Raw genomic sequence first — 56,349 nt, forward strand, 5'->3', positions numbered from 1 at the left:
ACCAAGCTCGGGCTGATCTCGTTCCTGAAGGAACATCGACGCCTACACTACGCTTCATGAACCGCCGTATACGGAACCGTACGTACGGTGGTGTGGGGGGAGGGCCTAAAATGCCCTCCTACCCGATTCACGCCTGCAAGTTCAATTGCCAGGAAACCCCGTATTTGTCCTTGATCCAGGCAAAAAGCTTGCTGAAACCGTAATTGTCGAGCGGCATCAGCGTCTCGCCGCCTTCCGAAAGCTTTTCAAAAACGCTGGTCAGGCTTTCCGCATCGTGGAAATCGACGAACAGCGATATGGATGGGTTGAAATCGAACTGATGCGGAATGGGGCTGTCTATGACGATCAGCCGGTGTTCGGCGAAGGTTACGCGTGCAATCTGCACCTTGCCGGGACTGCCGCTCGCTTCGTCATAGGTTTTGATCGACTCGATCAGGAAGTCGGGAAAGACCGAACGATATGTTTCCAGAGCTGCGCCTGCACTGCCCTGAAACATGAGATGGGTGCAAACCTGTGTCATGCCGGAAGCCTAACACGGTCCTGACAGTTCCGGCAATCGGGCTGTTATAGCAGGGCGCTAAGATGCTAACGCATCACGCCCTGAGAATGCTCAATCGCCGCACGGGCTTAACCAAGTCCCGATGAGTCAAACTCAACGAGACTTGGTATTAAAGGTTCTTTTTCGTAATTCGTCTCTCGATGCGCGCGGCGACGAAGCGGGCGATGGCAGGACCTGCCAGAAGCACGATGAAGAACCGGCTCGTCTGCATTGCGATGATGAAGGGCAGATCGACATTGCTTGATGCTGCGATGATCGCAACCGTATCGGCGCCGCCGGGACTGGTGGCAAGATAGGCGGTCAGCGGGTCGAGGCCCAGCACGTGACCGAGCGCCATGCCGAACAGTCCACATACGGCAATCAGGAGCAGCGTGGATGTGAGCACTGCTGGAAAAGCACGCGCCGCATGCGCAATGATGGCACGTGAGAAGCCGAGGCCAATACGCCAGCCGATAAGCAGGTAGCTGACCGCGAGCAGCCATGGTGGCAGGTCAATGGTGATGAAACCTGTGTCCTGGAGCAATGCGCCCAATATCAGCGGTACGAGCATGGCGCCGGTCGGGATGCGGAGGATTTCTCCAAGGAACGAGCCGCCGACGATCAGGAGCAATGTCGGTCCAAGGGTGGACCAGTCGATGGGCGGAAACCAGACGATCTCAATAGGCGTAACGGTCTCCACGCCTGTGCTGAGGCGCAGGACGAGCGAAGCTGCTGTGGCAACCAGCACGACACGAAGATATTGCATGAAGGCGACGAGACGAGCATCTGCTCCATGAGCTTCGGCCATCAGCGTCATTGCGGTGGCAGCACCTGGCGATGATCCCCACACAGCAGTTGTTCCTGGCAAAATGCGAAACCGCGCGAGCAGGTAGCCAATAAAAGTGCTGGTAAACAGCACATAGCCGACGGACAGCAGGATGACAGGCAGGTGCTGCCCCATGCTGGTGAAAAACTCAGCGGTGATCGAGCGGGCAATGAGGCAGCCGACGACACCTTGTGCTCCAAGCGACAGCCAGCGATGAACCCGTAAGGTGCTTTCGCCAGCAGCCATCAGGATCGCACCGAGCATCGCGCCGAGAAGCATGGCGGCGGGTAGCTGCAACTCTTCCCCTGCGAAAATCAGAATAGCGGAAAACACAGCCAGCAAGACCCACTGGATTGGTCTGGCTCTGTTCTTGAAGCTGAATTTGCTTGGGGTCGAATTCGGCCCGGAAGGGGAGGTTTTCTGCATTGCCCTTCCTCACTACATCTGGCGAGAGAGCTATGCAAATCCGATTTTATTCAAGAAACATTGATTTCTAAATATCAATATACTGAGGAAAATGAGGTGTTTGCAGTAAACGCCAAGACGCTGCTTTTCGACAAAAGCAGCGTCTTGAATTTCCGTATGGCCGCTTCGATCAGCCGATCATGGCGCGGCGCTGGTTGACAGGGCGCTCGATCACTTCCCGCGGGGCCTTGCCGCCGTCGCGTTCTTCGAGCGCTTCGGCTTTCGTCAGTTCGGTTTCCGCAGCCGACAATTCGGCTTCGGCTGCTTCCTTCTGGGACATCAGGTCGCGAATCGATACGAAGAGATTGTCGCGCCGCTGGCGTGCCGCCTTGGCGAAGGTCGGATAAGCGAAATGATTGATGTCAGTGATGCCAGCTTTTTTCTCTTCCGATAGAATCTGGGCGTCGAGTTCTCCGGCAATCCGTTCGAACTCGCCGATCATCAGGTCGAGCTGGCCCAGCTGACGGCGCTTTTCCTTCACCTGGAACAGTTTCAGCCTGACTAGGCTTTCACGTGGCTTCATACGCAATACTCCTTGAACACCAACCAGCTTTCATGTGTTGGGGCGTTCCCCCCGACTTTATTAACAGGTGTAAACAGGCAAAACGCACCTGGTTCACCCCCGAATCTCCTTGCAAATTCAGCCCCCTAAAGGGGAAATCATCGCAGCCGCTTTTCCGAAATGGCTCAACAAGCGAAACAAAAAGTTAAGAATTCGCTCGTTTGGTAACCATTCCTTTACCGGCGAAGTTAATCATACGCGTTAGGACTTAAGGCTCGGTAAACCTCGTGTGGTTTTTCGGCAACAGGCGAAAGCTAGAGTCAGATGAATCGCTTAGCGAAGATTCTTAATGCGATGCTTTAGAGTCATCAGGAAGAGAATGTCTTTATGATTCAGGCGCGTAAGAGAATTTTCTAAACAGGGCAGAAATATGCTTGCCAAGCAGAATCATATTTTGTTAACCATTTGCTGGCACCTTCATGCAAAGGCAACGATAGTTCCGTGTGCTGCCGTGAGGGACATCGGGTCGGCTGCGGAAAGGGGATAAGAGATGCGCGTCCTTTTGATTGAAGACGACAGTGCTATCGCACAGAGCATCGAGTTGATGCTTAAGTCCGAGAGTTTCAATGTCTACACGACCGATCTGGGCGAAGAAGGCATCGACCTCGGCAAGCTATATGATTACGACATCATCCTGCTGGACTTGAACCTGCCGGATATGTCTGGTTACGAAGTTCTTCGCACCTTGCGTCTGTCCAAGGTGAAGACGCCGATCCTCATCCTTTCCGGCATGGCCGGTATCGAGGACAAGGTTCGCGGTCTGGGCTTCGGCGCCGATGACTACATGACCAAGCCGTTCCACAAGGACGAGCTGATCGCACGTATTCATGCGATTGTGCGCCGTTCGAAGGGACATGCTCAGTCGGTCATCACGACGGGCGACCTGGTGGTCAATCTGGACGCGAAGACGGTCGAAGTTTCCGGCCAGCGCGTTCACCTGACCGGCAAGGAATACCAGATGCTGGAGCTTCTTTCGCTCCGCAAGGGTACGACGCTCACCAAGGAAATGTTCCTCAACCATCTCTATGGTGGCATGGACGAACCGGAACTGAAGATCATCGACGTCTTCATCTGCAAGCTGCGCAAGAAGCTTGATGCTGTTTCCGGTAGCCAGAGCTATATTGAGACGGTCTGGGGTCGCGGCTATGTGCTGCGTGAGCCGGATGCTGAAATGCGTGAAAGCGCCTGATCGGCAACAGGCTTCGAAATGTAAAAAGCTCCGCTTCGGCGGAGCTTTTGCTTTTTGAAGTAGCTATTTTGGGAATTAAGCGGACAGAATGTCTGCAAACTGCTCGGTGAGATAGGCGCGGTCAAATGGCTTCAGAATATAACCATTGGCGCCTGCACGCTTCGCCCGCATGATGCGGGTCACATCAAGTTCATAAAGACACAGGATGATGTGGGGGCGGTCGCCACCCGGCATGGCGCGCAGTTCGGTTACGACCTCCAATGCCGTCATATCCGGAAGGTCATAGTCGAGCAGAACGACGTTCGGCATGCGCGAAAAACAGGTTTCGAGCGCTTCCCGGCCGGTTGAGGCCTCGGCAAATTCTGCGATAGTTTCGGACAGGATGCGGCGCGCGACTTTGCGAATGACGGAGGAATCGTCGACCAGCAGGCAATAGCCTGTCATTGGTTCATTCGCCATGCAGTCCCCCTTCACAAATGCGCGCGGGCTGTCACGCCTTCGACACATATCTTCTGACGCATATCCTGACCGGAAATGCATTGCCTGACTGATAGAGGGTTTTATTGCTGTTTGCCAGTATGAGCGCGGGTCAGCCCCGCGCTCCGGGGCGCTTATTCAGCAGAAAATACGATATCTTCTGCCGTAGCGTGGATGGAAATCTTCATGCCTGCTTCTTCGGCCAGAAGCAGGGTGTAGTAAGGCTGGACGGAATGGGCGTCGATCGGCTCTTCCGGGGTAGCGCCTGAATGAAGCTCAAGGAACTTCGGCGGAACACGCAGCATGCGGCCCTTCACAGTGATGACGAAGCGCGGTTCGGTATCTCCACCTTCAAGGCGCAGGGCCAGCGAGCCGCCACGCGGTATGGCGGCATTGGCGATCAGAAGCATGTTCAGGAGCAGCTTGACCTTGTTTTTCGGCAGAAGGACGCGAGTGCCTTCCCAAGTGAATTCCGGCTTTTCGTTCTTGAAATATTCAGTAGCAACGTTCTGTGCATCGCCTGTGTCAATCTGCACGCCGGCCGAGCCTGCGGCGCCGAAAGCGATGCGGGCAAACTGAAGACGGGCCGAGGCGTTACGTGCACTCGACTTGATGAGCGCCATCGCGTCCTCGTCTGCTCCGCCTTCTTCCAGCAGTTCCAAGCCGTTATTGATCGCGCCAACCGGCGAAATGATGTCATGACAGATCCTGCTGCACAGAAGCGCACCGAGGTCGAGCGCAGAAAGGGTAACGGGCATTGGCATGGCGTTTTCTCCGGAACGCGGATCGATCCTGCTCGTCCCAGCGTGTTGGATGAGCAGACCGTTGTCGGTTAACGAAACAGCCCGCAAAGCCAGAGTTTGCGCGCTGCATGAAGGTGGGCGAATCGCCCGGAATATCGATTTAACTGGATACACGGGCCATCGGACCGCCGCAACAAAGCTCTCTTTTCGATCCATGCGACCCCGGCATTCCCTCACATCAGTGTGAAAAAGACCGGAAATTACATGCCTTCGTAAAGCCAATTTCGATACTTAAAGGTTTGGACAATAAATTCGGGTCTAAAATAGGCGCGATTCGACCGAAATGTCCGGAAGAGACGTGGTCTGGCTTTTAACAGGGCCGTCAGACAGAGGAGCGGAGAGCCAAAAGGAATTTTACATGGCCATACAATCCCTGTCGCAAATCAGGTTCCGCAATGCGGCGTGCTTCGTTGCGTTTTTTGCGGCGCTGTTTGTTTCTTTCATCGCTCTGCCAAGTCAGGCCAGAGCACAGAACACATACACTGCCGAGGAAATCGTCGAATCTGGTCACAGGTTCTTCGGGTCAACTTCGGGCGGTATCGCAAGCGCGGTCGAGAAGGCGTTCCAGAGTTTTGGTCTGCCCAACGGCTATATTCTTGGTGAAGAAGGTTCCGGCGCTTTCATCGGCGGCCTGACCTATGGCGAAGGTACGCTCTATACCAAGAATGCAGGCGACCATAAGACTTATTGGCAAGGCCCTTCGCTTGGCTGGGATTTCGGCGGGCAGGGTTCTCGCGTGATGATGCTCGTCTATAATCTCGACGACATCCAGAACCTTTACGGCCGTTATGCCGGTGTTGCTGGTTCTGCTTATGTCATTGCGGGCGTCGGCTTCAATGTCCTGAAACGCGAAAACATCATGCTGGTGCCGATCCGCACCGGTGTAGGCGCGAGGCTCGGCGTGAATATCGGTTATCTGAAGCTTTCCGCTGCGCCGACGTGGAATCCGTTCTAAGGATTAGTTGCGAATATGTGTCTTTTCAGCCGGTGATTGTTTTTGCTGGCTGGAAAGACAGTCAACTGCGCACTATGAATAGTCAATGCTTGTCTGAAACCGCTCGGGCCCGTTTGAAACCGTGATCCAGTCCGCTCTCTTTTTCATATTCGGCGTTCTTGTGGCGGTTTTCGTCGTGATTCTACTCGGCCCGTCCGTCTGGCGACGCGCCTTTTTTCTGGCGCGCCGGCAGGTTCAGGCCGAATTGCCGATAACGCTGGCCGAAATACGTGCTGACCGGGACGGGCTGCGCGCCGAACACGCCGTCGCGGTTAGCCGGCAAGAACAACTGCTGAAGCTCGAACGTCACAAGACTGCGGAACAGAAGGTGACGCTCGCCCGGCAATATGAAGAACTGAAACGTATTCCGCTCCTCGAAGGAAGCCAGGCAGATATTGAGAAGCAACTGGCGGAGCACGAGCGGGTGACCAAAGATGCTGAGACAGCGCGCGACACGGCGCTGGAAAAGGCGGAAATCCTCCAGGCGGAACTGGAACGGATGCAGAGCCACTATAGCGCGCTTGAGGGATTGGCCGATACTTTGCGTATCGAGATAAGTGGAAGCGAGACGGAATATAGCCGTCTGACAAACGAGATGACCGAAATGCGTCGAGATCGCAAGGAAGCCGCAGCGCGTTACAACGAAGTTTCGACCCAGTTGACCTCTGCGCAGACGGAGTTGAAGAGCGAAAAGCGGCGCAATGGAGAACTGCAGCAGAAGCTTGAGAAGCTGATATCCGAGCTTTCCGATGCGCAGGAAAAAATCGAGCGCTATAGCCGCAAGAATGCTGGCGAGAACGAAAATCCCGAGCTGGCCGAGATCGAACGCGAGAATGCAGCGCTTCGTGAAGAAATGGCCGTGCTTGCCGCCCGCGTGGTGGCAGCGACCGCTGAAACAGAAGGACCGGAATCTCCGATCCATTCAATTCTTGAGGCGGCAGAAAAATCCAACGCTGGAAAAGACAAGAAGACCGGCTCCAAAAGTCTGGCGCGCCGCATTCGCGACCTGCAATAGAGCATTTCCAGTTTAAGTCGAATCGTTGGAAATGCTCTATCTCTTTGCCTTTACGCATGTCTTTATCCCTTCGTAGTGGGGTCAGAAATCAGTCTGGTGGACTGATTTCTCCGCGAAGGCGGTTCCCACTTTTGGGAGACATGCTTGAGTTCAGCAATTATTCCTTGCCGAAAACATCTGACCAGTCCGGGTGACGCATCGCCTGAGCGTGCATGAAACTGCAGCGCGGGATGATTTTCCATCCGCTGCGGCGCGCGTCCAGAACAGCATTCTTGGCAAGCGCCTGCGCGACGCCTTTTCCGCGCATCGTGTCCGGCACGAAAGTATGATCAATGGAAATGAGGGAGGGGCCAAGCTTCGTATAGGTCATTTCGGCTTCGCTTCCGTCAAGAACAGCCGCATAACGTCCGCCGTCGGAGCTGTCTTCCTTGCGAATCTCGATAGTCCCGCTCATGCCATCCTCCTGAACAACTGCGTGCTTTCATCAACGCATCAAGTTCACAACATAGGAACGGAATGTGCAAATAAAAACCGGCCACGTGGGCCGGTTTTCGATTTGTCGATCCACGACCGGTTGCGGAAAATATTGTTCCGCAGCGGCCATGATCCCCGTCCTTCCAAAACCTGTCCCGGTTTTGGCGAGACAGGTCCTAGTGACGATATTGCTGTATTCTGGTGGTCCTGAGGCCGGCGAGACCATGCTCATCGATTGAGGATTGCCAGGAAAGGAATTCCTCCACCGTCAATGTATAACGCTGGCATGCCTCCTCAAGGCTCAGAAGTCCGCCCCGCACTGCGGCAACGACTTCAGCCTTGCGGCGGATGACCCAGCGCCTTGTATTGGCGGGGGGGAGGTCCGCGATGGTCAGCGGGCTGCCATCAGGACCGATAACATATTTTATACGCGGTCTTACCAGATCGGTCATTGTACTCTCTACACAACACTCAAGGACCTAATCGAGTGTGAGACTAACCCGACAGCTTTAAAAATTACCTAAACAGCTGGTAACTATCTGGTAAGACTTGGAAAAATTTTCGTTTTCGCCCTATTGCCGGCTTTTTTGCGGTATATGACCGGAAAACCTCACGGGGAAGTGTGCATTGCCTGTCGCAATCTGGACAATGATTGTTCCCGGACCCTTGGCAAATTGCCGCACTTTAGCCTATATAGGGCGCAGAAACCTAAATTTTGAGAAGCAGGGCACTTGCCCGGAAGCTGGAATCAATCATGAGCCTGAACAGCCTCGATCTGCCGGGAAAGCCGGAAGACACGCGCGTTGTCGTCGCCATGTCGGGCGGCGTCGATTCATCTGTTGTGGCCGGGATTCTCAAACGTGAAGGTTACGATGTCGTTGGCGTGACGCTGCAGCTTTATGATCATGGTGCAGCCGTTCATCGCGCCGGTTCCTGCTGCGCGGGACAGGACATCGAAGATGCCCGCCGCGTTTCGGAAAGTCTCGGTATTCCGCATTATGTTCTCGATTACGAAGCACGCTTCCGTGAAGCCGTGATCGACCCATTTGCGAATTCCTATGTCAGCGGCGAGACGCCGATTCCATGCGTTTCTTGCAATCAGACGGTAAAGTTTGCCGATCTTCTGCAGACCGCGCGCGATCTTGGCGCCGATGCGCTGGCAACGGGACATTATATCCGTAGCCGTGCCAATGGTGCGCACCGTGCGCTTTATCGCCCGGTCGATACGGATCGTGACCAGAGCTATTTCCTGTTTGCGACCACGCAGGAGCAGATCGATTATCTGCGCTTTCCGCTTGGACATCTGCCGAAGGCGCAGGTGCGTGAAATTGCAGAGGAAATGGGCCTCACTGTTGCCAAGAAGCAGGACAGCCAGGACATCTGCTTCGTGCCGCAGGGCAAATATTCCGACATTATCTCCAAGCTGAAGCCGGAAGCAGCCAACCCTGGTGATATTGTCCATATCGACGGTCGTACACTTGGCCGCCACGATGGCATCGTGCACTACACGGTCGGCCAGCGCCGCGGTATTGGCGTTGCCACGGGTGAACCGCTTTATGTCGTGCATCTCGATGCCGCCAATGCGCGGGTCATCGTCGGTCCGCGTGAAGCGCTGGAAACGCACAAAGTCTTCCTGCGTGACATCAATTGGCTGGGTGATGCGCCGATCAACGATCTGCCTGAAGGCGGCATGGAAGTGTTCGCCAAGGTGCGTTCGACCCGGCCGCCACGCCCTGCCGTGTTGCGCCATGGCGATGGCCAGACCTGGGTTGAGCTGGTCGATGGCGAAAGTGGTATCGCTCCGGGACAGGCCTGCGTGCTTTATTCCGATGAAAGCAACACCGCACGCGTCTTTGGCGGCGGGTTCATCGGTCGGTCCGAGCGGGAGCCGCAGGCAGAAGAAATGCTGCGCCGTCTGGTCGCCAATACGGCGAGTGCCTCAGCGGCCTGAAAAATCAGTCTTTCTTGTAATAAAAAATCTCCGGCTTCAAACCGGAGTTTTTTTATTTTGGCGTCCGAATGCGATGTTCTTACGAGAATTTGCTGAACCGGGACAGAGCTATGCCCGACGCAGTTGCGACATTCAGGCTGTCGAAGGCAGTGGACATGGGGATACGCGCCGTCTGCAGCTTTGCGAGCAGGCGAGGCGGCAATCCTTCCCCTTCTGTTCCAAGCAGGAGTGCCTGTCGATCGAACTTGGCCGCATCATAAATGCCGAGCGAGGATGACGGGCTGAGCGCGAGCAGATTAAAGTTGGCATCGCCAAGCGCGGCGATGATCTCATCGATATTTCCACCGTGGAAATAGGGAACCTTCAGCGTGGCGCCGACCGACACGCGGATGGCCTTGCGATAAAGCGGGTCGCAACAGGTTTCGTCCATCAGCACGCAATCGGCTTCGAAAGCGGCTGCGTTGCGAAAAATAGAGCCGACATTGTCGTGATTGGAAATGCCGCACAAAACGACAACGAGCGATTTCGCGGGCAGGGCAGCCAGCATCGTGTCAAGGCTCGGCTGTGTCTTGCGACGGCCCACTGCGAGAATGCCGCGATGGACATGAAATCCGACGACCATATCCATGACAGTCTGCGGGACGGAATAGACAGGAACATCCGGCGGCAATTGGCCGAGTTGTTCGCTCAGGCCCGCAAGCCGGTTTTCCAGAACAAGCAGGGATTCCGTCTCGAAGCGTGCCGAGGATGAAAACAGGACGTTCAGAACCACTTTGCCCTCAGCGATAAAACGCTGCTGGCGTCCCACGAGATCTTTTTCGCGAATGCTGCGATAGGGGGAGAGGCGGATGTCGTCCGGATCGTCAATCTGCTGGACGCAGCCGTGCGAATGAGAATTTTCGTTCATCGCACGGCTGTGACCTCATGATGTTATGCGTGAGCGACGGCCGCCAGACTGTGTCTGCGCGGTGTTGGACTCATATACAGACTCGAGAGTGTCGACAACATCAACTCGATATGCGGCGAAGAAACCATATAGTAGATGGTCTGCGCGTCGCGACGGGTTGAAACGAGATCAAGAGCTCGTAGTTTTGCCAGGTGCTGAGACAAGGCAGATTGGCTAAGGTCAATCGCCTTGGCAAGTGCACCTACCGACATTTCATTATGAAGCAACTTACATAAAATTAGTAATCGCTTATTGTTAGCAAGCGCCGACAGGAAATCGGCAGCCTGATCTACGTTTTCAATTAAATCAAAGAAAGTATTTTCGTTGCTCATTTGCCGTCATACCCCCGTAAGACTGGACAAAGTTAAAAATATACATGCGAATTTTCATAAGCATGCATATTCAAAATAAGGCTATATGCCGAATTTGAAAAGCCCTTGCTTATATTCAATTCAGTATAAAGACGTGCAATTTCGTCCCAAAAAAAATGCGGTTTTGTTTCAGGGGCTTTATTTTACCGTTTGGTCAGTGCTGTAACAGCTTCCCCCACGGAATCAGGGCTCTTTGGAAACATATGACGCAAAACGATATCGCCGCTGGCGATGTCGACACCGTCGGGGTCCAACCCTATCACTTTCCATTGGTCTTTAATAGCGCTGCTTTTCGCAAGCTGCTGTGCAATTCGGGCAATTTCCGACGTGTGGTGGTCGTTGAACTGATCAAGCGCACTTTGTTCGCCTTCGGCAAAGTGCGCACTGGTCGAAGCTGCACACAGCAGGTCGTCTGGCGTCAGGTTGAATGCCTTGCCGAAGCCGCCGTTGAGGCTGGCGCTTTCCAGTTCGAGCCGGAAAAAGACAAAGTCTCCGAGGTCCACATAAAGCGAACCCTTCGGATTGTGATTGAGGTAGCGTCGCCGAATGCGGGGGTAGTCAACGGATGCTCTCTCAATTTTCCGGGCCTGACAATGCAGTGTGACGCGCGCATGGGCGAGGGGGTCTCCCTTGCCAACCTCGCCGAGCAGAAGCGAGCAAGCCGGGTTTGCCAGCAGCCCCGGCGTGTGTGCAGCCAGTCCGGAAACAAGAATGAGAGGTGTTCCATCCATATCCGTCGCCACGGAGACGCGGCTTGCCAGTGGTCTGCCGGTCGCTGCGTCGAAAACGGCGATGGCGCCGTAGCGCGATGCCCGCAGCAGGGTCTTGGCAAGCTGGATGGCTTCGGGCGTGGTTGGACGAATTGGATTGGTTTCTGGCATGACGGCGGACTCAAATATGACTAATACGGTCCACTTAATAATGCACCTTTGCCGATAGGGCTAGCGAATTCGGCGGAACAATCGTGTCGAAAAGTCAAAACTGCGAGCAATTTCCGATTGATCGGGTGCATCGGCGTCGCGTCTGAGTCGGTGATGCAGAAGTTGCATTATCCCATGCAAAATGCGTGCGAATAATATTATAAATCAGAGAGCCTTAGCGCAATATTCCGAAATTGTAATGATCTTTAGAATAAAAATCTAACGATTGGGGCCAAATTCGGTTGAGAATGTGAACTGGTTCTAAAAATTGCGCTTGCAAAGTGGCGGTCCACACGTTTCGATAAGCGCAAGCTGCGGGCAATGGGGTGCACGCGGCATGCTTTTCCGTGGAGGCGGACAATAATGAAATTCTACCAAAAACTCCTGGCAGCAACCGCGCTGGTGGCTCTGATGAGCGGTGCTGCATCGGCAAAGACCTTTGTGTATTGCTCGCCGGCTTCGCCTGAAGGTTTCGATCCTGCTGCCTATACCGGTGGTGACACGTTCGACGCCTCGGCTCATCCGGTCTACAACCGCCTTGCCGAATTCGAAAACGGAACGACGAAAGTTGTACCGGGCCTCGCAGAAAGCTGGGAAGTTACTGCCGACGGTCTGGAATACACCTTCCATCTGCGCAAGGGCGTCAAGTTCCATTCGAACGACTATTTCACGCCGACCCGCGATTTCAACGCCGACGACGTGATCTTCTCGTTTGATCGCATGCGCAACAAGGACAATCCTTGGCACCAGTACACCGCTGGCATCACCTACGAATATTTCGACAGCATGGAAATGGGTGCGCTGATCAAGGACATCGCCAAGGTTGACGATTACACCGTCAAGTTTGTGCTGAACCGTCCGGAAGCGCCGTTCCTCGCAAATATCTCGATGCCTTTCGCTTCGATCATTTCGAAGGAATATACGGACAAGCTCGCCGCCGACGGCAAGAAGGACGACCTGAACCAGATTCCGGTCGGCACCGGTCCGTTCCAGTTCGTCGCCTACCAGAAGGACGCCGTTGTTCGCTTCAAGGCCAACGAAAACTACTGGGGTGGCAAGCCGAAGATCGACGATCTCGTCTTCGCGATCACGACCGATCCTGCTGTTCGCGCGCAGAAGCTCAAGGCTGGCGAATGCCACCTGATGTCCTATCCTGCTCCGGCGGACATCAAGGGTCTTCAGGCTGATTCCAACCTCAAGGTTGACGAACAGGCTGGCCTCAACGTGGCTTACTTCGCGTACAACACGCTGAAGGCGCCTTATGACAAGCCGGAAGTTCGCAAGGCGCTGAACCAGGCTGTCAACAAGCAAGCTATCGTCGATGCCGTGTTCCAGGGTCAGGGCCAGGTTGCCAAGAACCCGATCCCGCCAACAATGTGGGGCTATAACGACAAGGTCGAGGACGACAAGTACGATCCGGAAGCTGCCAAGAAGGCTCTCGAGGCTGCTGGCGTCAAGGATCTCAAGATGAAGCTGTGGGCTATGCCTGTCAGCCGTCCTTACATGCCGAACGCACGTCGTACCGCTGAACTCATGCAGGCCGATCTGGCCAAGGTTGGCGTCAGCGCCGAAATCGTTTCGATGGAATGGGGTGAATACCTCAAGAAGTCGTCCGACAAGGATCGTGACGGTTCCGTTATCCTCGGCTGGACCGGTGACAACGGTGATCCGGACAACTTCCTGGGCACGCTTCTCGGCTGCGCTGGCGTTGGCAACAACAACCGCGCCCAGTGGTGCTACAAGCCGTTCGAAGACCTGATCCAGAAGGCCAAGGTCTCGACCAGCCAGGAAGAACGCACCAAGCTCTATGAAGAAGCACAGGTGGTCTTCAAGGAGCAGGCTCCTTGGAATACGCTTGCTCACTCGACGGTCTTTGTGCCGATGTCGGCCAAGGTTACCGGCTTCAAGCAGAGCCCGCTCGGCGACTATCGCTTCGAAGAAGTTGATATTGCCGAGTAAAATCTGACAACACGAGTGTGGTGGATTTGAGGTTCCTATTCCTTGCGTGACAAGCGCGGTCAGGAGCCTCAAATCTGTAAACCACACTCGATTCAATTGGTTGCTGGTTTGGTTTGAAACCGAAATTCGCTCACGCCTTGTTTGAGGGGCATGCGAATTTCGGTTTTGCCAAACCGGGGGCCGGGTGTAGGGTGATCCCGGCACCCGGTCGGAGTTTTTGTATGTTCCGTTTCATATTGAACAAACTCGTCTATCTGGTTCCGACCTTCATAGGCATTACAATCGTGGCTTTTGCTTTCGTCCGGGTTCTGCCCGGCGATCCCGTGCTGTTGATGGCCGGCGAACGCGGCGTGAGCCCTGAGCGCCATGCCGAACTGATGGCGCAGCTCGGCTTCGACCGTCCGATCTGGCAGCAATATCTGGACTATGTCTGGAACCTGCTGCACGGTGATTTCGGTCAGTCTCTCGTGACAAAAAAGCCTGTTCTTGTTGAATTCTTCGCGCTGTTTCCTGCAACTGTAGAGTTGTCCATCTGCGCGATCATCGTGGCTATTCTGTTGGGCATTCCTGCTGGTGTCATCGCTGCTGTGAAGCGCGGCTCGTGGTTCGATCAGGGGCTGATGGGCATTTCGCTGGTCGGTTATTCGATGCCGATTTTCTGGTGGGCGCTTCTGCTCATCATCTTTTTCTCAGGCGTGCTGCAGTGGACGCCGGTTTCCGGCCGTATCTCTCTGCTCTATTTCTTCCCGCCTGTGACCGGTTTCATGCTGATCGACAGTCTGCTATCGGACCAGAAGGGCGCTTTCATCTCGGCGGCCTCGCATCTCATCCTGCCGACCATCGTGCTTGCGACCATTCCGCTCGCCGTTATCGCGCGCCAGACCCGTTCCGCCATGCTGGAAGTCCTGGGCGAGGATTATGTGCGCACCGCGCGCGCGAAAGGCCTGCCGGTTCGTCGCGTTGTCGGACTGCATGCGCTTCGAAATGCGATGATCCCCGTCATCACGACCATCGGCCTGCAGGTCGGCGTTCTGATGGCTGGTGCGATCCTGACCGAGACGATCTTCTCATGGCCCGGTATCGGCAAATGGATGCTCGATTCCATTTTCCGTCGCGATTATCCGGTCGTGCAAAGCGGACTGCTGCTGATTGCATTCATCATCATGCTGGTGAATCTGGTCGTGGATCTGCTGTACGGCCTTATCAATCCGCGTATCCGGCACAAGTGAGGGTATCATGACACACTCAGCTATTCAGCCGGAAGCCGCGAACGACATTGGCAAGATGCGCGCGCTGAAGGATTTCTGGTTTTATTTCAGCGTCAACCGTGGCGCTGTGATTGGTCTTTTCGTATTTCTCGCAATCATTCTGGTGGCGATCTTTGCTCCGATTATTGCGCCGCACGATCCTACGGAACAGTTCCGTGAATTCGTGAAGGTTCCGCCCTTCTGGGAAGATGGTGGTTCGACGCAGTTCCTTCTGGGAACGGATGCGGTCGGACGTGATATTCTGTCCCGCCTGATCTATGGTTCGCAATATTCGCTGCTCGTGGGCTTTGTCATCGTCATCATTTCGATGTGCCTTGGCATCACCATCGGCCTTATCACGGGCTATTTCGGTGGCGGCGTCGATACCGTGTTCATGCGCATCATGGATGTTATTCTGGCGTTCCCGTCGCTGCTGCTGGCGTTGGTTCTGGTGGCTATTCTCGGACCTGGCCTCATCAACGCCGTGCTTGCGATCACGCTCGTCTTGCTGCCGCACTTTTCGCGTCTTACCCGCGCTGCCGTCATGGCGGAAAAGGAACGCGAATACGTGACCGCGGCCAAGCTTGCCGGTGCAAGCAAATTACGCCTGATGTTCAAGACCATTCTGCCGAACTGTCTTGCTCCGCTCGTGGTGCAGGCAACGATGTCGTTCTCCAACGCCATCCTCGACGTGGCAGCTCTGGGCTTCCTCGGCATGGGCGCGCAACCGCCGACGCCGGAATGGGGTACGATGCTTGCCGAAGCGCGTGAGTTCATCCTGAGCGCCTGGTGGATCGTTACTTTCCCCGGCCTTGCTATCCTGATTACTGTTCTCGCCATCAATCTGATTGGCGACGGTCTGCGCGATGCGCTTGACCCGAAACTGAAGAGGAGCTGATCGATGGCTCTGCTTGAAATCAAGAACCTCACGGTTTCTTTCGACACTTCGACAGGCCCGTTCCGGGCGGTCGACGGGATCGACATAAGGGTCGACAAGGGCGAAGTGCTTGCTATTGTCGGCGAGTCCGGTTCGGGCAAGTCGGTCGGCATGCTTGCGGTCATGGGTCTCCTGCCCAAGACGGCAACTGTTACCGCCGACACCATGACCTTCGATGGCAAGGACTTGCAGGCAATGTCCGACAAGGATCGCCGCAAGATCATCGGTCGTGACATTTCGATGATTTTCCAGGAACCTGTCGCCAGCCTCAATCCCTGCTTCACGGTGGGTTATCAGCTTGAGGAAGTGCTGAAGCAGCATATGGGTATGAATGGCTCGGCGAGCCGTGCGCGCGCCATCGAGCTTCTGGAGCTCGTCGGCATTCGCGATGCAGCGGAACGCCTGAAAAGCTTCCCGCATCAGATGTCGGGCGGCCAGTGCCAGCGCGTCATGATCGCTATCGCGATTGCGTGCAACCCGAAGCTTCTCATTGCCGACGAGCCGACGACGGCTCTCGATGTGACGATCCAGAAGCAGATTCTCGATCTTCTGATGCGGCTTCAGGTGGAACACGGCATGGGTCTCATCATGATTACCCATGACATGGGTGTTGTGGCTGAAACGGCGGACCGCGTGATTGTGCAGTATAAGGGCCACAAGATGGAGGATGCCGACGTGCTGTCGCTGTTCTCCGCCCCCAAGCACCCTTACACCCGTGCGCTGCTCTCGGCCCTGCCGGAAAATGCGACCGGCGATCGTCTTCCGACGGTTTCCGATTTCGTCTTTGAAAATAATGGTGCGGGAGAAGCGTGATGAGCGAGATTGTTCTCGAGGCGCGCGACATCAAGCGCGATTATGATGTTGGCGGCGGTCTGTTCGGCAAGGCGAAAGTGGTTCATGCCGTCAAGGGCGTGAGCTTCAAAGTCGAAAAAGGCAAGACATTGGCCATTGTTGGTGAATCGGGTTGCGGCAAGTCCACGCTGGCTCGTATTCTCACCATGATCGATCCGCAGACCTCCGGTGAACTGAAGATCGGCGGCAAGGATGTGAACATCGCTCGCGATGGTCTGACGTCGGAAATGCGCCAGAAGGTGCAGATCGTGTTCCAGAATCCCTATGGCTCGCTCAATCCGCGCCAGAAGATCGGTGACGTTCTGGCCGAACCTCTGCTGCTGAATACCAATATGTCAGCCGAGGAACGTCGCGCCAAGGCGATGCAGATGCTGTTGAAGGTCGGCCTTGGTCGCGAACACTTCAACCGCTATCCGCATATGTTCTCAGGTGGCCAGCGCCAGCGTATCGCTATCGCACGTGCGCTGATGCTCAACCCGAAGCTGCTTATTCTCGATGAGCCGGTTTCCGCGCTTGATCTGTCCGTGCAGGCGCAGGTTCTGAACCTGCTTTCTGATTTGCAGGAAGAGTTCGGTCTTACCTATGTCTTCATCAGTCATGACCTTTCGGTTGTGCGCTACATCGCCGATGAGGTGATGGTGATGTATTTCGGTGAGGTGGTTGAGTACGGTTCGCGGGACGATGTCTTCAACAACCCGCAGCATGACTATACGAAGAAGCTCTTTGCTGCGACGCCGCGCGCGGATGTCGATGCCATCAAAGCTCGCGTGGAAGCCCGCGCCGCTGCAAGACAGGCAGCGCATAGCTGACCTATATCCATACGCAGCATAGAATATAAAAAACCGCACATTCTCATGTGCGGTTTTTTATTTGCGTCATGAATGTTGCAACCCATGGGATTTCAAAGTATAGGATCGATATTTTAATAGTTATAAATTTGGAATTGCCATGTATTTTTATTTTGTTGTTTCTTTTGTATCAGTAATATTATCCACTATTTTTTGGGTTGCGAATTCTGAATTCCTATTTTGTATTTAAGTCATGTATTTTTATTAAATATACATGATATAGGTAATTCATGCGTAATTTTCTAATCATTCTTTTCGTCGCGTTGCTCGTCCTGTTTGGCTTCTTGGCTCTTCTATTTGTTAGTGTTTCATAGGCGTGTTTATGTGCCACGCTGTTGATGCCAGGCGAGGGCGCGTACAATGTCATCCGCCGCAATCTTGCCGACGATTGCTCCGTTTTCGATGATCCCGACGTCGCCGCTGCTGTCCGCTACAGCATTCATCAGCTCGCGCACCAGAGTTTCGCGCCGGGCGGTTGCGGCAAAAGGACGTGGCGCTGCATTGCGATCGAAGGGCACCATGATGTCGCCTGCCCGAAGCACGCCGAGCGGGTTCATATGGGCGACGAAGTCGGCAACATAGTCGTCGGCGGGTTGCAGGAGAATCTCCTGTGGCGTGCCGCACTGAACGATACGACCGCCTTCCATGATGGCGATGCGATTGCCAATCTTCATGGCTTCATCGAGATCGTGGCTGACAAAGACGATGGTCTTTTTCAAACGTGACTGGAAGGCCAGCAATTCGTCCTGCAGGCGTGTGCGGATCAGCGGATCAAGGGCCGAGAACGGCTCGTCCATCAGCAGGATCGGCGCACCGGTTGCAAATGCGCGGGCAAGCCCGACGCGTTGCTGCATACCGCCGGAAAGTTCTCCGACCTTGCGTTTGGACCAATCCTGCAGGCCGACAAGTTCAAGCTGCTCGCGCGCTTTGGCAAGGCGTTCTTCCTTGCCCATACCGGAAATTTCCAAGCCGAAAGCGACATTTTCCTCAACCGTGCGCCATGGCAACAGGCCGAACTGCTGGAACACCATGGAGACAAGTTCGGTACGAAGATGGCGAAGGGTCCCGCGGTCAGCCTTGCCGACGTCGATTGCGCGCTCGCCTTCCCGCACGAGAACGCGCCCGCGCGAAATCGGATTAAGCCGGTTGATTGCCCGAAGAAGCGTGGATTTTCCCGAGCCTGACAATCCCATCAGAACGAGGATTTCGCCTTCCTCTATGTTGAGCGTGCAATTATGCACGCCCAGCACAAGATTGGTTTCAGCCTGAATCTGTGAACGGGTGGCCCCGCGATCTGCAAGAGCAAGTGCGTCATCGACATTGCTGCCGAAAATGATGCAGACGTCTTCGAGTGCGATGATGGTCATCCGCTTGCTCCTGATCTCAGTTTAAGCATGATCTTATCCGAAAACCGGTTTCCACTTTTCGGGATCATGCTATTTCTCGCGTCCGGCGCGGAAGATGCGGTCGAGCACGATGGCGACCACGACGATGACAAGACCGGCCTCGAAGCCGAGTGCGGTATTGACTGAATTCAAGGCCCGCACGACGGGTACGCCAAGGCCATCTGCACCGACAAGCGCTGCAATGACCACCATCGAAAGCGACAGCATAATTGTCTGGGTTAGACCGGCGAGAATTTGCGGCATGGCGTAAGGGAGTTCAATTTTCCACAAGAGTTGTGACCGCGACGCTCCGAACGCTTCACCAGCTTCGATCAGCGATGAGGGCGTGGACGATATACCGAGGTGGGTCAATCGTACCGGCGCAGGCAGAACGAAGATTGCCGTTGCAAGGAGGCCCGGCACCATGCCGATGCCAAAGAAAACAATCGCCGGGATCAGGTAAACGAATGTCGGCAGGGTCTGCATCAGATCGAGTACGGGGCGCATCGCAGCGTAAAGCGCCGGGCGATGAGCTGCCGCAATGCCGAGCGGTACGCCGATCGCCATGCAGAGAAAACAGGCCGACAGAACAAGAGTCAGGGTTTCGAGCGTTCGATCCCAATAGCCCTGATTGATGATGAAGAGGAAGCCGATCACAGTCAGCACGACCACCGAGATACGGCGCTGGATCAGCCACGCGATGATAGCGAAGATGGCGATCAGAAGCAGAGGGTGAGGGAGTTTGAGAAGGAAAAGCAGCCCGTCAATGAGGCTCTGCATGACGGCGGCCAAGGTATCGAAAAAGCCGCCCATATTGTCCGTCAGCCAGTCCACCACGGATTTGGCGGTCGGTCCGACAGGGATCTTGTAGTCCGTCAGCCAGTTCAACGATCAAGTCTCCTGCTGCGTGCTAGAGCATTTCCGGCAAAGGTGCGATGCGATTTGCGTAGGATAATGCGCAAAAACTAAGAGAAAGGGTGCGGGCATCCTTGAAACTGCCGGGCCGCGTTTGTCGCAGCCCGGCAAGATGTCGGGATTAAAGGCCGAGCGCCGCCTTGACGGCTGGCAGGCCTTCCTTGCCATCAACGGTCGTTACGCCAGCGAGCCACTGGTCGAGTGCGCCCGGATTGGCTTTCAGCCAGTCGGTTGCAGCCTTCGAAGGCTCTTCGCCATCGTCGAGAATCTTGCCCATGATGTCGTTTTCGATGTCGAGCTTGAATTCCAGATTGGTGAGGAACTTGCCGACATTCGGGCATTCCTGCGTATAGCCGGTGCGGACATTGGTTTCGACCTTGGCACCGCCGAGATTGGGGCCGAAGAAATCGTCGCCACCGGTGAGGTATGCGATTTCGAAACGCTTGTTCATGGGATGCGGCTCCCATGCCAGGAACACAACCGGTTCCTTGCTCTTGATGCTGCGCGCAACCTGCGCCAGCATGCCCTGTTCGGACGATTCCGCCAGTTCGAACGACTTGAGGCCGAAGGCATCCTTGTTGATCATGTCGAGGATCAGACGATTGCCGTCATTGCCTGGCTCGATGCCGTAGATCTTGCCGCCGAGCTTATCCTTGAACGTGGCGATGTCCTTGAAGTCCTTGAGGCCTTCGTCATAGGCGTATTTTGGCACGGCGAGCGTATATTTCGCGCCGGTCAGATTGGTGCGCAGTGTCTCGACGGTCTTGTTGTCCAGATAAGGCTGGAGGTCGGCGGTCATGGACGGGTTCCAATAGCCGAGGAAGACGTCGATATCCTTTTTGCTCAGTGACGCATAGGTCACCGGCACGGAGAGAACCTTGATGTCGGTTTTGTAGCCGAGACCTTTCAGGATTTCTGTCGCCACCGCCGTTGTCGAGGTGATATCGGTCCAGCCGACATCCGAGAAGCGGACGGTCGAGCAGCTTGCGGGTTCGGCGGCGAAACCGGTTGCAGGCGCGCTTAGCATTGCCGTTCCCGTGGCAAGCCCACCCAAAGCAAGCGTAAGCATATAGGTCGATACGGACTTCATTGTTCTCTCCATTTACCGGGCCGTTTTGACGGATTGATTGTTTTTCCGGTTCCAGCTTTAGCAAACACCAAAGATTGCGCCATTCAAGTACCATAGCGGCGAAAATGTTCTCGATTGCGACGTTGGCCGCAGTTTCTGGCGGAAAACCGTTTCACACCAGACTTGAAACTGCCTTTGAAGCTGTTTGTCGCTCATCATTTTCCGGAACCGACGGCCAAGGGGAAACGGGCAGGATTGCCACGCATTTGGCCGAAGCGGGTTGGCGCCATGTTACGGATCGGCCCTCGGGATTCAACCCTGTCAGCGGAAAATGACGGATAAAATCAGTTGGATGGGGCTTCGAGGTTGTCGAAAAGATGAGCACACTCTATTTGAGAGCTGGAAGCTTTTTGAGGCTTGGCTGCTTGCGAACGGGACTTGCGATGCATAGGTCCGTAGGCGACGCAGAAGCGGTGGAAAGCCCGGAGTTTCGGGCAAAAGGAAGGATTTTTTACAGTGTGGAATGCAGTAAAGGGCGTTTTTTCCTTCCTGGGCCGTTTCATCGCGGCACTCGCTCGCCTGATTGCCATTCCGCTCGGCGGATTGTGGCGGCTTTTCCTGCGGCTCGGAATTTTGTGGAAAGTTGCAGTTGCGGTCGTCGTGATCGGTCTTGGCGGCCTTTACGTTTATTTCATCTGGCAGACTCAGGTATGGACGAATTTCGATCCTGACTATCCGGCCAAGTACAGCTATCAGGATGCGACCACGCCCGGTGAAGAGGTAAAGGCCCAGGTCGCTCCGGCTGAAGCGCCGTCCACCGCAGCACCCGTGGAACAGCCCGCCGCCACACCCGAAACCAGTCAGACCGGCAGTGAAGCATCTGCGAATCAACCGGTTCAGGCCGCGCAATTGCCGTCCTCGGCGCGCAAATGTTCCCGTTCGGCCATCGCTGAAGTCGCCGCCGATCTTACCGACTTCAATGTCAACCAGAATGCATGGATTTCCTCCATGCTGCTCTACAAGCTCGGTCTTTTCGGTATGGACTGGGATCGCACGCCATTCCTCGACAACAAGGCGTCGTTCCAGCGCGGCATCAATGCAGCGGTACGCCGTACCGCGATTGAACTCGTCGACAATATCGGCCGTCTGCGCGGCACGTCGCAGATCGACGGCGATCTGCAAAAGGCACGCGGCAATCTGCAATTTGCCGAAGATTCCTGGTATTTCGGCCTGAGCCCGTTCGGTCCGAAGACGCCGACGCCGAGCTATTACCGTTCGGCGATCAAGGATCTGCGTGCCTTCAACGGACGACTTGAAAACTGTCAGGCGACCTTCGATGCCCGCGCCGACAATCTGATCCAGTTTGTCGACCGTATCGCAAGTGACCTCGGTTCAACTTCGGCCATCCTCAAGGACCGTGCCGAGAATTACCACGCTGGCTGGTTCGACACGCGGGCGGATGACCGTTTCTGGTTCGCCTATGGTCAGCTCTATGCTTATTACGGCCTGCTGCGTGCGGCGCATTCGGATTTCCGCGGTGTTCTGGCTGAAAAGCACCTCGACGGTGTGTGGGACGAGATGGAAAAGCAGATGCGTGCCGCGCTCGACATGCAGCCTTTCATCGTTTCCAACGGCAGCCCCGATGCCTGGTTCACGCCATCGCATCTGACCACGATGGGCTTCTATATTCTGCGTGTCCGTTCGAATCTGGTGGACGTGAAACAGGTTCTGGAGCGCTGACCGGCAATGGAACTGCCAGCTTCATTGCGACAGGCGGTGGATGCTGCGCTTGAGGGCGTGGCATTGGCCGATCTGAAGCGCGCATCTGAAATGCTTTCACGCCGTTACCGCGCCGAGACGCGGGATGGCCGCATGCATATTTCCGATGATCTTGCCGCGAAGGCCTATCTGGCGGCGCGCCTGCCTGCGACCTATGCGGCGGTTCGCGCCAGCATGGACAGTGCCGCCGAGGTCTGTACCGATTTTGCGCCGCAATCCATGCTTGATGTTGGGGCAGGGCCGGGAACCGCCCTTTGGGCGGCAAAACAGTGCTGGCCCACGCTTCAATCCGCAACCATGATCGAGGCAAGCCCTGCGATCAGAGCCGTGGGCAACGATCTTTCGCAAAATAGCGGACTGCCTGACCTCGACTGGCGGGCAGGGGATGTGGTTCGGGAGCAACTGGATTTTCCGCAAGCCGATCTCGTGACCATTGCCTATGTGCTTGACGAGCTTGCTCCTGAAAAGCGGCAGGCACTGATTGAGCGTCTGTGGGCGTCGGCCCGGCAGATGCTGGTGATCGTGGAACCCGGAACACCGGCAGGCTGGCAGCGTATTCTCGATGCACGCAGGGCGCTTGTTGCTGCAGGCGCAATCATTGCGGCACCCTGTCCGCACCAGCTCGATTGCCCGTTGGTCGCGCCCGACTGGTGCCATTTTTCGCGCCGCGTTGCGCGCTCGCGCATTCATCGTCTGACCAAGGAAGCCGAAGTGCCGTGGGAGGACGAGAAGTTTATCTATCTTGCTGCGGTGCGCGAGACGGTCGGTGATGTGGAAGCGCGGATCATCGCGCCGACGCGGGTTGGCGGCGGCAAAGTTTCGGTTAAACTCTGCAAGGATAACGGCAGTGCGGAAGAGCGTCTCCTGACCAAGCGCGACGGGGATCTGTTCCGTTGGGCGCGTCGCGCTGACTGGGGCGATGCCTTGATGAAAGAGTAAGCCGGAACCGAAACGATGAAGATCAGTCTGGTCCAGTTACGTCTGCTTGAAGCTGTCGCGGAGACCGGCAGCGTCGGTGCGGCGGCACGGCGCTTGCGGCTCACACAATCGGGAGCCAGTCAGGCGATTGCGACACTGGAAAAAATCCTCGGGATCGATGTGCTGGCGCGAAAGCGCGATGGGGCTGCCCTGACGGCGTTTGGACAATCGATCCTTGCCGATGCCAAGGCGGCTCTTGCCGCAATCGACCGGATAGAACTACAGGCACGATGCAGTGCATCCGGCGCGCCCGAACGATTGCGCGTCGCCGCAATTCCAAGCCAGCTTGAATATGTTCTGCCCGGTCTGCGGAAGTCGTTTCAGCGGCTTTATCCGGGCATTGATTTCAGCGCTTTTGAGGGCGGGCACGACGATGTCAGCCTGTGGGTGCGCGACGGTATTGCCGATCTCGGCATTACATCGCTGCCGACGCCCGAGCTTGAGGCACGGGAAGTTGGCCGGGAGGAACTTGTCGTGGTGGGACGACGTGACGACCCCTTCATGCGAAATGACACAATCGCAGCGGAGGACTTACGTGATCGCCAGTTGATCGCCGCAGCAGGCTGCGAAATGATTATCGACAGGATCATTCATGGCGATGGCGATGGCGATGGCGAAATGCGCAGCGAGCAGGTACGTACCCGCGACGTCGCCACGGTGCTGGAAATGGTGCGGCATGGCATCGGCACGACGCTTCTGTCAGAAATCAGCCTGCCGGGCGCCGATCTGCATGGATTGCGGGCGCGCCGCCTCGATCCGCCGACGTTCCGCACCGTCTATATTGTTTTTCGGGCCGACAGCCCGGTCAGGCATCTGGTTGAACGGTTCTGCGATATAGCAGTGGATGCCAGAAGCCGGGCGGCATAAGAAACTCTAATATCTTATATCTTGCTTATCCGTGGCGCTCGCGCATGCCAGGGGTGCAATAGTCTGCGCTCTTTCCTCATCCTGTAGTGAGTAACCATGACGGCAATTACCGAAACCACCTCGACAAGCTCGACTTCCGACACCATACGCGGTCTGGCCTGGGGACTGTCCGGGGTTCTGGTATGGTCCGGTTCGTTTGTCCTGACCCGTTTCGGGTTCAAGACCGCATTGACGCCTTTCGACATCATTGCCCTGCGCTTTGGCGTGGCAGGGCTGGTGCTGTTGCCGGTGGTTCTGATGAAAGGGTTTGGCTTTCGCAAGCTTGGTCCGCTCGGCTTTGTGCTTCTGGTTTCCGGTGCGGGCGTTCCCTATGCGCTGCTGACCACCTGCGGCCTGCAATATGCTCCGGCGTCCCATGCGGCAGCGCTCATTCCGGGACTGATGACAGCAATGGTTGCCGTTCTGGGGATGGCGCTTCTCAAGGAACATCTTGCGCCGTCGCGCTGGTCGGGGGTCGTGCTGATCCTGATCGGCGCCATGCTGATCGCCGGTCTGTCGCAACTGGGCGGACCGGAAATGCTCGGACACCTTTTCTTTTTCATCGCGGCATTGGTGTGGGCGATCTATGTCATGGTGTTTCGCAGGAAGGGAATGGACGGGCTGCACGCGACCGCCATCGCAGCCGTCACCTCGGCAATCGTCTATCTGCCGATCTATATGATCTTCCTGCCCAAGGGACTTGGCGCGACATCCTGGGGCGATATTGCCTTGCAAGGTTTCTATCAGGGCGTACTTACTTCGGCCTTTGGCGTCTTTGCCTTTAATCGTGCCGTTGTGCTGCTGGGAACGGCGGCAGGGGCAGCGCTGTCGGCACTGATCCCTGTCATCACTCTGGTTCTGGCACTTGTCCTGCTGGGTGAAGTGCCGGGCTGGACCGACACGCTCGCCGCCTTCCTGATCAGCCTCGGTGTGCTGGCACTGAACAGGAAGGGAAAGAAGCCTGTCGCATCATGATGCCTGCAGAACGGCGCGAGGAGCAGGGCGGTTGATGATGAAGACCATGGCCGCGGCGGCAAAGCACATGGCACCAGCGAGGATCAGGGCAGGGGTGTAGCTGTCATAGTCCGTGCGGACGAAGCCGGCGAAGGCTGCTGCCGCTGCGGCGCCGATCTGATGGCCGGTGAAGACCCAGCCGAAGACCAGCCCGGCTTTTTCCGGGCCAAAACGCTCGGCAGCGAGCTTGACGGTCGGCGGCACGGTCGCAACCCAGTCCAGCCCGTAAAAGACAGCAAACAATGCCAGTTCGTAGACGGTGAAGTCGGTAAAGGTCAGATAGATCAGCGACAGGCCGCGCAATGCATAGAACCAGAACAGGAGCCAGCGATTGTCAAAGCGGTCGGAGAGCCAGCCGGACATAATCGTGCCGATCAGGTCGAATGCGCCGATCACAGCAAGGATGCCCGCCGCGCCGACTGGCGCAATTCCGAAATCCCCGCAAAGCGTGATCCAGTGCGTCTGGATCAGGCCGTTGGTGGAAAAACCACAGACGAAGAAGGTCAGAAACAGGACCCAGAAAGTTGCGGTTGAAGACGCTTCGCGCAAGGTGACGAGCGGTGAGGCCAGCATGGCGCCGAAGCTTTTCCGGGGCTCGGGTGCCGGAAGTGGTGCAGTGCGGCCATAAGGCTTCAAGCCGATATCCGCCGGATGATCGCGCATCAAAGCGAGAACCAGTACAAGCGCGGCAACAAGGAAGCAGACAACGATGGTGAGCGATGTACGCCAGCCAATCGTCTGGCTGACGCTGGCAAGGATAGGCATGAAGACGAGCTGGCCGGTGGCGTTGCTGGCTGTCATCAGGCCGACGACGAGGCCGCGCCGCTTTTCGAACCAGCGCGCTGCGACGGTTGCGCCGAGCACAAGTGCCGTCATGCCGGTACCAAGGCCAATCACGACGCCCCAAAGCGCAACCATCTGCCATTCCTCGGTCATGAAAATGGAACCGACAAGCCCCAGTGAAATCATGACGAGAGCGGCTGCAACCACGCGGCGCAGGCCGAACTGGTTCATGAAGGCTGCCGCAAACGGCCCCATCAGGCCGAAAAGCACGAGGCGCAGCGCCATTGCGAAGGAGATATTCGCATTCGTCCAGCCGAATTCGCGCTGGAGCGGTTCGATCAGAATGCCCGCCGACCCCATGGCGGCGGCTGTCGCCAGCATGGTCAGGAAGGTTATGGCGGCGACGACCCATCCGTAATGGATGTTTCTCTGGGCGAGAAAGCTGGCAAGGCGGGCAGAAATCATCTTTGGCGCTTTCGGGGTTCAAGCTGGTTTCGAGCTGGCTATTGGCCAGCCATGCGTCTGATGGCGAAACCGTTCGCTCCATAGAGGGCGTGTGGCTTCAGGTCATTGTTTTCAGTCAAAGGGCGTTCGGTGCCCGGTCAACCGAGACTGCGAAGAAGGCTTTGCAATTGCTCAACGCCGTCCTCTCCCAGTCTGGCTTCAATCTCCTCCTGCGCCTGATCCCACAACGGGGCGCCGCGCTCCACGAGATCGCGACCGTCAGCCGTCAGCGTAACGCTGGTCTCGCGATGGTCGTCGCTGGCCGCCGGCTCAATCAGGCCCATGCGCTGCAGAACCTTTACATTGCGACCCATGGTCGAACGATCCAGTTCGGACAGATGTGCAAGTTCCGTCAGCGAGATGGAACCCGCACGACGGACTTTTCGCAGCGTGCTGAACTGCGCAACGTTAATCCCAAGCGGGGCCAGAGCGTTGTCATAAACACTCGAAGTCTTGCGGGCTGCCTGACGCAGAAGGATACAGAAACACGGATGTGGCATATTGCGGGTATATACCCGTAAATAGCCGATAGCAAGATCGAAGTGAAAAACAGGGAGTTCGTTGCTGCCATTCTGCTGACAGCAACGATGCCTTCAGGAAGGGCTTGTCGCTGGTTCAGACAGCGATATAGGCGGTTTCCTTCACTTCCTCCATCACGGCGTAAGTGTGCGATTCCCGCACGCCGGGCAGAGAAAGAAGCGCCTCCGAAAGGAAGCGCCGATAGTGATCCATGTCGGATACACGGGCTTTGACGAGATAATCGAAGCCGCCCGCAACCATGTGGCATTCCAGAATGTCGGGATTGCTGCGGGTGAAGGTCGAGAAGGTTTCAAAGACTTCCGGCGTGGTGCGATCAAGCTTGATCTCGATAAAGACCAGCATGGCCCGGTCGAGCATCTTGGGTGAAAGCCGCGCCGAATAGCCGAGAATATACCCTTCACGGGTCAGTCGTTTGACGCGTTCGGCAGTTGCCGTTTGCGAGAGATTTATGCGATCGGCCAGTTCGGTATTGGTCAGGCGTCCATTCTCCTGAAGGGCGCGCAAAATACTCCTGTCCATCGCATCGAGATTCTTCATCAGTTGTCCCCAATGGCCGTTTATATGTGACGGCTCTGTTCTTGATTTTTGCATATGTGTTTGAGTTGCCACGGAAATCAATCCGAAATCGGCCCCCGACGCAAGACGAAACTTGTTGGGTGGTCCTACAAATTTTCGAACAGTTTCGATGAATGCAGCTTAAACATAAGCATAAATGCAAATAACAATCACAGATTGCAAACTATATACAACCTGTGGTAATAATAGTGCGCATACTGAAAGTTATATTGCACCTGTAAATTTTGGCATGGGGTAAGGGGTGCCCGGATCTGGAGGAATCGTCCCATTCCTTCCGTTTCGTTTATCCTGGTTCTGAGGAAATCCGGACAGCCCCAAACTGTCCGGATTTTCTTTTGTGAAACTTATGGAATGCCGTGTCGACGGCGACCTGTACCGTGCATTTCGGCACTCGAATTTTCCGGTTGCAAGCGGACACATTGAACGCTAACAGTACGTCCATGAACATTTCGCGCAATATCGTCATCAACGGTTGGTGGTGGGCCCGCTAAAAGCGGCCACGCAGGCGTTTGTGCATTTGCGTTTAGGAAACAGGCCGCTGGGATTATCCGGGCGGCCTTTTTGTTTGGCTGTTTGAATAAGACCTGCGGGGGAAACCGGGTTCTGGAAGTATTCGGAAACAAGTTAGATTTGGGATAGCCGATCATGAATGCGAAGATTGCGGATAGCGAGATATTCCAGCACGAAACGGCAGGCGGCATCGTCGTCGAACGCGTGCGCCACCTCACTGCCTATAAGGGTGCGATCGAGACCTATATCGATGCGCTGAACGAACGGCGTGGTGCGGTGTTTTCGTCAAATTACGAATATCCGGGCCGCTATACGCGATGGGACACGGCTATCGTCGATCCTCCGGTGGCCATCACCTCGCGCGCCCGCACGATGCGCATCGAAGCACTGAATGCCCGTGGCGTCATTCTTCTGCGGCCTATCCTGGACACGGTAAAGGCTCTTGCCGAAGTAACGGTCGACAAGGCCGAAGAAAACCGCATCGAGCTGACCATTGCCGAGCCGAGCGGAACCTTTACCGAGGAAGAGCGCTCGCGCATGCCTTCGGTTTTCACGGTTCTGCGGGCGATTGTCGGCCTCTTCTTCTCCGAGGAAGACGCCAATCTCGGTCTTTATGGTGCCTTCGGCTACGATCTGGCGTTCCAGTTCGACCCGGTTCAGTACAAGCTGAAGCGTCCCGACGATCAGCGCGATCTGGTGCTGTTCATTCCCGATGAAATCTTCGTGGCTGACCACTATGCGGCACGTGCCTGGGTGGATCGTTATGAATTCACCTGCGGCGGGTCTTCCACGCATGGTCTTGCACGCGCGACGCCCGCACAGGCATTCAAGCCATCGGAGGCCAAGCTTGAGCGGGGCGATCACAATCCGGGCGAATATGCCAAGCTCGTCGAGCGCGCCAAAGAAAGCTTCAAGCGTGGCGACCTCTTCGAAGTGGTTCCGGGCCAGACTTTCTATGAACGCTGCCATACCGCGCCTTCGGAGATTTTCCGTCGGTTGAAGACAATCAATCCGTCGCCCTATTCGTTCTTCATCAATCTGGGTGACAACGAATATCTGGTCGGCGCATCGCCGGAAATGTTCGTGCGGGTCAATGGGCGGCGTATCGAAACCTGCCCCATCTCCGGCACGATCAAGCGCGGCGAAGATGCGATTTCGGATTCGGAACAGATTCTGAAACTGCTGAACTCCAAGAAGGATGAATCCGAGCTGACCATGTGCTCGGACGTGGACCGCAACGACAAGAGCCGTGTCTGCGAGCCGGGTTCGGTGCGCGTCATCGGTCGCCGCCAGATCGAGATGTATTCGCGTCTGATCCACACGGTCGATCACATTGAAGGACGCCTTCGTGACGGCATGGATGCTTTCGACGGTTTCCTCAGCCATGCATGGGCTGTGACAGTAACCGGCGCGCCGAAGCTGTGGGCGATGCGTTTTCTCGAAGAAAACGAACGCAGCCCGCGCGCATGGTATGGTGGCGCCATCGGCATGATGCATTTCAATGGTGACATGAATACCGGCCTGACGCTGCGCACCATCCGCGTGAAGGATGGTGTGGCTGAAATCCGCGCCGGTGCAACGCTTCTGTTCGATTCCAATCCGGAAGAAGAAGAAGCCGAAACCGAATTGAAGGCATCGGCAATGATCGCGGCTGTGCGCGAAGCACAGAAGAGCAATCATATCGCCGAAGAGCGCGTGGCGGCGAAGGTGGGCGAGGGGATTTCGATCCTGCTCGTTGATCACGAGGATTCCTTCGTGCATACGCTCGCCAATTATTTCCGCCAGACCGGCGCCACGGTCTCGACGGTGCGCTCGCCCGTTGCCGATGACGTGTTCGACAGGGTCAAGCCGGACCTCGTGGTTCTGTCACCCGGACCGGGCACGCCGCAGGATTTCGATTGCAAAGCGACCATCGACAAGGCGCGCAAGCGGGAGTTGCCGATCTTCGGTGTCTGTCTCGGATTGCAGGCACTGGCCGAAGCCTATGGCGGCACGCTGCGCCAGTTGCGCATTCCGATGCACGGCAAGCCGTCGCGCATTCGCGTGTCGAAGCCGGAGCGGATATTCTCGGGCCTGCCAAAGGAAGTGACGGTCGGGCGTTATCATTCGATCTTCGCCGATCCGGAACGTTTGCCGGACGATTTTCTGGTGACAGCGGAAACCGAAGACGGTGTCATCATGGCTTTCGAGCATAAGAAGGAGCCGGTTGCCGCCGTTCAGTTCCACCCGGAATCCATCATGACGCTCGGCCACAATGCCGGAATGCGCATGATCGAGAATGTGGTGACGCATCTGGCGGGCAAGAACAAGGCGCGTCGTACCAACTACTGATCGAACACCTTTCGTTCCGATTTTGAGCCAGCCGCAGCCATTGCTGCGGCTGGCTTTTTTGTGCTTTTTCGCTGCCTGCCCATTGCCTGCTTTGGCAACTCATTTGCAACTGTAATGCCTTGCATTTGCAGGAGAAAATTAAATGCGAGAACTGAAAAAACAGGGGTACGAAGTTTCGCTTTTCTGGGGTATAGAACGGCGGTGAATTGTTGCTGCATATGCCAGATGCGTTTTGGATGCGTCTTGCGCGCCAAAACAAACATTAGAGCGCCGATCTGATTCAGTCAGGTCGAACTGCGCTCTAGTAAATGAGTGAAGGGCTGTGCGTAGGCCCGTCCCGGTTTCGGGACAAAATCAAAAATATTCAAAGGTTCATCATGGACGCGAGTGCAAAGGTTCGGCGGCTTGCCGCTTGGTCTATTCCGATTGCTTTCGGTGTGATGGGTTTGAAATATCTAGCCTATGCGCTGACCGGCTCCGTGGCCCTTTATTCGGACGCGCTGGAATCCATCGTCAATGTGATCGCGGCAGTTGGCGCATGGTGGGCCATTCGGGTCAGCTATTTGCCTGCCGACGATAACCACCCCTTCGGACATCACAAGGCGGAATATATTTCTGCCGTCGTGGAGGGCGTTCTGATCACGGTGGCCGCACTTTTGATCTTCCGCGAGGCCTGGTTTGCGCTTCAAACGCCGCGAATGCTCGATGAACCCTGGCTTGGTCTCGGTATCAACACGGCAGCCGCCGTCGTGAACGGCGTATGGGCGACATTGTTGATTCGCACCGGTCGCAAGTCCCGCTCGCCTGCGCTGGAAGCCGACGGAAAACACATCATGACCGATGTGTTCACCTCTGTAGGTGTTCTGGTCGGTCTTGTCGGTGCTGTCGTGACCGGCTGGGCCATACTCGATCCGCTGCTCGCCATTCTGGTGGCAATCAACATTCTCTGGCAGGGCTGGCATGTCATCAATTCCTCGGTGCAGGGATTGATGGATATTGGTGTCGAGCCGACCGAGGAAATGCGCATTCGCGATGTCATTTCGGCCAATGCGGGCGGCGCCATCGAGGTTCATGATCTGAAGACACGTATTGCGGGCCGTGTCACCTTCATCGAGTTTCACCTGGTCGTTGCGGCGGATATGAGCGTCGGTGATGCCCATGTGATTTGCGACCGTATCGAAGAGGCTGTGAAGAAGCAGATCGATAGCGCGCGGGTGGTGATCCATGTCGAGCCAGAAGACGAGGCAAAGCTGCCGCCGGGAACCAGCGCGGTGCCGTTCGCCTGAATGAAATACTGTCTTGCACAGTACAAATCTCGCGTGTAAAAGCTTTTCTCATGACGATCAAAAGCGCAACATCCCTGGAACATTCCGCAGCCGCCTTCGGCGCGCGCGTTGATGTTTGCGTTCTAAACTCGCTTCTTACCCTCGGCCTTAGCGGCGATCGCCGGGCTCGCTGAAAGGAGCGTCCGGCGGTCGATCTCCGGTCGCAGGCCTGTGCTCCTTTCCAGAAAACCCTTATAATCGATCAGCAGTATCCGCGCTTGACGGCTTGAATCCGTCGAAAGCCGGGAGGAAACGAAAATGAATCAGTCCGTCGCCACGCCACAATCAAAATCCACTTCCGAGCGCAAAGGCATGCCTATTGCAGGCAGTAAATATTCGCCTTTCCCGGTTCCGCAGCTCGATGACCGCACCTGGCCGTCCAAGCGTATCGAAAAGGCACCGATCTGGTGCTCGGTCGATCTGCGTGACGGCAATCAGGCCTTGGTCGACCCCATGGGACATGACCGCAAGGAGCGCATGTTCCGCCTGCTGGTCGATATGGGTTTCCCGGAAATCGAAATCGGCTTTCCGTCCGCTTCGCAGACGGATTTCGACTTCTGCCGCTGGGCCATCGAACAGGGCAATGTTCCCGATGAAGTGGATTTGCAGGTTCTGGTCCAGTGCCGTCCCGAGCTGATCACGCGCACTTTCGAAGCGCTGGAAGGCGCGAAGTCGCCGATCATCCATTTCTACAACTCCACCAGTGAATTGCAGCGCCGCGTGGTCTTCGCCAAGGATGTCGGCGGTATCAAGCAGATCGCGACCGACGCAGCCAAGATGATTATGGATATGGCAGCGAAGGCAGGTGGCGGTTATCGCTTCCAGTATTCGCCGGAAAGCTTTACCGGCACCGAAATGGATGTCGCGCTGGAAATCTGCAATGCCGTCATCGAGATCGTGAAGCCGACTGCTGATAACAAGCTGATCGTCAATCTGCCCTCGACGGTCGAGATGAACACGCCGAACATCTATGCCGACCAGATCGAATGGATGTGCCGCAATCTCGACAATCGCGAGAACCTGATTATCTCGCTGCATCCGCATAACGACCGCGGCACGGGCATTGCTGCTACCGAATTGGGCTTGATGGCGGGCGCTGACCGCGTTGAAGGCACGCTGTTCGGCAATGGCGAACGCACGGGCAATGTGGATGTGGTGACGCTGGCGCTCAACATGTACACGCAGGGCGTGGACCCTGAACTGGACTGCACCGACATCAACCGGATGAAGGAAGTCTATGAATATTCGAACCAGTTGAAGATTGCCGAGCGTCATCCTTATGTCGGCGAACTGGTCTATACGGCTTTCTCCGGCTCGCATCAGGATGCGATCAACAAGGGCATGAAGGCACGCCGTACGGCCAATTCGCCGATATGGGAAGTGCCCTATCTGCCGATTGACCCGCAGGACGTGGGCCGTTCCTACGAAGCGATCATCCGGATCAATTCGCAGTCGGGCAAGGGCGGTATCGCCTATATCCTGCAGGCGGATTACGGCTTGAACCTGCCACGCAACCTGCAGGTCGAGTTCCGCGAGATCATCCAGAACATCACGGATGAAGAAGGCAAGGAACTGCCGTCGAAGCGCATTCACGAAGAGTTCCAGCAGCTCTATGTGACGCAGCCGAATGCCCGCATCAAGTTCGTCGATCATCACACGATGCCCGATCCGGAACAGAAGGGCCGTCGTATTCTGACCGCCGAAATCACCGATAACGGCGTGACCAAAAATATCGAGGGCAAGGGAACGGGACCGATCGACGGTTTTGTCGATGCGCTGTCCAAATATCTCGGCGTGAAGATGTCCGTCGTCGACTATTCCGAACATTCGCTACAGCAGGGTTCGGATGCTTCGGCCATCTCCTATGTCGAAATGGCTCATCCGGGCGGCAAGCTGTTCGGCGCCGGTATCAATGACAATATCGTCAGTGCTTCGCTGGAAGCGATTGTCTCGGCTGCCAACCGCGTCATCGCAAAATAATTCTGTATCGTCGATAAATCGAAGGCGGCACGGTTTGTGCCGCCTTTAAAGTTTCACAATTTTACTGTTACTGCCTTTTATTGCTTACTTATAATTTTCATGATGAGTTTTTTTATGAAACGTTCTTTATACGTATTGTCTTGTTTTGCTTTGATTTCTGGGTGCGCCACCCGCGCTGATAATATCTCTGCCAGCTATGTTCCCACCAATATATATAATTCCCAGAGCTGTTCGCAGATGAAGGAAGAGGCCGTGCGGTTATCCTATAGCGCTGCGGCAGCCGTCGGCAGACAGAACTCCGCTGCGACGCGCGATACAATAACAACGGGGGTTGGGCTTGTTCTGTTCTGGCCAGCACTGTTCTTGAATAATGGTGATGGAGCAAAGGCTGCTGAAGTGGCCCGTCTGAAGGGCGAAATGCAGGCTCTGGAACAGGCGTCAGCACGGAAGGGGTGTAACATCATCTTCCGCAACCGCTAGCGCAAAAAGGGTGTTTGAAACCGGATTGAAAACGGCGCCTCGGCGCCGTTTTTGTAATGCCATCAATAAAGAACGCGCTCGTTGAGCTTGGTTATTGTCTCGGTTGCATCGGAAACGCCGTGCTCTTCCATGAGGCAGGACCAGCCGCCGTCAGGCCGTTTATCGATATTGAATATATTATAGCGGGCAGCAGGCTTGTGGCCGCCGAAATTCTGGCTTGCAGACGGGACGCTGATAACTGGAATCTTGCCGTTTGGCCCGTCGATCTCGTAATGCGTGATAAGATGCGTATGGCCGTGAAGTACCAGTTCCGCGCCATGCTTGCGTATGATCTTCTGGAAACGGCGAATGCCATAAAGCCGTTTATGGGCAGGCGTTGCGCCATAGATCGGCGGGTGATGGATCATCACGATGCGGAAGAGCCCGCGTGCACCGGCTTCATCCAGCATTGCGGCCAGACGCTTGCCCTGCGCAGACCGGAAATCACCGCTCGCCATGAAGGGGGCCGTCGCACGCGCTGACGAAACGCCGATCAGCGCAACGGGTCCGCGCACGCGCATATAGGGAAATTGCGGGCGGTTGCCATGATTGTCGATTCCGTCGCCGCGCATCCAGGGTTCCCATTTGCGGCACGACTTGTCGAGCGCGCCCGGAACATAGGCATCGTGATTGCCGGGAACGACCGAGACATCGTCGGGGTTGCCCAATCTGGACAACCAGTCATGGGCAATATCGATTTCGAGATTGAGCGCCAGATTGACGAGATCGCCCGTCACCGCAATATGATCCGGCTTTTGCGCCTGCATATCGCCGATGAGAGTGTCCAGCACGGTTCCGTGCATCGCGTTTTTGCGATTGCGCAGCCAGTTGATATAGCCGGTGATACGCTTCGATGCCAATTCGCGATATCGCACGCGCGGCAGAGGCGAAAGGTGTATATCGGAGATATGGGCGAGACGGAACATTAAGCCCATTTACTGGATAATGCTTGAAACCGAAACCTTTTTAGCGACTTTTTGTTGATGTCTGTGCTGTTTGGGATAGAGCGCCGTGCGTCCTTAAGGATGCACAAAGGTTGCTCTAAACTATTGAATCTACGCATCGTGCTTTCCAAAAAATCGATTCCGATTTTTGGGCCGATGCTGTAGGTATATTGCCTCGCGGAGAGACGGTATGCGCTTTCGTCATTTCATATTTCATACTTATTTTCTAATGCGACGTCCGATGACCTTGGGCGTCCGGGCAATTGTCTTCGATAAAAAGAAGAATTCCGTTTTTCTCGTGAAGCATACCTATGTGCCCGGATGGCAGTTGCCAGGTGGAGGTGTCGAGCGCGGCGAGACTTTCGGGCAGGCGCTGGAAAAGGAGTTGCGCGAGGAGGCCAATATCGTTCTGAAAGGCCCTCCGCAGCTTTTTGCGCTCTACAAGAATGCGCATGCATCGCCGCGCGACCACGTGGCGCTTTATATATGCAGGAAATTCGAACAGACGGCACCGCGTTTGCCGGACCGGGAAATTGCCGAATGCGGGTTCTTCCCTCTTGACGATCTGCCGGAAGGGACGACGCCGTCAACCAAGCGGCGCTTGCAGGAAGCGCTTCACGATCTGGAACCGCTTCCGCTTTGGTGAAGGCGCATTGGCTGCACCTTCACCGCAATTCGCGGTATTTTAGAAGCGATAGGTGATGCCCGTACCGATCAGCCATGGATTGAGCTTGGCCTTGCCGCTGACTTCCGTGCCGCCGATCAGGGTGGCGTCGAACTTCGGCTCCAGGAACAGCTTCTTGACGTCGAAGTTCACGCCCCAATGCTCGTTGAGCATGTAGTCGAAGCCGATCTGCAGCGCGCCGCCGAATGCGTTCTTGACCTTGAGATATTCAACGCCGGTCGCATCCTGATTGTAGAACATGGTGTAGTTCACGCCCGCGCCGACATAAGGCTTGAAGGCACCGAAATTGGTGAAGTGGTATTGCAGGGTAAGGGTCGGAGGCAGAATCCATGCCTTGCCGATCTTGCCCAATCCATCGATCGAACCGGCGCCATTGATATTGGCATAGGTCGTGCCGAGAATCAGTTCGGCTGCGAAATTGTCAGTGAAGTAATAGGTGATGTCGAGTTCAGGCGTGATCGACTTCGAATAGTCGAGATCCGAACCTGAAACGCCGTTCACATAGCCGGAATTCTGGGGGATGACGCCGAGTGCGCGCACGCGGATCTGCCATGGCGACAGGGCTTCCGGTACGGCCTGAATTTCCGATGCAGGCTGGGCTACGATGGCGTCCGCAGCAAATGCTGCCGGTGCGGCAAAGGTCAGCGCGGTTGCGGCCAGCAATCCCATCGTGAAGCGGTTCATCTTCTCTCTCCTTATGTCGTGGTCAGTCTTGTTCGCCTTGGGGTAGTGATGCATGCAATCTGGACCGCGCAACGAAACGCCCCATTGATCGAAATCAAAGGGGCGCAAGAGATTTGAGAGAGTGCTGATGTTCTAACAACAGTGTTGCAGGAAGAACGCAGTTGGTCCGGTCAGGCTTTCGGGAACCGGTCCCGGTCATGCGGTGCAGAGAAGTCGATTTCCGGTCCAAGCGGTACAACGCCGGTCGGATTGATCGTCTTGTGGCTGCGATAGTAATGGCCCTTGATGTGCTCCATGTTCACGGTCGCGGCCACGCCCGGCACCTGATAGAGTTCGCGCGTGTAATTCCAAAGGTTCGGGTAATCGGCAATACGGCGCAGATTGCACTTGAAATGGCCGACATAGACCGGATCGAAGCGCAACAGTGTCGTGAACAGCCGCCAGTCGGCTTCTGTCAAGCGCTCGCCGGTCAGATAGCGCTGCCGCGAAAGGCGATCCTCAAGCGAATCAAGCGCTGCGAACAATTGCCCGAATGCTTCCTCATAGGCTTCCTGTGCGGTGGCGAAACCGGCGCGATAAACCCCGTTGTTGATATTGGGATAGATGAAGTCGTTGAGCGCATCGATTTCGCCGCGTAGCACTTCGGGATAGAAATCGAGCGATGCGTCGCCGAATTTGTCGAAGGCCGTGTTGAGCATGCGAATGATTTCCGATGATTCGTTGGACACGATCGTCTGGCGCTCTTTGTCCCACAGAACCGGCACGGTGACGCGACCGGAATAGTTCGGATCGGCACGCGTGTAGATTTCATGCAAACGCTTTGCACCGTAAAGTGCATCGCCGGTGCTGCCGGTCGTGCCGTAGAAGGTCCAGCCTTCTTCCGCCATCAGATAGTCCACGACCGATACCGAGATGACGTCTTCCAGCCCTTTCAGCGCGCGGAAGATCAGCGTGCGGTGGGCCCACGGACAGGCATATGAAACGTAGAGATGGTAGCGACCTGGCTCGGCCTTGAAGCCGCCTTCGCCGGTCGGACCGGCGCTGCCGTCTGCGGTCACCCAGTTGCGGAATTGCGATTTTGAACGTTCAAAGCGGCCTTTCGTGCTTTCGGTGTCGTACCAGACATCATGCCACTTGCCATCAACCAGAAGTCCCATGCGATTTCTCCTTTTGGAAAGAGAATAGGGCGAGAGCCGCCATTTTGCAGCACTGCAAGCCGTGAACAGTGCGTAACGGTTCCAAAAAGATCAGTCAAAACCGCCATTTTGAAAAAAATAGTTTTACCTCTGTCCATTTTGGTGTAATGCAACTTCCAAATTGCGGTCATCCAGACGCCGACCGCCAAGGAGAACGATTAATGGAAATGCTTTTCATCCGACGATGAAACTTGGACCGTGCCCCGGCGCGCGGAATGCATTCCATTGACCTGACGGTCACCGACTTCTCCTATTGCGATCTAACCCCATGCAGCAGCTTGAACTGACCTACGCGCAGGAATGCCCGGCGCACGACATTGAAATCGAAGCCATCAATGCCGAGGCCTTCGGACCGGGACGCTTTACTCGTGCCGCGCATTTCATCCGTGAAGGCGGTCCGCATGCTCTCGATCTTTCCTTTGTGGCGCTGATGGGCGGCATCGTCGTCGGGTCTGTGCGGCAGACGCCGGTTATGGTCGGCAAGACGCCTGCGCTTCTGCTCGGGCCGCTTGCTGTACGGCCTGAATGGAAGAAGCGGGGTATTGGCGGCAAGCTGATGCGCATGTCGCTGGAAGCAGCCCGGAAGGCTGGCCACAAGCTGGTCATCCTCGTCGGCGACGAGCCCTATTACGGTCCATTCGGGTTCCAGATGGTGGCGCCGGGTTCGATGGTCATGCCAGCGCCTGTCGATCCGCGCCGGATGCTCGCCTGCGAACTTGCAACCGGCGCGCTGAACGGTGCCAGTGGCATCGTGCGCCACGCCAATCAGGCCTGATTGATTTCGTCTGGGACGTTAGCGGAGACGCTTGTTTTCCCCTCATCCTGAGGAGCCGTCGCAGATGGCGTCTCGAAGGAGAGGGGAACTGAACCGGCGCTCGCCCTTGATCCTTCGACAAGCTCAGGATGAGGGCGTCGGACGAACGCGGTTTACCGCCCTTCGCGATACCACATGCTGCCGAAGACGAAGAGCAGCAGGCCAAGCGCCAGGAAGCCGGAGAACAGCGGCAGGCGATTGACGCTTTTCAACTGCGTATCCGCAGTTTCACGCAGGCCGATCCAGTCATTGCCGCTGGCGCTACGATTACCACTGATGGCGGTAATCGTGGGAACCCGGACCGAACTCGCGGCGCTTGCCCGTACACGATGGACCGAGCCGCCGGTCGCGTCAGCGAGCGGCTTCAGGCGATCCACCGTGGAGATGCTGTCTGCGAATTCGGGCGCATCGATCGGCCCCACATGGGCCAGTGCTTCCAGATCGCCATTTTTCACCCGGAAGATGCCGATCTCGTCCGTCTGCAATGAACCTTCGAACAGGCCCGGCTTGCTTTGCGCAAGATTGACCTGCAATTCCTTGCCGGATGGGGTGGTGACGGTTGCAACACCCGGATTGTCGCCCATGGTCTGGCGGCGGATGGAAAGCGTGCGGCCATTGCCGGAGGCGGTCAGCGCCTCTTCCTCCAGTTCAGGCTCCTGCATCAGCCAATGCGCGATGCGGCGATAGAGCGAAGCATAGGGGCCGCCGCCTTCAAAACCGCGCGCCCAGAGCCAGCCCTGATCGGAGAGGAACATGCCGACACGGCCTTTTCCGACGCGGTTGAGAACCAGCAATGGCTTGTTGTCTGCGCCGCTCATCACGGTTTCGCCCTGCGGCGCGGTAATGTCGATGGTGCGGAACCAGCGGCTCCAGTGCGGCGGCTCCTGATCACTGCCGTCGAGGCCGCGCGTGACGGGGTGGCGTTTGCCGATCGTCGTGAGGCGCGGATAGAACGCCTTTTCCGTCACCGCGCCGGTCGGCATGGCGGGCAGGGCGCTATAAAGCGGCGTACGGGCAATCGACATTTCGCCTGCATATTCCGGGCCGGCTGCGACCAGCAAGGCACCGCCATTCTCCACATATTGCGCAATGTAATCGTAATAGAGGAGCGGCAGCACATCACGGTGCTGGTAGCGGTCAAGGATAATGAGGTCGAACTCGTTGACCTTGTCCACGAAGAGTTCACGCGTCGGGAATGCGATCAGCGACAATTCGTTGATCGGAGTGCCGTCCTGCTTTTCCGGCGGGCGCAAAATGGTGAAGTGGACGAGATCGACAGCAGCATCGGATTTCAGCAGGTTGCGCCATGTGCGTTCGCCATTGTGCGGCTCACCGGAGACGAGCAGTACGCGCAGGTTCTCGCGAACGCCGTCCACGGTCGCGACAGCGCGATTGTTGGCGTCGGTTACTTCACCGGGAAGCGCTGGCGTGGTAATTTCGACAATGTTCACACCGGCGCGCGGCAGGGTGATGGTGACGGGCGTTTCCTGCCCGACCCGCGCTTCTTCCTCGCTGACGGTTTCGCCATTGACGCGGATTTCGACCGGCGCAGGGCTGCCGAGGTTCTTGCCTTCATCGATCACCGTAAACGACATTTCGAGCGGCTTGCCGCTGATGCCATAGCGCGGCGCCTTGTTGAAGCGGATGCGGCGGTCGAATTCGTCCGGCTTGCCGGTCACAAGACTATGCAGCGGCGCATCGAAGCCGAGTGCATTCTTGTTGGCGGGAATATCGTGGACCTGGCCGTCGGTAATCATGATCGCGCCCGCGACGCGGGAGGGCGGCACATCGAGAAGCGAACGCGCCAGCGGCCCGAAAAGCCGGGTTGCATAACCGTCTTCGTTTTCGCCGGGCTTGCCTGCTTCCACCACGCGGGTTTCAAACTGCGGCATGGCTGCAAGCTGGTCCTGAACCGCCTTCAAGGCGGCATCAGTGTCGGCACGGCGGCTGCCGAGTTCCTGGCTCTGGCTGCGATCCACCACCACCGAGACCACGCTTTTCAGCGGTTCGCGTTCTTCATTGATAATGACGGGATTGAAAAGAGCGAGTGCAAGTGCCGCCGCAGCCAGAAGGCGGATCAGCCCGCCACGCATCCGCAACGCAATCGTGGCCAGAACCAGCAATGCCAGCGGCACGAGAACGGCAATCAGCCAGGGCGTGGAGAGGAACGGTTCGAATTCGATATTCATTCTCACCTCTTACCGCCGTTCGCGTTCACGATCAGGGGAAAAGAGAAGCGGGATTGGGCGATGACGTGGCTGCAAAACATCATGCTAGTTCCCCAGCCGCTCGATGAGGTCCTTGGCGTGGACCTGATCGGACTTGTAGTTGCCGGTCAGCATATACATCACGATGTTCACACCGCCGCGAATGGCATAGATGCGCTGCATCGGGTCGTTCGGCACGGTCGGAAGCAGCGGATTGCCTTGCTCATCCACGGCCCATGCGCCTGCGAAATCATTGGCAGTAATCATGATCGGCGTCACGCCGTCGCCGGTGCGCACGGGGCGTTCCCGGGGCGAGGCGTTTGGTGTCGAGGCCTCGACCCAGAGCGGGCTTCCTTCATAGCGACCGGGGAAATCCGGCATGATGAAGAAGGATTTGGTCAGCACATGATCGTCGGGCACGGGTTCCAGCGGCGGAACGTTCATGCCATCGAGAATGGCGCGCAGGCGCTGGTTGGCGGGTGAGGCGGACGGATCAAGACTGGCTCCGGCCTGCAACTGGTCGCGCGTGTCGAAAAGCACGGTGCCGCCCTGCTGCATATAGGCATCGACCTTGGCAATCGCTTCCGGGCTTGGCATCGGCGCTTGCGGGTCGATAGGCCAGTAGATCAGCGGATAAAAGGCCAGCTCATCCTTGGCGGGATCGACGCCGACAGGGTCGCCCGGTTCGAGCGCGGTCTTGTCCATCAGCGCGAAGCTCAAGCCCCGCATGCCTGCCTTGCTGATGTCGTCGGTCTGGGCGCTGCCGGTGATGACATAGGCAAGATGCGTCTGCGAGACGGAGTTGATGATCGCCTCGTCTCCAGGCTTGCTGTCGTCATGCACCTGCTCTTGAGCCCCAGACTGGGATTGTGCCTGAGTCTGAGCCTGTGCTTCGCCTATTCCGAAAGGAAGAAGGTTGAAGGCGAGAGAACCGGCCAGCAGAATGGCTATTCCCGCTGCCTTGGCGCGCACTTTCATGCGGCGTCGGAAGGCACCGCGCAGCCACAGCATCAAAAGCGTATCGAGTGCGAGAAGCATCGCGGCGACCGCAAAGAACGGTCCCGCCAGCGAGATCGACTGGTCCGATGTGTAGGAGGCGGGCGTTATTCCGATGGATAGCGTCGGCTGGGCAATCGGTTGCAGCTTGATGTTCGCACCTTCAAAGATGTTGAGCGCTTTCAAACCGTCCTCATTGCCATAAAAACCGGGCGGCGTGTTGATGCTGACGCTGGACTGCTTGTCCTTTTCGACGATGAGCGGCTTCGCCTCGGATGTGGGCGGGGTCAGCGCACCGGAAGCCGAAAGGAGCTGGTAGGGCGGCAGCGAGACCGAAACCTGATTTTCCTGCGCGCCGGTTCTCTGTGACAGCGACACGATGCGGCGCAGCATTTCCACGAATGAACCTGAAATAGGCAGGCTCGACCAACTGGCATCGGGAGAGATGTGGAACAATACGATATTGCCGCGTCCGCGCTGTTCGCCGGTCACAAGCGGCGTTCCGTCCTGAAGAACGGCGTAAGCCTTGTCGTTAAGATCGAACGACGGCTCGGCAAGAACCTGCCGGGTGACGGTCACATCATCGGGGACGGTCAGACCGGCAAAAGGTCCCTTGTCGGGGAAAATGCGCAGCTTCTGCGGTTCCGACCACGATAACGTGCCGCCAAGCGCGCGTTCGCCCTTGCGCAATTTCACCGGCAGCAGCGGATCATTGTCGCTGGCACCGGCAAGACGCGGACCTGCAAACCGCACCAGCGTGCCGCCGTCCTCGATCCACTTGGAAAGCTGTTCGGTGACAGGCTGCGGCAGCGTGCCGATATCGGCCATGATGAGGATCGACGGCTTTGCATCCAGCACTTCCGGCACGGATTGCAGCAGATCGGCGGAGCGCGGTTCGATCAGATTGACATAGGGCGAAAGCGCGCGGGAAATATAATGCAGCGGCGAGAGAAGGGGCTGCGCCAGATCGCCGTCACCGCTGGCGATAAGGCCGACTGTGCGCCGTTCCGATCCCGCATCGATCAGCCGTGTTGCACCTGCCTGTTCAATGCCGTCCACGCGGATCAGGCGGAAATCATTGCGAAGCTCCACCGGCAGGTTGAAGCGTGCAGTGCCTTCTGCGCTTCCAAGCGCGAAGGAAAGCGGCGCTTCAGCGATGCGACGTCCCTTGTCGTCATAGGCAGCAGCAGTGAGCGTGCGCGGAGCAGATACACCTTCCGGGCGGATGGCGACGGCTTCCAGACTGTCAGCCTTGTTGTCTATGCCTGTCATTGCAAAGGTGCGGCTGAGGTTCGCGCCATACCAGAGAACGGAGGCGAGATGCCCCGACTTGTCCAGTTCCGCAAAGGTTTCCGCATCATCAGGTGATGCCAGCCCGTCGCTCATGAAGGCAAGGCGGACCTTTGTATCGGCGGGCAAGGTGGAAGCCAGTCGTTCCATTGCCGACTTGCGATCAACCGGGATGGGGCGCGGCTCCAGCGCCTGAAGTCGCTCGGCAGCGCCCTTGCCGTCATAGGGGCCGATTTCGGCATTGGCTGGTTCCGCTGAACCCACGATGTAGATCGGCGCAGCGGTCCCTTCTGCATCGGAGATGAGTTTTTCGGCAGCATTGACCCGCTGTTGCCAGTCCTCGGCGGAAGCCCAGCCATTGTCGACAACAATGGCAAGCGGCTCCTTGCCGGACAGTGCGACCGGACGCGGATTCCAGACCGGCGAGGCAAGTGCGAGAATGACGAGCGCGGCAATCAGCAGCCGCAGCAGCGTCATCCACCATGGACTTTTCGACGGCACTTCCTCGCGCTTGAACACCTGCGCCAGAATGCGAAGCGGCGGAAAGGTTTCCTCCTGCGGACGCGGCGGCGTCATGCGCAAAAGCCACCAGATGACCGGCAGGGCGATCAGCCCGGCGAGGATGAGCGGCGAACCGAAGGCGAGCGGCAGAAAATTCATGTGCTGCTTCCCTTGGCGCCAGTCGCCATTGCGCTGCTCCCTGTTGCGCTCAGGGCATCGTGAAGCCGTGCCAGTGCTTCCGCCGTCGGCCTGTCTGTCCGGTGAACCGTATAGCTCCAGCCGAGCCGTTTGCAGAAATCCGACAGGGTTTCACGGCGCGCAATGTAGAGGCGGCGATAGTCGTCCGCATAGGTTTCGGCCCGACCGGCGACGAGTGTGGCGCCGGTTTCCGGATCGCGGAACTCGGTGCGGCCCGAATAGGGAAATGTTTCTTCTGCCGGATCGGCAACTTCCACCAGATGCGCGCGGACACCGCGCTGCGCCAGACGGTTGAGAAGATCGGTCAGTTCATCGAACGGATGCAGGAAATCCGATACGAGGACGACTTCGGAAAAGCGGCGGATCTGCCCGATGTCCGGCAGCGCCGCAACCGGCGTTTCGTGCATCAGCGCTGCTGCCAGACGTTCGGCGCCGTTGCGGGCCGAAAAAGGCTGGATCAGCGCCGGAAAGGCAATGCGTTCGCCGGAGCGCGACAGAAGTTCGGCAAGAGCGAGCGTCAGCACGAGCGAACGCGCTTCCTTGGATGCGGGCGCAAGCTGCGAGCGATAGAGCATCGAGGGCGAGAAATCGCACCAGAGCCAGACCGTATGGGCGGATTCCCATTCGCGGTCGCGGACATAGGTATGATCGTCGCGCGCGGAACGCCGCCAGTCGATGCGGGAAAGGGATTCGCCGTCCACATAGGGACGGAACTGCCAGAAATTTTCGCCGGGACCGCGTTTGCGCCGTCCGTGCCAGCCGTTCATGACGGTGTTGACCACGCGCTGAGCTTCAACCAGCAGATCGGGGATGGCTGCTGCCCGCGCACGGGCGCGAGCAAGTGTCTCCTTGCGATCTGCGGTGGAAACTTCTGCGCCAATGACCATCAGACGGCAGCCTTTACCAGATTGGCGATGACGTCACGAATATGCATGCCATCGGCGCGTGCAGCAAAGTTGAGCGCCATGCGGTGCTGAAGGACTGGCTCGGCCAGCGCTTTCACGTCATCGACGGATGGGGCAAGGCGGCCTTCATAAAGCGCGCGGGCGCGGGCGCACAACATCAGCGCCTGACTGGCGCGTGGGCCGGGGCCCCAGGCAATATGCTTCTTCGCATGGTCGTTGTCGGCGTCGGGTCTTGCGGAGCGCACCAGCTTGAGGATTGCTTCCACGACGCTTTCCGACACCGGCATACGTCGCACCAAAGTCTGCATTTCGATCAGCCGTTCGGCGTTGATGATCTCATAGGCCTTGGCCTCGGAAACGCCAGTTGTTTCCAGAAGAATGCGGCGTTCCGCATCCAGTTCCGGATAGAGGATGTCGATCTGCATCAGGAAGCGGTCCAACTGGGCTTCCGGCAGCGGATAGGTGCCTTCCTGCTCCAGCGGGTTTTGCGTCGCAAGCACATGAAACGGTGCCGGGAGATCGTAACGCTGGCCGGCGACGGTGACGTGATATTCCTGCATTGCCTGTAGCAGCGCAGACTGCGTGCGTGGGCTGGCGCGGTTGATTTCGTCGGCCATCAGGAGCTGCGCGAAGATCGGGCCCTTGAGATAGCGGAACGAGCGCCGCCCGTCGGCATCCTGTTCCATGACTTCCGAGCCGATGATGTCGGATGGCATCAGGTCGGGCGTGAACTGGATGCGCTGGCCGGAAAGGCCAAGCACGGTGCCCAGAGTTTCGACCAGCTTGGTCTTGGCGAGACCCGGTACGCCGACCAGCAAGGCGTGCCCGCCAGCCAGAACGGCGACGAGCGTGCGCTCGATCACGTTTTCCTGACCGAAGATCACAGTCCCGACGCTTTCCTTGATGCGTGCGATGTCTGCGAGCGCCCGTTCGGCCTCCGCGACGATCTGTTCGGGATTGGCGGTTTCAGGCGTAACGATAACGCTCATGTGGACCTCGCAATATGACCGCTCTGGCGGAAGTGCCTTATAAATCGCATATAGTGCTGACAAGCCGCGAAACGGTGACTATTTCATGACTTCGAGCATATTAAACACATTCGAGCAGGAATAACCGAGTCGGATGATAAAAAGCACCCCTGAAGGCAAAGACGCGCCGCAAGATTCCTTATGGAATATTGGGCGGAGCACTGAGACGACCGGCGGTCTGGAGGCCTTGATTGCGCGCGCCCATGCCGATGCGCAAAGCGGTCCGGCAACGAAAGAGCGCGGGATTCCGCCAGTTGAGCGCTGGAACCCGGACTTTTGCGGCGATCTCGATATGGAAATCAAGGCGGACGGCACCTGGTTCTATATGGGTACGCCGATTGGGCGCAAACAGCTTGTGCGGCTGTTCTCAACGGTGTTGCGCAAGGATGACGATGGCCGGACCTATCTCGTAACGCCGGTGGAAAAAGTCGGTATCCGTGTCGAGGACGCACATTTTGTTGCGGTGGAGATGGAAGTGTCTGGCGAAGGCGAGGCGCAAGTGCTGACATTCCGCACCAATGTGGGTGACGTCGTGGCCGCCGAGGCGCAGCACCCCCTGCGCTTCGTAATCGAGCAGACAAGCGGTGGTCTCAAGCCCTATATATTGGTTCGCGGACGGCTGGAGGCGTTGATCGCACGGGCCGTCATGTATGATCTGGTGGCGTTGGGCGAAGAAATCGAAATCGACGGCGTGCCGACATTTGCGGTTCGCTCTGGCGGTGTGGTCTTTCCGATCATGGCGTCCGATGCACTGGAGGCTGCACTGCAATGAAAGAATTCCCAGCCTTTTCAGCCGGTGATTTTGCCGAGCGGGTTCGGCAGTGGCGCCCTAACCAGGATGATCTGATTGGCGATCATTCGCTTAATCCCGATATTACACAATTAATGACGATGGCGAAGATGCGCGACGCCGCCGTTCTTGTGCCGGTGGTGGATCGCGGGTCGGAAGCTACACTTCTTCTGACGCAGCGCACCGATACGCTGCGCAAGCATTCCGGCCAGATCGCCTTTCCGGGCGGCGCAATCGACCCGGAGGATGGCACGGCGGAACGGGCGGCCCTTCGCGAGGCGAATGAGGAAATCGGGCTTGCGGCGGATCGCGCCGAGATCATTGGCAATCTGCCGCGTTATCTCACCGGCAGCGGGTTCTCGATCACGCCCATTCTGGCGGTGGTGAAAACGCCGTTCGACGTGCATCCCAACCCGGATGAAGTTGCCGATATTTTCGAGGTGCCGCTTTCCTTCCTGATGAACCCGGAGAACCATCGGCGTGAAAGCCGGCTGTTCAACGGCAAGGAACGCTTCTATTACGCCATGCCCTATCACGAGCGATTCATCTGGGGGGCAACCGCCGGTATCATTCGCGGACTTTATGAAAGGCTCTACGTTTGAGCGAGAGTATGAATATTTCCGGCAAGGCGGATTGGCTGAAAGCAAAGCCGTTGCAAGCCCTGTTCAAGGCGCTGAACCGTGATGGCGGCGAGGCGCGTGTTGTGGGTGGCGCTGTGCGCAACACGTTACTTGGCACCAAGGTGAGCGATGTCGATCTGGCAACGACGCATCTGCCGGAAGAAACCGTGCGGCTTGCGACGGAAGCCGGTTTCAAGCCGGTGCCGACCGGCATCGAGCATGGCACGATTACTGTCGTCGTGCAGGGGCATCCGTTCGAGGTCACCACGCTGCGCCAGGATATCGAGACCAATGGCCGCCATGCCAAGGTCGCCTTCGGCACCGACTGGAAAGCTGATGCGGAACGGCGCGACTTTACCATCAATGCGCTTTATGTGACGGCCGATGGCACGGTTATCGATGATGTCGGCGGGCTTGCCGATATCGAGAGCCGGACGCTGCGCTTCATCGGCGATGCGGAACAGCGCATTCGCGAGGATTACCTGCGCATCCTGCGTTTCTTCCGCTTTTTCGCCTGGTATGGTTCGGGAAGGCCCGAGGCCGACGGCTTGCGCGCCAGCGCACGATTGAAGGACGGTCTTTCACAGCTTTCCGCCGAGCGGGTCTGGTCGGAGCTGAAGAAGCTCCTGTCTGCCCCCGATCCGTCGCGCGCGCTTTTGTGGATGCGACAGGCCGGTGTCTTGAATTTCATTCTGCCTGAAAGCGAGAAATGGGGTATCGACGCCATTCATGGGCTGGTGCGGACCGAGGCCGATCTTGGCTGGCAACCCGATCCGCTGCTGCGACTTGAGAGCATCATTCCGCCCGATAGCGTGCGGATGGAAGAGATGGGCAAGCGTCTGAAGATGTCCAATGCGGAAAGGGCGCGGTTTGAAGCCTGGGCACGGGCCGACGCTGTCAAACCCGAGCTTTCAGAACAAGCGTTGAAGAAAACCATCTATCGCGGCAGCAAGCAGGCTGTGCTTGATCGCATTCGTCTGGCCTATGCGGCGGCGCGAGCCGATGCCGCAGGCAGCGACGATGCAATGATCCGCGCTGGTGGTTTCGCGCGTCTTCTCGATGCCGCCGAACATTATGATGCGCCTGTTTTCCCCGTCACCGGCAGCGATCTTCTGGCTCAGGGCATTGAAAAAGGGCCGGGCCTCGGAGAAACATTGCGATCTCTCGAAACTTTCTGGATTGACTCCGGTTTTAGTCTTGACCGTGCCACGCTTCTGGACAAACTTGATCGCGGTTAGAGCGGTTCCGCTCTAACCGTTTTTTCCCAGGCATTTCCGAACACAAAACCGTGTCTCACTTTTGTGGGAAATGCCCTGAAAATGAATAGCTAGTGGCTTGCTTGCAAATTTCAGCCGTAGTTTCATCGCTTTATAGCGGGAGCATGTTTCCCAAAAGTGGGAACCGGTTTTGGGACAAAACAGGCCCAATATAGGCAATGAAGACTTTTCAGCGCGCGTTTTGAAAGAATATGAGATGTCCAATCCCGATACATCGATACAAGACAAGGCAGCGACCGATCCGAAGCAGAAGTTTGGTACCGAAGGCATCGCCGCCATGGACCGGCCAAGCCCGATCACCCGTTTCTTCATGGGGATCGTATCCTGGGCTGAAGGTCTCAATCTGAAATATGCCAAGCTCGGCAATCCGCCGGTCTATGACAATGCGACTTTCCCCTGGTCCGCCGAGATCGAGAAGGAATGGCCTGCCATCCGCAAGGAGCTGGATACGGTTCTGCTGCGTCAGAGCGAGCTGCCTTCCTTTCAGGATATTTCGACCGATGTGAAGACGATCTCGACCGATAATCGCTGGAAGACATTCTTCCTGCTTGGTTTCGGCGTGAAGTCGGAACAGAACATCAAGGCCTGCCCGGAAACCTGGCGTATCGTCAACAAGATCCCCGGCCTGACGACGGCAATGTTCTCCATCTTTGAACCGGGCAAGCATCTGCCGCCGCATCGCGGGCCTTATAATGGCGTGCTGCGCCTGCATCTTGGTCTCATCGTGCCGGAACCGAATGACCAGCTTGCCATCCGCGTGGACAATCAGGTCTGTCATTGGCAGGAAGGCAAGGTGCTGATCTTCGACGATGCCTATGAGCATGAGGCGTGGAACCACACCGACAAGACACGCGTGGTCCTTTTCGTCGATTTCGTGAAGCCGCTCAAGTTCCCGGCGCGTTTCGTCAACTGGTGCCTGATGAATCTTGCGATCTTCACGCCCTTCATCAAGGAGGGACTCGATAACCACAATGAGTGGGAAAAGAAATTCTATGCGGAAGCAGAAAGGCTTCGCAACCAGCCGAAAGCCTGAACGGTTTGACTTCTGGCGAATGTGATCGTAGATGATCCGACAGAGGGCTTGTGGGCCTTCTTGTCTTACTCCACGCATTTCGAGGCGCAAAACAGATTAGCGCTTTTGCCGGAAATGCATTGAAGAGGAATTGTTGATGCTAGGGATTGTAGGAAGCCTTTGATCGTTCCGAACTAGCTGCGAGATGGCAGGTGCTGAAAGCGCCTGACGGGCAGTGTTCAGGAGCGGAAACGGCATTGGCCGTGGATGGTTCACCATCCGCGAGAGCCGGTGCTTGTCATGGTTTCCATCCAGGCATGAACAACAATGAATATCTCACGCATGGAACAGCGCGTCTTGCACGTGCTGGCGCAGGGCGGTTACATCCGCCATCTGCGCGAAGACGGACGTATCTGCGAAATCGAATGCTTTACCCGTGAAGGCTATCTGCTTTCCGATTGCACGATGGCAATTTTCCAGCAGTTGCGCCGTAAGCGACTGATCGAATCCCGAATGGGTAGTCCTTATCGCATCTCGTTCAAAGGGCGCGAAAATGTTCGCGCTCAGCTCAACAACCGGTGAAGGAGAGCGTCATGCATATTCGCAAGGAAACGTCTGAAGATGCCGCTGAAATCCGTCACCTGACGGATGAGGCATTCCGCACCGTGGCTTACAGCAACCAGAAGGAAGGAGAAATCGTCGATGCGCTTCGCGCTGCAACGGCGCTCACTCTGTCGCTGGTTGCCGAAGACAAAGGCGAAATTCTGGGGCACATCGCTTTTTCGCCGGTTCTGATCGGCGGCGAAGACAAGGATTGGTACGGGCTTGGGCCTGTTTCAGTCAGTCCAGACAGGCAAGGTGAGGGGATCGGCGGCAAGCTTATCCGCGAGGGCCTTGCGCAATTGCGTGCGGCTGGAGCTAAAGGCTGCGTTCTTCTGGGTGATCCCGGCTATTACGGTCGTTTCGGCTTCAAGGCCGATGAGCGGCTGAAACTGCCGGGTCCGCCAGCGGAATATTTCCAATGTCTGGCCTTCGGGCCGGATATGCCGCAAGGCAACGTGACCTATCATGTTGCATTCAACATATAAAAAAGGGCCGGTTTTCCGGCCCTTTTCATTCAGTACCGTTAAGGCCACTTCACCACAGGCGGCATGGAAGACAGGATGGAATTCACATTGCCGCCGGTCTTGAGGCCGAAGATCGTGCCGCGATCGTAAAGCAGGTTGAACTCGACATAGCGGCCACGGCGGATGAGCTGTTCGTTGCGATCCGCGTCGGTCCAGTCCTTGTTGAAGTTCTGGCGCACCAGATGCGGATAGACGACCGAGAAGCCGCGTCCCACATCGCGCGTATAGGCGAAATCCGCCTCCCATCCGCCTTTTTCGTCCGGCGAATGCAGCCAGTCATAGAAGATGCCACCGGTGCCGCGCGGTTCATTGCGATGCGGCAGGAAGAAATATTCGTCGCACCAGTCCTTTACGCGTTGGTAGTCGACAATATCCTTGTGCTTCTCGCAGATGAAACGGAAGGCCTTGTGAAAGGCAAGCGTATCGGGATCATCCTGCGTGCGGCGGCTGTCCAGAACCGGCGTCAGATCGGCACCGCCACCGAACCATTGGCGCGTCGTCACCACCATGCGCGTGTTCATATGGACGGCAGGCACATTCGGGTTCTGCGGATGGGCGATGAGCGAAATGCCGCTGGCCCAATAGCGCGGGTCTTCCTCGGCACCTGGAATCTGCTTGCGGAATTCCGGCGAGAACTCGCCATAGACAGTCGAGACATGCACGCCGACCTTTTCGAAGACACGGCCATGCATGATGGACATGACACCGCCGCCGCCACGACCTTCGTCCTTCTGCCAGGGGGTGCGAACGAAGCGTCCGGGCTCACGATCAGAAAGCGGGCCCTGCAATTCATCTTCAAGTTGTTCGTAGCTTGCGCAGATGCGGTCGCGCAGTTCCTCGAACCAGTGCTGTGCCGCCTGCTTCTTCTCTTCGATGTCTGCGGGGATGATTGCTGGAATTTCGTCGCGTTGCATTGTCTGTTTCCTTCCGGCGCGGTTTGCCGGATCGTCGGCGGTATCAGGCAGCCAAGGGTAAATGGATGAACTATTGCTTCTTGGCTTATCAAAGTCCGCTGCTGGCGCAAAGCACGAAGCGCGCGATCGCCGGGCAGTATAGACCCTCTCCCCAAGAAAAGACTCGTCTTTGTTAACCTGCTCCCTTATCTTTCTCTACCCAGGGTTTGGAGGCAAAAGCATGACAGCAGCACCGCCCCGTCCACCGCTCGAAGGCTTGCGCAAGCAGCTTCAGAAGAGTCGCGCCCAGAAAGGCCTGAAGCAAAGCCGGATGCCGCGCGATGGTTTCGTTCGCGAGACATTTACCCTGCCGAGGCTGGCAGCGCGTGAAAAAGCGCGCGAATGGTTCGAAACATTCCCGAAAGCAGCCTACTGGACAGAAATCGAAAGCTGGTGCGAGCGTCCGGACGATGTGATCGAGTTTACCATGCGCCGGCTTGCGACTGCGGACTAGATTAGAGAACTGGTTCAGCCTGACTGGGTAAATCGATGAAAAGAGAATCGAATTAGATGCTTGTTGAAACCGCCCCCTGGCCAAAACCGGAGGGCGCATAGTTTTTTGATTTGTTATACTGTTACCTGTCCGATCTCACATTGAGAGCTTTGATTTCAAGGTGAGTTTATTCAGAATAGCCAATATGAAGGTCTAGAATTTTATCTTCAAGCCCGCTGATACAGTTGCTGCCTGAAACGAAGCGCCGGCGCCATTGGAAATGAAGTCCTGCGTGTTGTCGGAGCGATCGATAATCTGGGTATCGCCTCGCATTTTCAGATGCTTTTCAAACCCGGCAGCGACGAAAAGGCTTGTTTGCTCGTTGAACGAATAGGACACGTTCGCCTGAAGTTCAAAGAATGGCGCAGCGTCAAACGTTTCAATGAAACGCAGATCGCGCATCCAGTGATCATCGATATCCTTGCCGGAAACGGTCATACCGGCGCGCCCGAGAGCGCTGAACGACCTACGGTTCAGTTTCGTGGTCCATTCGGAACCAACGAAAAGCGCTGGCAAACGCTGTTCGTAACTTATTCCTTTCTCATTAGGAAAAGTTCCCTCGGTATCGCGAAAATATCGTGAACTATAGACGTAATCGCCACCATAGGACGTCCATTTCACATTCGTATATTTAAAGCCTCCATGCACATTCAGCGTATTCTGGGGGTTGATAACGAAGTTATGCCCCAGGGCGACGTCAAAGCTGATGTAACGGTCCAAATCGGTTTCGCTTTGAGAGTGATCTGTCCAGTCGGCGAAATCATATCCCTGGAAACCGCGAATATTGGAAAGCCAATCATAATCGTGCATATTTCCTTTCCCCTGCAAACCGACTTTCAAGTTGCCAGAGAATGTAACGTCAGAACCAATGTCTGCTGTTATCTTGCCGCTTAAAACCGGCATCTGAGACTTCCAGATAAGATGACTTATTCTGTCGTCTTGGTCATATACTATTTCGTCGGCCTTGATCCAGGAATATCCTATGCCGCCAGAAATTGTATAGTTTACGCCCGTATATTTTTGTTCTAAAATATCTGCTGAATTGGCAATTCCGCAATTTATACAGTATAAAAAAATAGAAAATATAAATTTCTTCAATATTCGTCTCCAATCACATTAACGTGTAATGGCGATGGAGTAATTTTAATAATGTTTTGAATCAATCCCATGATTGATCTGGCAATTTATATTTTCAAAATTGCCAGATCAGTAACCCTATAAATCTAGTGGATTTTTCGAATTTGACGTTTGAAACGGGATTAATATCGAACGGGTATCAAACGTCAAATTCAATCCACTGGCAATTTATTTTCCTGCTGTCTGCGGTGCCTTTTCCCAGGCATTCCAGTTCTGGATGATGCTGTCGGCATAGGCCTTGCCGACGCGATAGGCGTTGGTCGTGGCGAGCGGGAAACCGCCGGAATTTGCGGCGAGGGATTCAGCCGCCGTCTGGTCCTTGCCCTGACGGTCGAAGTTCGACGCGGTGCGCAGCAATGCGATGCGGTCAAAATCGAGTTTACCGGCTTCGGCAGCGCGCTTCAGCGCGGTCAGGGTGGCATTGTCTTCCATCTGCGAGGTGCAGTAGTCGGCCTTGCCGTCGGTCAGAAGCTTCGACCATTCGGTCATGGCTTCGCCGAGCTTCGCGCCGTGCCAGTAGGTATCGCCCGATGCCGTATCGCAGATCGTGACCTTGGGCGCGCCGGTTGCCGCTTCCTGCGTATAATGCTTGCGATATTCCTTCGCCGCGTCGCTATCGAGAAGTTCGACGTCCTTGGTCGTTGCCAGAGCGTAATCGGCGAGCTTGCCGTTCAGTTCGAACACTTCCGTGCCTGCGGCCCATTTCGGCTTTTCGCCGGGCTTTGCAGCGCCGAGGCCGAAGAAATCCGTGGGCCAGCCTTCCGGCGCTTCACGAATGTCGATGCGGTGGTTCAGATTGGCATCGATGGAATATTTTGCCCAATGCGCCGATCCGAGCGTGCCATGTTTCGGGTCGACACCGGCGATGCCCGCGATCAGGAAATAGGTATGCGAGAGGTCAAGCTTGTCGCTCAGCGCCATGGCCGCCGTCGCGCTTGCGGCATTGGCGAAGCCCATGGCCGTGGTCATATGGCAGAGGCCTTCGGCGGTGCAGTCGATCTCCGGATATTCGGGGCTCAGGCCCGGAAGCTTGAGCTTCTGCGTGAATTTTTCGCCTTCAAACCATGGCTTGGCTTCTTCGCCGAACATGGTGATGACCATCACCTTGGGCGCGATGGCGGAAGCTTCCTTGGCAAAGGCCGGAGCGCTTGCCAGCAGGGAAGCGGCGGAGGCAGCGAGAGTGAGTGTGCGAACAGACAGGTTCATGGACGAAGCGAGCCTTTCAGACCGGATGGGGGATGGGATGCCTTGCGAAGCCGGTCCTTTCGCAAAGCGCAATCCTGAAGTGTCATTCCTGCCGGAGGGAATCGACGATTTCCCTCCGCTGGCGCAGAGCTTCGCCTGCCGTCATCGCAACCGAAACCGCAAGATTTAGCGATCTGGTGCCGGGCATCATCGGGATCAGAAGCCGTGCATCGGCGGAATCATGGACATTGTCGGGGACGCCTGACGACTCGCGCCCGAAGAGCAGGATGTCATTTTCCTGAAACTGGTAATCCGTATAGGGGATCGCTGCCTTGGTGGACAGCAACACGATGCGGCGTCCGGCCTGCAAGCGCCAGGCTTCGAAGTGACGCCAATCCGGATGACGGGTGAGGGCGGCCTGCTCCAGATAGTCCATTCCGGCGCGCTTCAGGGAGCGGTCGGAAATGTCGAAACCGGCGGGTTCGATCAGGTCGACCGCGAAGCCGAGGCATGCGGCCATACGCAGGATGGTTCCCGTATTGCCGGGGATGTCGGGCTGGTAAAGTGCGACGCGCAGTTCCATATGATGCGGGTAGCTTACAAATCCGATGGCTGCAAGCGTTCAGAGTGATTGCGCGTCTCACGTCAACATATCAGTAGGCGAGGATGGCGCACGCAAGAAAAAATTATTCTCGCATCACGAAAATATTCCTGTTTTGTTCCTGCTCCGTCTTGGAAAATTTGCAAGGTGCCCGTAAAAGGATCGCCATGTTCAGATGGTTTGAAAAACGACTCGAAGCCTATCCCGAAGAACCGCCGCGCGAACCCCCGCGCGGACTGGTAGCCTTTTGCCTTTATTATACCCGCGGCGCATGGCCGTGGATCATCGGCATGGCGATCTTCACCACGCTCATCGCCGTGATAGAAGTGTCGCTCTTTGCCTTCATGGGCAATATTGTCGACTGGCTGTCGCACCAGTCGCGCGAGACATTCCTGAGCAATGAAGGCTGGCGGCTGGCGCTGATTGCGGGCGTTGTCCTGATCGGCCTGCCGGGTGTGGTGCTGATCCATTCGCTGCTGATCCACCAGACATTGCTCGGCAATTATCCGATGCGTGTGCGCTGGCTGATGCACCGTTACCTGATCCGCCAGTCGATGGCGTTCTTTCAGGACGAGTTTGCCGGACGTATCTCGACCAAGCTGATGCAGACTGCTCTCGCCGTTCGTGAAACGGTGATGAAGCTTCTGGACGTGCTCAACTATGTCATCGTCTATTTCGCGGGCACGCTGTTCATCGCAGCGTCTGCCGATCTGGTACTGATGATCCCGTTTGCCGTCTGGCTCGTCGTCTACATCATATTGCTGCGTGTCTTCATTCCGCGTCTGCGCGTGATTTCGGAACAGCAGGCCGATGCGCGTTCGTCGATGACGGGGCGTATCGTCGACAGCTATACCAATATCGCAACCGTGAAGCTTTTCTCGCATTCAAGCCGGGAAGAATCATATGTGAAGGAAAGTCTCGATGGCTTCCTCGGCACCGTGCATCGGCAGATGCGGCTCATCACATTGTTTCATTTCACGCTCTATATGGCGAACTGCATTCTGCTGTTTGCGGTGGGCGCAATCGGCATCCAGCTCTGGATGAATGAAGCGATCACTGTCGGCGCCGTTGCCGTTGGTATCGGTCTGGTGCTGCGCCTCAACGGCATGTCGCAATGGATCATGTGGGAAATGTCGGCCCTGTTTGAAAACATCGGCACGGTGGAGGACGGGATCACGACGATTGCGCGTTCGCATGAGGTCGTGGACGTTCCCAATG

The 56,349-nt window shown here is 56.5% G+C and carries 55 protein-coding genes (1 of these 55 only partly in view); 27 read left to right on the forward strand and 28 right to left on the reverse strand.

The genetic code is table 11. The features are described from left to right. Nucleotides 1–127: 127 nt before the first annotated feature. The 3 genes from F9K91_RS13620 to F9K91_RS13630 form a co-directional block, all read right to left on the reverse strand. The gene (locus F9K91_RS13620; RefSeq protein WP_061345861.1) at nt 128–520 is read right to left on the reverse strand and encodes a VOC family protein; all 393 of its coding nucleotides are present in this window, start codon (nt 518–520) and stop codon (nt 128–130) included. Between the two features lie 148 nt (nt 521–668). Beyond that, complete coding sequence (locus tag F9K91_RS13625; RefSeq protein WP_151677985.1) at nt 669–1,790, reverse strand: AbrB family transcriptional regulator; 1,122 nt, start codon at nt 1,788–1,790, stop codon at nt 669–671. A 169-nt stretch (nt 1,791–1,959) separates the two neighbouring features. Beyond that, nucleotides 1,960–2,352, reverse strand: a complete 393-nt coding sequence (locus tag F9K91_RS13630; RefSeq protein WP_151677986.1) for a flagellar export protein FliJ — start codon at nt 2,350–2,352, stop codon at nt 1,960–1,962. A gap of 529 nt (nt 2,353–2,881) precedes the next feature. Between F9K91_RS13630 and ctrA the strand changes: the two genes are divergently transcribed. Further along, nucleotides 2,882–3,580, forward strand: a complete 699-nt coding sequence (gene ctrA / locus F9K91_RS13635) for a response regulator transcription factor CtrA (RefSeq protein ID WP_010659553.1) — start codon at nt 2,882–2,884, stop codon at nt 3,578–3,580. Nucleotides 3,581–3,655: 75 nt separating this feature from the next. Here ctrA and F9K91_RS13640 read toward each other — a convergent pair whose 3' ends face one another. Together F9K91_RS13640 and chpT are read right to left on the reverse strand one after the other, a co-directional pair. Continuing rightward, nucleotides 3,656–4,039: a response regulator gene (locus F9K91_RS13640; protein WP_151556018.1), complete on the reverse strand. Its 384-nt coding sequence runs from the start codon at nt 4,037–4,039 to the stop codon at nt 3,656–3,658. 152 nt (nt 4,040–4,191) lie between these two features. Further along, a complete protein-coding gene (gene chpT / locus F9K91_RS13645) occupies nt 4,192–4,821 on the reverse strand; it encodes a histidine phosphotransferase ChpT (RefSeq protein WP_151677987.1) in 630 nt (209 codons plus the stop codon). 397 nt (nt 4,822–5,218) lie between these two features. On the opposite strand from chpT, the gene F9K91_RS13650 reads away from it, so the two are divergent. Then, nucleotides 5,219–5,815, forward strand: a complete 597-nt coding sequence (locus F9K91_RS13650; RefSeq protein ID WP_061345866.1) for a DUF1134 domain-containing protein — start codon at nt 5,219–5,221, stop codon at nt 5,813–5,815. 145 nt (nt 5,816–5,960) lie between these two features. Continuing rightward, nucleotides 5,961–6,869 (forward strand): coiled-coil domain-containing protein, encoded by a 909-nt coding sequence (locus tag F9K91_RS13655; protein ID WP_208852697.1) that lies wholly within the window; start codon nt 5,961–5,963, stop codon nt 6,867–6,869. 157 nt (nt 6,870–7,026) lie between these two features. Here F9K91_RS13655 and F9K91_RS13660 read toward each other — a convergent pair whose 3' ends face one another. Both F9K91_RS13660 and sciP read right to left on the reverse strand, forming a co-directional pair. Continuing rightward, nucleotides 7,027–7,323, reverse strand: coding sequence for a GNAT family N-acetyltransferase (locus F9K91_RS13660; RefSeq protein ID WP_010659558.1), 297 nt, complete (start codon nt 7,321–7,323; stop codon nt 7,027–7,029). 196 nt (nt 7,324–7,519) lie between these two features. Continuing rightward, complete coding sequence (gene sciP / locus F9K91_RS13665; protein WP_002964694.1) at nt 7,520–7,795, reverse strand: CtrA inhibitor SciP; 276 nt, start codon at nt 7,793–7,795, stop codon at nt 7,520–7,522. A gap of 302 nt (nt 7,796–8,097) precedes the next feature. Here sciP and mnmA point away from each other — a divergent pair, with 302 nt between their 5' ends. Further along, nucleotides 8,098–9,294, forward strand: a complete 1,197-nt coding sequence (gene mnmA, locus F9K91_RS13670; RefSeq protein WP_192799246.1) for a tRNA 2-thiouridine(34) synthase MnmA — start codon at nt 8,098–8,100, stop codon at nt 9,292–9,294. 79 nt (nt 9,295–9,373) lie between these two features. Here mnmA and F9K91_RS13675 read toward each other — a convergent pair whose 3' ends face one another. From F9K91_RS13675 to F9K91_RS13685, 3 genes are all read right to left on the reverse strand, one after another. Next, entirely contained in the window at nt 9,374–10,201 is an 828-nt protein-coding gene (locus F9K91_RS13675) for a TrmH family RNA methyltransferase (RefSeq protein ID WP_151556020.1), read from the reverse strand. 23 nt (nt 10,202–10,224) lie between these two features. Further along, nucleotides 10,225–10,572, reverse strand: coding sequence for an ArsR/SmtB family transcription factor (locus tag F9K91_RS13680; protein WP_061345870.1), 348 nt, complete (start codon nt 10,570–10,572; stop codon nt 10,225–10,227). 182 nt (nt 10,573–10,754) lie between these two features. Further along, complete coding sequence (locus tag F9K91_RS13685) at nt 10,755–11,492, reverse strand: HugZ family pyridoxamine 5'-phosphate oxidase (RefSeq protein WP_151677989.1); 738 nt, start codon at nt 11,490–11,492, stop codon at nt 10,755–10,757. A gap of 402 nt (nt 11,493–11,894) precedes the next feature. On the opposite strand from F9K91_RS13685, the gene F9K91_RS13690 reads away from it, so the two are divergent. From F9K91_RS13690 to F9K91_RS13710, 5 genes are all read left to right on the forward strand, one after another. Next, nucleotides 11,895–13,490 carry an ABC transporter substrate-binding protein gene (locus F9K91_RS13690; protein ID WP_151556023.1) on the forward strand — a complete coding sequence of 532 codons (1,596 nt, stop codon included), beginning with the start codon at nt 11,895–11,897 and terminating at the stop codon, nt 13,488–13,490. 221 nt (nt 13,491–13,711) lie between these two features. Further along, entirely contained in the window at nt 13,712–14,719 is a 1,008-nt protein-coding gene (locus F9K91_RS13695; protein ID WP_061345873.1) for an ABC transporter permease subunit, read from the forward strand. Between the two features lie 7 nt (nt 14,720–14,726). Beyond that, nucleotides 14,727–15,635: an ABC transporter permease subunit gene (locus F9K91_RS13700; RefSeq protein WP_061345874.1), complete on the forward strand. Its 909-nt coding sequence runs from the start codon at nt 14,727–14,729 to the stop codon at nt 15,633–15,635. Between the two features lie 3 nt (nt 15,636–15,638). After that, complete coding sequence (locus tag F9K91_RS13705) at nt 15,639–16,487, forward strand: ABC transporter ATP-binding protein (RefSeq protein WP_061345875.1); 849 nt, start codon at nt 15,639–15,641, stop codon at nt 16,485–16,487. Next, nucleotides 16,487–17,335, forward strand: coding sequence for a dipeptide ABC transporter ATP-binding protein (locus F9K91_RS13710; protein ID WP_061345876.1), 849 nt, complete (start codon nt 16,487–16,489; stop codon nt 17,333–17,335). Before F9K91_RS13705 ends, F9K91_RS13710 begins: the two co-directional genes overlap by 1 nt. A 359-nt stretch (nt 17,336–17,694) precedes the next feature. Here F9K91_RS13710 and choV read toward each other — a convergent pair whose 3' ends face one another. The 3 genes from choV to F9K91_RS13725 form a co-directional block, all read right to left on the reverse strand. Continuing rightward, entirely contained in the window at nt 17,695–18,741 is a 1,047-nt protein-coding gene (gene choV, locus F9K91_RS13715) for a choline ABC transporter ATP-binding protein (RefSeq protein WP_061345877.1), read from the reverse strand. A gap of 69 nt (nt 18,742–18,810) precedes the next feature. Next, complete coding sequence (gene choW / locus F9K91_RS13720; protein WP_151556025.1) at nt 18,811–19,647, reverse strand: choline ABC transporter permease subunit; 837 nt, start codon at nt 19,645–19,647, stop codon at nt 18,811–18,813. Between the two features lie 148 nt (nt 19,648–19,795). After that, the gene (locus F9K91_RS13725) at nt 19,796–20,764 is read right to left on the reverse strand and encodes a choline ABC transporter substrate-binding protein (RefSeq protein WP_151556026.1); all 969 of its coding nucleotides are present in this window, start codon (nt 20,762–20,764) and stop codon (nt 19,796–19,798) included. Nucleotides 20,765–21,259: 495 nt separating this feature from the next. On the opposite strand from F9K91_RS13725, the gene F9K91_RS13735 reads away from it, so the two are divergent. The 4 genes from F9K91_RS13735 (at nt 21,260) to F9K91_RS13750 (ending at nt 25,381) form a co-directional block, all read left to right on the forward strand. After that, nucleotides 21,260–22,483 carry a DUF2333 family protein gene (locus F9K91_RS13735; RefSeq protein ID WP_151651975.1) on the forward strand — a complete coding sequence of 408 codons (1,224 nt, stop codon included), beginning with the start codon at nt 21,260–21,262 and terminating at the stop codon, nt 22,481–22,483. Nucleotides 22,484–22,489: 6 nt separating this feature from the next. Further along, entirely contained in the window at nt 22,490–23,461 is a 972-nt protein-coding gene (locus F9K91_RS13740) for a small ribosomal subunit Rsm22 family protein (RefSeq protein ID WP_151677990.1), read from the forward strand. A 15-nt stretch (nt 23,462–23,476) separates the two neighbouring features. Continuing rightward, complete coding sequence (locus F9K91_RS13745; protein WP_151677991.1) at nt 23,477–24,367, forward strand: LysR family transcriptional regulator; 891 nt, start codon at nt 23,477–23,479, stop codon at nt 24,365–24,367. 96 nt (nt 24,368–24,463) lie between these two features. Next, nucleotides 24,464–25,381: a DMT family transporter gene (locus F9K91_RS13750; RefSeq protein ID WP_151556031.1), complete on the forward strand. Its 918-nt coding sequence runs from the start codon at nt 24,464–24,466 to the stop codon at nt 25,379–25,381. On the opposite strand, the gene F9K91_RS13755 is transcribed toward F9K91_RS13750, so the two are convergent. From F9K91_RS13755 to F9K91_RS13765, 3 genes are all read right to left on the reverse strand, one after another. After that, nucleotides 25,376–26,668 carry an MFS transporter gene (locus F9K91_RS13755; RefSeq protein ID WP_151651971.1) on the reverse strand — a complete coding sequence of 431 codons (1,293 nt, stop codon included), beginning with the start codon at nt 26,666–26,668 and terminating at the stop codon, nt 25,376–25,378. The two genes, F9K91_RS13750 and F9K91_RS13755, sit on opposite strands and share 6 nt — an antisense overlap. Before the next feature lie 137 nt (nt 26,669–26,805). Next, nucleotides 26,806–27,207: a MarR family winged helix-turn-helix transcriptional regulator gene (locus F9K91_RS13760; protein WP_151677992.1), complete on the reverse strand. Its 402-nt coding sequence runs from the start codon at nt 27,205–27,207 to the stop codon at nt 26,806–26,808. Between the two features lie 115 nt (nt 27,208–27,322). Further along, nucleotides 27,323–27,784 carry an Lrp/AsnC ligand binding domain-containing protein gene (locus tag F9K91_RS13765; RefSeq protein WP_061345885.1) on the reverse strand — a complete coding sequence of 154 codons (462 nt, stop codon included), beginning with the start codon at nt 27,782–27,784 and terminating at the stop codon, nt 27,323–27,325. Nucleotides 27,785–28,468: 684 nt separating this feature from the next. On the opposite strand from F9K91_RS13765, the gene F9K91_RS13775 reads away from it, so the two are divergent. Further along, nucleotides 28,469–30,664 carry an anthranilate synthase component I gene (locus F9K91_RS13775; RefSeq protein WP_151651970.1) on the forward strand — a complete coding sequence of 732 codons (2,196 nt, stop codon included), beginning with the start codon at nt 28,469–28,471 and terminating at the stop codon, nt 30,662–30,664. Here the strand turns inward: F9K91_RS13775 and F9K91_RS13780 are convergent. Further along, entirely contained in the window at nt 30,658–30,927 is a 270-nt protein-coding gene (locus tag F9K91_RS13780) for a hypothetical protein (protein ID WP_192800804.1), read from the reverse strand. The two genes, F9K91_RS13775 and F9K91_RS13780, sit on opposite strands and share 7 nt — an antisense overlap. A 114-nt stretch (nt 30,928–31,041) precedes the next feature. On the opposite strand from F9K91_RS13780, the gene F9K91_RS13785 reads away from it, so the two are divergent. The 3 genes from F9K91_RS13785 to F9K91_RS26340 all read left to right on the forward strand — a co-directional run bounded on the left by F9K91_RS13785 (nt 31,042) and on the right by F9K91_RS26340 (nt 34,449). Beyond that, a complete protein-coding gene (locus tag F9K91_RS13785; protein WP_061345887.1) occupies nt 31,042–31,950 on the forward strand; it encodes a cation diffusion facilitator family transporter in 909 nt (302 codons plus the stop codon). 297 nt (nt 31,951–32,247) lie between these two features. Then, entirely contained in the window at nt 32,248–33,969 is a 1,722-nt protein-coding gene (gene leuA, locus F9K91_RS13790; protein WP_151677993.1) for a 2-isopropylmalate synthase, read from the forward strand. A gap of 252 nt (nt 33,970–34,221) precedes the next feature. Beyond that, nucleotides 34,222–34,449, forward strand: a complete 228-nt coding sequence (locus tag F9K91_RS26340; protein ID WP_235912984.1) for a hypothetical protein — start codon at nt 34,222–34,224, stop codon at nt 34,447–34,449. Between the two features lie 62 nt (nt 34,450–34,511). Here the strand turns inward: F9K91_RS26340 and F9K91_RS13800 are convergent, their stop codons facing one another. Further along, on the reverse strand, nt 34,512–35,414 hold the full coding sequence (locus tag F9K91_RS13800; protein WP_151678025.1) for a metallophosphoesterase family protein: 903 nt from the start codon (nt 35,412–35,414) through the stop codon (nt 34,512–34,514). A gap of 208 nt (nt 35,415–35,622) precedes the next feature. On the opposite strand from F9K91_RS13800, the gene F9K91_RS13805 reads away from it, so the two are divergent. Then, nucleotides 35,623–36,078, forward strand: a complete 456-nt coding sequence (locus F9K91_RS13805) for an NUDIX domain-containing protein (protein WP_151677994.1) — start codon at nt 35,623–35,625, stop codon at nt 36,076–36,078. Between the two features lie 39 nt (nt 36,079–36,117). Here F9K91_RS13805 and F9K91_RS13810 read toward each other — a convergent pair whose 3' ends face one another. Both F9K91_RS13810 and F9K91_RS13815 read right to left on the reverse strand, forming a co-directional pair. Next, nucleotides 36,118–36,801 carry an OmpW/AlkL family protein gene (locus F9K91_RS13810; protein ID WP_151677995.1) on the reverse strand — a complete coding sequence of 228 codons (684 nt, stop codon included), beginning with the start codon at nt 36,799–36,801 and terminating at the stop codon, nt 36,118–36,120. A gap of 170 nt (nt 36,802–36,971) precedes the next feature. Further along, entirely contained in the window at nt 36,972–37,958 is a 987-nt protein-coding gene (locus F9K91_RS13815) for a glutathione S-transferase family protein (protein WP_151677996.1), read from the reverse strand. A 307-nt stretch (nt 37,959–38,265) separates the two neighbouring features. Here F9K91_RS13815 and F9K91_RS13820 point away from each other — a divergent pair, with 307 nt between their 5' ends. Continuing rightward, the gene (locus F9K91_RS13820) at nt 38,266–38,772 is read left to right on the forward strand and encodes a GNAT family N-acetyltransferase (protein WP_151556038.1); all 507 of its coding nucleotides are present in this window, start codon (nt 38,266–38,268) and stop codon (nt 38,770–38,772) included. Between the two features lie 152 nt (nt 38,773–38,924). On the opposite strand, the gene F9K91_RS13825 is transcribed toward F9K91_RS13820, so the two are convergent. From F9K91_RS13825 to F9K91_RS13840, 4 genes are all read right to left on the reverse strand, one after another. Beyond that, nucleotides 38,925–41,000 carry a glutamine amidotransferase gene (locus F9K91_RS13825; protein ID WP_151677997.1) on the reverse strand — a complete coding sequence of 692 codons (2,076 nt, stop codon included), beginning with the start codon at nt 40,998–41,000 and terminating at the stop codon, nt 38,925–38,927. A gap of 84 nt (nt 41,001–41,084) precedes the next feature. After that, complete coding sequence (locus tag F9K91_RS13830; protein ID WP_151677998.1) at nt 41,085–43,964, reverse strand: DUF4159 domain-containing protein; 2,880 nt, start codon at nt 43,962–43,964, stop codon at nt 41,085–41,087. Further along, complete coding sequence (locus tag F9K91_RS13835) at nt 43,961–44,890, reverse strand: DUF58 domain-containing protein (RefSeq protein ID WP_151651963.1); 930 nt, start codon at nt 44,888–44,890, stop codon at nt 43,961–43,963. The genes F9K91_RS13830 and F9K91_RS13835 overlap by 4 nt, the downstream gene beginning before the upstream one ends. After that, a complete protein-coding gene (locus tag F9K91_RS13840; RefSeq protein ID WP_010659594.1) occupies nt 44,890–45,897 on the reverse strand; it encodes an AAA family ATPase in 1,008 nt (335 codons plus the stop codon). Before F9K91_RS13840 ends, F9K91_RS13835 begins: the two co-directional genes overlap by 1 nt. Nucleotides 45,898–46,030: 133 nt before the next feature. Between F9K91_RS13840 and F9K91_RS13845 the strand changes: the two genes are divergently transcribed. The 6 genes from F9K91_RS13845 (at nt 46,031) to F9K91_RS13870 (ending at nt 50,723) form a co-directional block, all read left to right on the forward strand. After that, a complete protein-coding gene (locus F9K91_RS13845; RefSeq protein ID WP_151556043.1) occupies nt 46,031–46,708 on the forward strand; it encodes a DUF1285 domain-containing protein in 678 nt (225 codons plus the stop codon). Continuing rightward, nucleotides 46,705–47,328 carry a CoA pyrophosphatase gene (locus F9K91_RS13850; RefSeq protein WP_151677999.1) on the forward strand — a complete coding sequence of 208 codons (624 nt, stop codon included), beginning with the start codon at nt 46,705–46,707 and terminating at the stop codon, nt 47,326–47,328. The genes F9K91_RS13845 and F9K91_RS13850 overlap by 4 nt, the downstream gene beginning before the upstream one ends. After that, the gene (locus tag F9K91_RS13855) at nt 47,325–48,584 is read left to right on the forward strand and encodes a CCA tRNA nucleotidyltransferase (protein WP_167522215.1); all 1,260 of its coding nucleotides are present in this window, start codon (nt 47,325–47,327) and stop codon (nt 48,582–48,584) included. Before F9K91_RS13850 ends, F9K91_RS13855 begins: the two co-directional genes overlap by 4 nt. 235 nt (nt 48,585–48,819) lie before the next feature. Beyond that, complete coding sequence (olsC, locus tag F9K91_RS13860; RefSeq protein WP_151556045.1) at nt 48,820–49,656, forward strand: ornithine lipid ester-linked acyl 2-hydroxylase OlsC; 837 nt, start codon at nt 48,820–48,822, stop codon at nt 49,654–49,656. 306 nt (nt 49,657–49,962) lie between these two features. Continuing rightward, the gene (locus F9K91_RS13865) at nt 49,963–50,217 is read left to right on the forward strand and encodes a YjhX family toxin (protein ID WP_151556046.1); all 255 of its coding nucleotides are present in this window, start codon (nt 49,963–49,965) and stop codon (nt 50,215–50,217) included. A gap of 11 nt (nt 50,218–50,228) precedes the next feature. Further along, nucleotides 50,229–50,723, forward strand: a complete 495-nt coding sequence (locus F9K91_RS13870; RefSeq protein WP_151678000.1) for a GNAT family N-acetyltransferase — start codon at nt 50,229–50,231, stop codon at nt 50,721–50,723. Nucleotides 50,724–50,761: 38 nt separating this feature from the next. On the opposite strand, the gene hemF is transcribed toward F9K91_RS13870, so the two are convergent. Continuing rightward, entirely contained in the window at nt 50,762–51,676 is a 915-nt protein-coding gene (hemF, locus tag F9K91_RS13875; protein WP_151556048.1) for an oxygen-dependent coproporphyrinogen oxidase, read from the reverse strand. A gap of 220 nt (nt 51,677–51,896) precedes the next feature. Between hemF and F9K91_RS13880 the strand changes: the two genes are divergently transcribed. Then, entirely contained in the window at nt 51,897–52,169 is a 273-nt protein-coding gene (locus F9K91_RS13880; protein ID WP_010659602.1) for a hypothetical protein, read from the forward strand. A gap of 192 nt (nt 52,170–52,361) precedes the next feature. On the opposite strand, the gene F9K91_RS13885 is transcribed toward F9K91_RS13880, so the two are convergent. The 3 genes from F9K91_RS13885 to F9K91_RS13895 form a co-directional block, all read right to left on the reverse strand. Then, nucleotides 52,362–53,306, reverse strand: coding sequence for an omptin family outer membrane protease (locus F9K91_RS13885; RefSeq protein ID WP_235912986.1), 945 nt, complete (start codon nt 53,304–53,306; stop codon nt 52,362–52,364). A gap of 207 nt (nt 53,307–53,513) precedes the next feature. Further along, complete coding sequence (locus F9K91_RS13890; protein WP_151651959.1) at nt 53,514–54,551, reverse strand: purine-nucleoside phosphorylase; 1,038 nt, start codon at nt 54,549–54,551, stop codon at nt 53,514–53,516. Between the two features lie 82 nt (nt 54,552–54,633). Continuing rightward, the gene (locus tag F9K91_RS13895) at nt 54,634–55,113 is read right to left on the reverse strand and encodes a tRNA (cytidine(34)-2'-O)-methyltransferase (protein WP_151651958.1); all 480 of its coding nucleotides are present in this window, start codon (nt 55,111–55,113) and stop codon (nt 54,634–54,636) included. 185 nt (nt 55,114–55,298) lie between these two features. Here F9K91_RS13895 and F9K91_RS13900 point away from each other — a divergent pair, with 185 nt between their 5' ends. After that, a protein-coding gene (locus tag F9K91_RS13900) for an ABC transporter ATP-binding protein (RefSeq protein WP_151651957.1) crosses the window boundary here: on the forward strand, nt 55,299–56,349 show its 5' portion. The gene runs 806 nt beyond the window's last position; the window shows 1,051 of its 1,857 coding nt (coding positions 1–1,051); its start codon is at nt 55,299–55,301; the stop codon falls past the right edge of the window.

The organism is Brucella tritici (assembly GCF_008932295.1).
Classification (GTDB): domain Bacteria; phylum Pseudomonadota; class Alphaproteobacteria; order Rhizobiales; family Rhizobiaceae; genus Brucella; species Brucella tritici.

Excerpts from the sequence above, each read along its gene's own strand:
- F9K91_RS13760 (WP_151677992.1), bottom strand. The coding sequence starts at position 27,207 with ATGCCACATCCGTGTTTCTGTATCCTTCTGCGTCAGGCAGCCCGCAAG.
- F9K91_RS13700 (WP_061345874.1), top strand. The coding sequence starts at position 14,727 with ATGACACACTCAGCTATTCAGCCGGAAGCCGCGAACGACATTGGCAAG.
- F9K91_RS13745 (WP_151677991.1), top strand. The coding sequence starts at position 23,477 with ATGAAGATCAGTCTGGTCCAGTTACGTCTGCTTGAAGCTGTCGCGGAG.
- sciP (WP_002964694.1), bottom strand. The coding sequence starts at position 7,795 with ATGACCGATCTGGTAAGACCGCGTATAAAATATGTTATCGGTCCTGAT.
- olsC (WP_151556045.1), top strand. The coding sequence starts at position 48,820 with ATGTCCAATCCCGATACATCGATACAAGACAAGGCAGCGACCGATCCG.
- F9K91_RS13870 (WP_151678000.1), top strand. The coding sequence starts at position 50,229 with ATGCATATTCGCAAGGAAACGTCTGAAGATGCCGCTGAAATCCGTCAC.
- F9K91_RS13890 (WP_151651959.1), bottom strand. The coding sequence starts at position 54,551 with ATGAACCTGTCTGTTCGCACACTCACTCTCGCTGCCTCCGCCGCTTCC.
- F9K91_RS13840 (WP_010659594.1), bottom strand. The coding sequence starts at position 45,897 with ATGAGCGTTATCGTTACGCCTGAAACCGCCAATCCCGAACAGATCGTC.
- chpT (WP_151677987.1), bottom strand. The coding sequence starts at position 4,821 with ATGCCAATGCCCGTTACCCTTTCTGCGCTCGACCTCGGTGCGCTTCTG.
- F9K91_RS13740 (WP_151677990.1), top strand. The coding sequence starts at position 22,490 with ATGGAACTGCCAGCTTCATTGCGACAGGCGGTGGATGCTGCGCTTGAG.
- F9K91_RS13850 (WP_151677999.1), top strand. The coding sequence starts at position 46,705 with ATGAAAGAATTCCCAGCCTTTTCAGCCGGTGATTTTGCCGAGCGGGTT.
- F9K91_RS13845 (WP_151556043.1), top strand. The coding sequence starts at position 46,031 with ATGATAAAAAGCACCCCTGAAGGCAAAGACGCGCCGCAAGATTCCTTA.
- F9K91_RS13780 (WP_192800804.1), bottom strand. The coding sequence starts at position 30,927 with ATGTTTGTTTTGGCGCGCAAGACGCATCCAAAACGCATCTGGCATATG.
- F9K91_RS13880 (WP_010659602.1), top strand. The coding sequence starts at position 51,897 with ATGACAGCAGCACCGCCCCGTCCACCGCTCGAAGGCTTGCGCAAGCAG.
- F9K91_RS13785 (WP_061345887.1), top strand. The coding sequence starts at position 31,042 with ATGGACGCGAGTGCAAAGGTTCGGCGGCTTGCCGCTTGGTCTATTCCG.
- F9K91_RS13820 (WP_151556038.1), top strand. The coding sequence starts at position 38,266 with ATGCAGCAGCTTGAACTGACCTACGCGCAGGAATGCCCGGCGCACGAC.
- F9K91_RS13815 (WP_151677996.1), bottom strand. The coding sequence starts at position 37,958 with ATGGGACTTCTGGTTGATGGCAAGTGGCATGATGTCTGGTACGACACC.
- F9K91_RS13805 (WP_151677994.1), top strand. The coding sequence starts at position 35,623 with ATGCGCTTTCGTCATTTCATATTTCATACTTATTTTCTAATGCGACGT.
- F9K91_RS13835 (WP_151651963.1), bottom strand. The coding sequence starts at position 44,890 with ATGGTCATTGGCGCAGAAGTTTCCACCGCAGATCGCAAGGAGACACTT.
- F9K91_RS13680 (WP_061345870.1), bottom strand. The coding sequence starts at position 10,572 with ATGAGCAACGAAAATACTTTCTTTGATTTAATTGAAAACGTAGATCAG.
- F9K91_RS13825 (WP_151677997.1), bottom strand. The coding sequence starts at position 41,000 with ATGAATATCGAATTCGAACCGTTCCTCTCCACGCCCTGGCTGATTGCC.
- F9K91_RS13640 (WP_151556018.1), bottom strand. The coding sequence starts at position 4,039 with ATGGCGAATGAACCAATGACAGGCTATTGCCTGCTGGTCGACGATTCC.
- hemF (WP_151556048.1), bottom strand. The coding sequence starts at position 51,676 with ATGCAACGCGACGAAATTCCAGCAATCATCCCCGCAGACATCGAAGAG.
- F9K91_RS13695 (WP_061345873.1), top strand. The coding sequence starts at position 13,712 with ATGTTCCGTTTCATATTGAACAAACTCGTCTATCTGGTTCCGACCTTC.
- F9K91_RS13620 (WP_061345861.1), bottom strand. The coding sequence starts at position 520 with ATGACACAGGTTTGCACCCATCTCATGTTTCAGGGCAGTGCAGGCGCA.
- F9K91_RS13690 (WP_151556023.1), top strand. The coding sequence starts at position 11,895 with ATGAAATTCTACCAAAAACTCCTGGCAGCAACCGCGCTGGTGGCTCTG.
- F9K91_RS13625 (WP_151677985.1), bottom strand. The coding sequence starts at position 1,790 with ATGCAGAAAACCTCCCCTTCCGGGCCGAATTCGACCCCAAGCAAATTC.
- F9K91_RS13750 (WP_151556031.1), top strand. The coding sequence starts at position 24,464 with ATGACGGCAATTACCGAAACCACCTCGACAAGCTCGACTTCCGACACC.
- F9K91_RS13710 (WP_061345876.1), top strand. The coding sequence starts at position 16,487 with ATGAGCGAGATTGTTCTCGAGGCGCGCGACATCAAGCGCGATTATGAT.
- F9K91_RS13865 (WP_151556046.1), top strand. The coding sequence starts at position 49,963 with ATGAATATCTCACGCATGGAACAGCGCGTCTTGCACGTGCTGGCGCAG.
- F9K91_RS13675 (WP_151556020.1), bottom strand. The coding sequence starts at position 10,201 with ATGAACGAAAATTCTCATTCGCACGGCTGCGTCCAGCAGATTGACGAT.
- F9K91_RS13800 (WP_151678025.1), bottom strand. The coding sequence starts at position 35,414 with ATGTTCCGTCTCGCCCATATCTCCGATATACACCTTTCGCCTCTGCCG.
- ctrA (WP_010659553.1), top strand. The coding sequence starts at position 2,882 with ATGCGCGTCCTTTTGATTGAAGACGACAGTGCTATCGCACAGAGCATC.
- F9K91_RS13830 (WP_151677998.1), bottom strand. The coding sequence starts at position 43,964 with ATGAATTTTCTGCCGCTCGCCTTCGGTTCGCCGCTCATCCTCGCCGGG.
- mnmA (WP_192799246.1), top strand. The coding sequence starts at position 8,098 with ATGAGCCTGAACAGCCTCGATCTGCCGGGAAAGCCGGAAGACACGCGC.
- F9K91_RS13775 (WP_151651970.1), top strand. The coding sequence starts at position 28,469 with ATGAATGCGAAGATTGCGGATAGCGAGATATTCCAGCACGAAACGGCA.
- F9K91_RS13650 (WP_061345866.1), top strand. The coding sequence starts at position 5,219 with ATGGCCATACAATCCCTGTCGCAAATCAGGTTCCGCAATGCGGCGTGC.
- F9K91_RS13755 (WP_151651971.1), bottom strand. The coding sequence starts at position 26,668 with ATGATTTCTGCCCGCCTTGCCAGCTTTCTCGCCCAGAGAAACATCCAT.
- F9K91_RS13685 (WP_151677989.1), bottom strand. The coding sequence starts at position 11,492 with ATGCCAGAAACCAATCCAATTCGTCCAACCACGCCCGAAGCCATCCAG.
- choV (WP_061345877.1), bottom strand. The coding sequence starts at position 18,741 with ATGACCATCATCGCACTCGAAGACGTCTGCATCATTTTCGGCAGCAAT.
- F9K91_RS13765 (WP_061345885.1), bottom strand. The coding sequence starts at position 27,784 with ATGAAGAATCTCGATGCGATGGACAGGAGTATTTTGCGCGCCCTTCAG.
- F9K91_RS13705 (WP_061345875.1), top strand. The coding sequence starts at position 15,639 with ATGGCTCTGCTTGAAATCAAGAACCTCACGGTTTCTTTCGACACTTCG.
- F9K91_RS13725 (WP_151556026.1), bottom strand. The coding sequence starts at position 20,764 with ATGAAGTCCGTATCGACCTATATGCTTACGCTTGCTTTGGGTGGGCTT.
- F9K91_RS13630 (WP_151677986.1), bottom strand. The coding sequence starts at position 2,352 with ATGAAGCCACGTGAAAGCCTAGTCAGGCTGAAACTGTTCCAGGTGAAG.
- F9K91_RS13810 (WP_151677995.1), bottom strand. The coding sequence starts at position 36,801 with ATGAACCGCTTCACGATGGGATTGCTGGCCGCAACCGCGCTGACCTTT.
- leuA (WP_151677993.1), top strand. The coding sequence starts at position 32,248 with ATGAATCAGTCCGTCGCCACGCCACAATCAAAATCCACTTCCGAGCGC.
- F9K91_RS13895 (WP_151651958.1), bottom strand. The coding sequence starts at position 55,113 with ATGGAACTGCGCGTCGCACTTTACCAGCCCGACATCCCCGGCAATACG.
- F9K91_RS13660 (WP_010659558.1), bottom strand. The coding sequence starts at position 7,323 with ATGAGCGGGACTATCGAGATTCGCAAGGAAGACAGCTCCGACGGCGGA.